This window comes from Muricomes intestini (assembly GCF_004346165.1).
GTDB classification, from domain to species: Bacteria; Bacillota; Clostridia; order Lachnospirales; family Lachnospiraceae; genus Muricomes; species Muricomes intestini.
This window is the reverse complement of record NZ_SLZZ01000001.1, coordinates 173,015-230,685: the sequence shown is the minus strand read 5'-3', so window position 1 is coordinate 230,685 and position 57,671 is coordinate 173,015. Positions and strand designations below refer to the sequence as shown.

The following is a 57,671-nucleotide window of genomic DNA, read 5'->3' as shown; positions in this document are numbered from 1 at the left end:
TTCGCCGCAATGCCTGCCTCCTTCAAGATCAAAACGGCCCGAAGTGCTGCTTTTGTTCCTGCCTCATCACTGTCATAAGTCAGATACACTTCCTGTACATAGCGCTTAATTAATAGGGCGTGTCCCGCTGTCAGGGCTGTCCCGAGAGAGGCAACCGCATTGGTAAACCCGGCCTGGTGCAGAGCTATAACATCCATATATCCTTCACAGAGCAAAAAACAAGACTTTCGGGAGGTTCGTGCCCGGTTCAGCCCGTACAAATTGCGGCTCTTGTCAAAAACAGCAGTTTCCGGTGAGTTCAGATATTTTGGCTTTCCGTCACCCATGACACGGCCTCCGAACCCGATTACCCGGCTGTTTACATCCATAATGGGAAACATAACCCGGTTCCAGAACTTATCATACACACCGTTTTTTTCATCGGTGTTTATAAGTCCTGCCTGACGTATCAATTCTTCACTGTAGCCTTTGTTTCGCAGGTAGCGGAACAAATCATTGCTGTATTTATTGGAATATCCGATTCCGAAAGCTTTCACCATATCGTCTGAAAGTTTTCGTTTCTTTAAATATGTACAGGCAGCTTTCCCCTGCTCCGATTTTAGCTGAACATAAAAGTACTGTGCAGCTATTTTATTGATTTCCAAAAGCGTGGACCTCAAATCTGCCTTTTCCTTCGCCTCCTTCGAGTATTCTGCCTCCGGAAGCTCCACCCCCGCTCTGTCAGCCAAAAACTTCACGGCTTCCACAAAGGAAAAGTTTTCATATTCCATCAAGAATGTAAATACATTGCCCCCCGCCCCACAGCCAAAACAATAGTACATCTGTTTCCCTCTGCTTACAGAAAAAGACGGAGACTTTTCGTTGTGAAACGGGCAGAGTCCAAAATAGGAGCTTCCTTTTTTCTGCAGCCGCACATAACCGGAAATCACATCCACAATGTCATTTTTCATTCTTACTTCTTCTATCAGTTCCTCTGAATAATACATATAGGCCTCCACGTACATATGCTACACTATATATATTCGACAAAACTTCCCTATTTCCTTTTTTAATTTTTCCGTAACTAATAAGGAGGGCAGAAATATATACAAACAGCTTGTGCAAGCTTGCTTGCTAAGAGCTGCTTGTATATATTTCTATCCGGCGTTTAGCCGAAGCGAGATGAAGCAAAGCGGAATCGAGCTTGCTATCCGGCGTTTAGCCGAAGCGAGATGAAGCAAAGCGGAGTCGAGCTTGCCCTCCGGCATATCTGTGCAAAGCGAAATTGAGCTAGGTTCTGAACAGTTAATTTTTCCATGCTTCCGGTACAAAAAACTCTTCATATTTTTTAACCGCATAATTATCTGTCATCCCGGCTATGTAATCACAGACGGTTTGCTCCCTGCATGTGCCTGTTCTTTCCATGCTTCTCAAATACTGCCCGGGAAGCAGCTCGGGATGCCGTATATAATAATCATACAATTGTTCAATCAAATGTACAGCTTTATCTTCTTCACCTTTTGCCTTGGGGTTCATGTACACATTTTCAAACATAAATTTCCTAAGTCCGGCCATGGCAGCCTGAACTTCCCCGGACATAACAATAACCGGACGGTCCATGCTCTGTGTGATTACGTCATGAACCATCGTATCCAGACGTTCTTTGCCGGAGTTTCCCAGCACCTTTCTATACTTGGCAGGAATGTCACTCTCTGCAAGTATACCCGCCCTGATTGCATCATCCATGTCATGATTGATATATGCAATTTTGTCTGAGAGGCGCAACACCTGTCCCTCCAGGGTGTGGGGATGGCCGGATGTCTGATGATTCATAATACCGTCCCGGACCTCCCATGTGAGATTGAGCCCTTCACCCTGCTTTTCCACACATTCAACTACCCTGACGCTTTGCTCATTATGTGAAAAATGATATACACCATTTAACGCCCGTTCGCCTGCATGTCCAAAAGGCGTGTGTCCAAGATCGTGCCCCAGCGCAATTGCTTCTACCAGATCCTCGTTCAGCCTGAGGGCCTTTGCTATGGTTCTTGCATTCTGTGAAACCTCAAGAGTGTGGGTTAGCCTTGTCCTGTAGTGATCCCCCTTGGGCAGTAAAAACACCTGTGTTTTTTGTTTCAGGCGGCGGAATGACTTACAGTGCAAAATCCGATCCCTGTCCCTTTGAAATACAGGACGTATATCACACTGTTCTTCTGTTTTCTCCCGGCCTTTCGAATTTCTGCTGAACGCGGCATAAGGACTTAAATATTCCAATTCCCGCTCTTCAAGCTGCTCTCTGATTGTCATATTTTCTCTTCCTCACGATGAATCCTGATTACCCTACATCATATATATTCTGTAACTTTGTTTTTTTTCCTTTTTAGTTGCCTATATCTTAAGGTTTTCTGTCTTCATATGCTTTTCTATAGCCTGTACAACGGATTTAAGAATTTTAATACGTGCATAATATTTGTCATTGCCCTCCACAACAATCCAAGGGGCATATTCTGTTGAAGTCCGAATCAGCATCTCATTTACAGCTTCTTCGTACTGATCCCATTTTTCTCTGTTTCTCCAGTCCTCCTCAGTAATCTTCCATTGCTTTTTAGGATCCTCCTGGCGGGCTGTGAATCTTCTTTCCTGCTCTTCCTTATCTATCTGCATCCAGAACTTCAATACAATAGCACCTTTATCTGAAAGATCCTTCTCCATATCATTGATTTCTTTATAGGCTCTCTGCCATTCTTGTTTCGTACAAAATCCTTCAATGCGCTCTACCATGACACGCCCGTACCATGTCCTGTCAAATATGGCAATATGTCCATCCTTAGGCATGGCCCGCCAAAATCTCCACAGGTAGTGATGTGCTTTTTCAATATCATTTGGAGAAGCTGTGGGATTTACAACAAAACCACGGGGGTCCATCTTCTTTGTCAGCCTCTTGATTGCACCGCCTTTTCCGCCTGCATCCCAGCCTTCAAAGCAGAGTACCACCGGAATCCGTTTTCTGTAAATATCACCGTGGAGCATTTTTATTCTCTTCTGAAGCTTTTTTAACTCTTCTTCATATTGTTTCTTTTCAAGTCTCAGAGACAGGTCGGTTTTTGCAAGCACAGACTCCTGCAGCTCTTTTTCTCTCGTACCAGGTTTGTTGGGCTCCCGAGGGGAAGCCTCCCCGGACGAAATTTCTGCAATAGCTTCTGCAGCTTTCTCTTTTGCTTTCTCCTTTTGCAATTGCTCCAGCCGTTCTTCCAGTGCATTGATAATGACTGCGTAAATCTTTATAGTGGCAAACCGGCGGTCCATTGCTTCAATTATGGTCCAGGGGGCATACTCAGTATCCGTTATCTGCAGCATCTCTTCCATCATCCGGGCATATTCTCCATATTTTTCATTGCGCTCAAAATCTCCTTTAGAGACACGCCATGCTGTTTCCTTTGATTTCTTCAACTTTTCAAATCTCTTTTTTTGCTCCTTCTGGTCTATATCAAGCAAAAGCTTTATTATGACACACCCATCATCTGTAAGCTGCTTTTCAAAAGAACAGATAGACTGGTAGGCGTTCGTCACCTCTTTTTTCCCGGCCTTTTTATCAAAACGCTCAATCAGCACACGTCTGTACCAGCTTCCATCGAAAATTGCAATCCTGCCCCGCTCCGGTGTCTTGGTCCAGAACCGCCACAAAAATGGATGCATCTCTTCCTCTTTTGTTTCCCCTTTTATTGCATGAACCTGAAAGCCGCGGGGATCCAGACTTTGAATAACCTTCCCTATCTGGAGCCCCTTCCCTGATGCACCAAATCCTTCAAATACAATAATCACTGGGATATTCTGGACCCGGCACAGACGCTGTAATTCCCCAAGTCTGACTTTAAGCATCGGCATTTTTGCCTTATACTCTGCCTTATCCATTTTTTTTGTAAGATTGACCTTCTCCAACATATTGCATTCTCCTTTCGAAAGAGCCAAACTGCCTCAAAAAACCGCTCAATGCATTCTCCTCTCTACTGTTTCCAATGCCGTGAATATTTATGTACTCTTTAACCTTCCTGACATCTTCCCGTGAAAAATCCCACACCTTATCCGCTGTCCTCTCCTCTTCCCACAAATCTAAAAGCAGTGCTTTATATTCCGGATTTTGATACCACATGGAATCCACATGAAGTCCGCCATTTCGATTCAGGTTTTCCTTCTCCTCCTCACTTAAATTTTTTGTCTCTCTATCTGCATTTTTTTCATAATTTTCTCTGTTAATAAAGCGTACATATTTCGCTCCTTCCGGTTTTACCATTTCACCGTCTTTCAAAATGTAAACAGTAAATTGGATTAGCGTTTCTTTTCCGGCTCCCCCCGGACCCATGTTGTCCTGAACAGAGCAGGTAAGCACCACATATCCTGGTTTATTAAATTCTAAGAACTCTTCCGGCTTAAAATTCACAAGCTTCACTTTCTTCAAAATACTCCCCGGATACAATATATCATCTTCCTGATCTGACACTTTTATGCGGCCGCTTTCCAAAGCCCGTTCTACAATTTCTGCTTCTGTAATATTCCCCGCCCGGGCCTCTTCCAATGTAAAATACCGATCTGCTGCTTCTATTACAGGAAACTCATTATACCTAACTTTTACAGGCCACTCTAAAACATTTTCAGTACCTGCACTGTCTGTTACAGCATATGTAATGAGATGTGTAACTGGTGAATCATTTTTATCCATCTGAAGAAACCATGTATCTAATTTTTCATCGGCAGGCATATCTTCCTTCCAGAAAGCTATTTCTCCCTCCTGTTTTGCTCCATCTGTATGCTTTCTGCCGGCATATTTTATACAAATAATACGGATATTTCCTGTGATGTCCCCGTCTTCTTCGTCAAAGGCTTTCATATTAGATAAGAGCATTTCTCTTGTAACTTCCGTACCCTCATAAAACTCCTGGACACTGTTTGCTTTAATTTCCGGAATTCCATTCCATACGCTGTACATTTTCACTTCCGGTATGCCCGGCCGGTTTACGGTATCTTTCTGCTGTTCATCAGCTATCTGGCACAGTTCATCAAATATAACTATATTTTTCTTGTTTTCGGGAAATTTTACCGTTCCTGTACCCGCGTCTCTTTCATTGTCTGCCCAGCCTGCAAAGCTATATCCTTTTCGGGAAAATTCAGTATAATTTTTATTTTTTCTTATTTCATACCCATTATTTTCATCACATTCTTTCAGAGTTACATATTCTGATTTAGCTGTTCCCGAATCTGCATTATTATCGACATAAATAACCTTAATCTCCGTTTTCCAGAGTGCATAAAAGGTCATTTCCTCATTATAGGCAGCACTGACTGTGTCTCCCGGCTGGTATACTGCTTCCTTATCTTCAGCCTTTCTGCCCCAGCCTTTAAAACCTATAGAGCCAAAATGAGGAATTTCTCCCGATATTTTTGTGGCTTCATACCAATATTTTTTCTCGTCCTTTGGAACCCGAATCCTGTCGTCATCATAATTCCCCTCATAATGTATCATATATGCTCTGCTGATTACAATGTCTGTGTCTGCTGTATTGGCCCCACCCGATTGATAATCCCCGGGCCGCAGTAAATAAAATGCTTTTGGATTTAGATTAAATTTCTGGTAAACCGCACTTCCTTTTTCTTCGTTATGGCCAACTCTTACACATGTGCGTCCTAACGTATAGACAGATGGCGTTATAAGGGCCACTTTTTTTTCTGATGTAAGGGGACCTGTAACTGTGATGACATTCCCGGCTTCGGGCAGATAGACATCATTATTTTCTTCAATCCATGCTGCCCCGCTCACATTCATAGTTCCATTCTGATACACGGCGCTCCCGGCCCGGGCAGAATTATTTGTGATTGCCGTTCCATTTAAAGTCAATATACCCGCATTATAAATGCCGCCTCCAGCAGTTCCGCTATTGGAGAAAATCTCCCCACCCGATAAAATAAGAGTTCCCGAATTGTAAATTCCTCCTCCATTCTTTTCGGTTATATTGGAATGTACAATCCCGCCGGACATTGTTGCAGCCGACATATTAAATATACCCGTTGCATTGTGAAAAATATTTGCATTACCGGAAATCTCTAATGTTCCGAAGGATGCAGATGACCGGACTCCCGCCGCGTTGTTAGAATAGATTTTACCTCCTGAAATACTGGCAGTACATACCCCGTTTGCGGCATATGCGGCAACTCCATCCGAAGCGTTACTGTAAATGCTCCCTCCTGTAACGGTAATTGCCGTGTTGTCGTCAACCGTCTGTGTCTGTACACCTGCGCTCCCATTATGATGCACCAGACCTCCGGCCACATTGACGGTCTTTCCCCGTACTCCATTGTTGCCATTGCCATAAATCTCTCCGCCATACATATTTATCGTGCCCTGGGAGGCTATACCGGCATGAAGATTGTTATAAATCGATACATCCTCATATACATTTGTAGTTCCCAGGCTGTTCCATATACCGTTCGCCACGCCATTTCTTAAACGCACTCCGCTTTTTAAATTGATGGTTGTTCTGCACAGAGATGTCAGAATCCCCGAAGAACATTTTCTGTTGCCGTCAATGGTCAGCGTATATCCTTCATTTCCTGATAATGTCCATGTACCTGTTATATTTCTGTCACTATCGTTCGGAACCGCGATGATGCCTCCAGGCTCCCACTCCAGACTTGGACTTGCAGTCACAGTAACATTCTGTCCTTCTGGGTAGATGGTGAATGACTTCGTCGTAACATTGTGCCCTGCGATACAATCCTTCAGTACATACATAGTGCCGCCCGACGGCAGAGCAAAAAATGCTTCATCAAAGGTCTTATAATAAGTATTCCCCACACGTGCCACAGCGTCTATCCGCAACGCATCCATTTGTCTTTCAGTACGTTCAGGAACTTTCACCTCTTCTCCCACATCCTGCAGTGCTGTGGCAGGTTCGGACTCCTGATACTGACTCCCAGAAGCATCCTCAAAAATGCTTGTCTCTTCTGGAATCACCTCCTCCAGGGTCATCTTAACTTGTTCTTCCTGTGCCTCGCATGACATGGGTATATAGACTGCCAGAGACAGTGACACCACCAATATCATGAAGGCTCCTCTACATCTTTTCATAGCCTCCTCCTGTTCTGTTATTTTTATAATAATTACGGTTGAATACTTCGGCGGAATTGCCGAGCAGAAATGGAAAACGAACGCTTCCCAGATTCTATGTAGAGGATTATAGCACAGCTCTCTAAAAAGTACAAGCAGCTTTTAATATATCTGCTTGGTTCCAAACTGTAACAAAAAGAGAGCCCGGCAGGCCAGGCCCTTTATGTTACTTTACTCAGAGTACAGGATGAATTTACCTACTTCTTCCCGGAGTATATCTGCCTGAGCAGACATTTCTTCACTTGTAGCAGAGTTTTCTTCTGCCGTAGCGGCGTTAGTCTGCACAACAGAAGACACCTGTACCAATCCCATCTGAATTTGCTCAATTGCTTCTGTCTGTTCTGAAGATGCCCGCTCTATGCTTACAAAGTTTTCTGACACATTCTGCATATTGGAACCGACTTGCTGTAGAATCTGAGCGGTCTGTGCTGTAATGGCAGTTCCTTTGGACACACTTGTTACAGAATTTTGAATCAGCTCTGAAGTCTGTTTTGCGGCTTCTGCCGATTTTCCGGCAAGATTGCGGACTTCATCGGCTACGACAGCAAATCCCTTTCCAGCTTCTCCGGCACGGGCCGCCTCAATACTTGCATTTAGTGAGAGAATATTAGTCTGAAATGCAATATCCTCAATAACCTTTGTAATATTCACAATCTCATTTGATGCGGCATCCATCTCACCCATTGCTTCCGTAAGGTTTTTCATATAACCGTTTCCGGTGTTAATATCCGTCTCAACCTGCTCCACATATTTGGTTGCAGCCCGGACATTAGAAGCATTCTGTTCTGCCTGTCCGGCAACCTTTTCTACGGAAAGAGTCAGCTCATCAATGGATGAAGCCTGTTCTGTTGAACCCGCTGAGAGTGCCTGGGCCCCGCCGGATACCTGTGCCGCACCAGTGCTCACCTGGCCGGCAGCAATATTTATCTGTTTTAAAGTGGCATTGAATGAATCAAGTATAACACCAAGTGCTGTCTGAATAGGAGAAAATTCTCCAATATATTCCATATCATTCTTCAAATCCAAATTACCCTCTGCCATCTGTGTAAGCTTATCGGAAATATCTCCGATATATTTCTGGAGTGTACTGCGGGTGCTGTAAATAGAGCCTGCCAGCATACCAATTTCAGATGTATCCACTTCCATAGAAAAATCGGAAGAAAGGTTGCCCTGTGCAATCTCTTTCATCTCCTTCTCAACCCTTGTAATCGGATGCAGTAACTTTTTTCTCGTAATCAACATCGTAATCACCTGCAGCACCGCCGCACCTATAAGCAGCACAAACACGGCACCTTGCACTATTGCAATGCCATCGGTCTGGCCGGTACTCCCTTTGTGGTACAGGATATAAAAGCCAACCCCTACAAGGACCAGCAGCAGCAGAGCGCATGCATTCAAAGTATAAATAAGCGTGGACTGTTTCATTGTTTTTTTCATAGTGTCTCTTCCTCCGGACTTTTTATTTTTATTTTAATATTTACCTAAATCAGGTTTCTCTTCATTTTCCTGTTCGAGATCGTAACTTTCCTCAGGCTTGGGAATCTCCTCAGGCTTGGGAATCTCCTCAGGCTCGAAGGCCTTCTCAGGCTTCGGGATCTCTTCAGGCTTGAGAATCTCCTCAGACTTGAGAATTTCCTCAGGCTCAGGAATCTCTTCAGACTTGAAATCCTCTGAAACATATTTTCTTTGAATGCCATTATTTAGCTTAAATTTTTTCACTTCTGCACGCAGCGTATCTGCCTGTGCGGACATTTCCTCACTTGTGGCAGAATTTTCTTCCGCGGTGGCCGCATTTGTCTGTACAACAGAAGATACTTGCGCAAGTCCCAGCTTAATCTGTTCAACCGCATGGGACTGCTCGGCAGACGTCTGTTCTATCTGTACAAAATTGTCTGTAACTTTTCTTGCATTGGCTCCCACTTCCTGTAAAACCTGTGCTGTCTGAGCCGTCAGTTCAGTCCCTCTGGCGACGGCTGCAACTGTATTTTGAATCAATTGTTCAGTCTGTTTCGCCGCATCTGCAGATTTTCTTGCAAGATTCCGCACTTCGTCTGCAACAACGGTAAATCCCTTTCCGGCACTTCCTGCACGGGCCGCCTCAATAGCTGCATTTAGAGAAAGCATATTGGTCTGGAATGCAATATCATCAATTGCCTTGGTAATATTTACAATCTCATTTGAAGCTGCATTAATCTCAGTCATCGCATCGGTAAGCTTCTGCATATAGTCGTTTCCACTTTCTACTCCTTGTCCCGCCTGCTCCACATATTCTGTTGCAGCCTTTACAACAGAAAAGTTTTCTTCCGTCCGGGCGGCAATATGCTCAACAGAAGCTGTCAGCTCTTCCACAGAAGATGCCTGTTCTGTGGAGCCAGATGCAAGAGCTGACGCCCCGTCGGATACCTGTGAAGCACCTGCGCTGACCTGTGATGCAGCGGTATCGATTGTCTGCATAATAGTGTTCAGGTTGTCGGCCGTAGTTTCAATTGATTTCTTTAAAATCTCATAACCTCCGGGATAATCCATATCTATCTCAAACTGCAGATCCCCTTCTGATATTCTTGTAAACTTTTCAATTACGTCGCCGATTAATTTTTTTTGCAGTGCATTGGACTCTTTAATGTATTCTATCATCTGTCCAAACTCGTCTTTGCTCTCATACTCAATCTCGGCATCTAAGTTTCCCCGGGCGGCTTCTCTATTCATTGCTATGATTTTTTGAATCGGAGCCAAAATAGATTTCCTGATAACTATGACAACAAAAACCGTAATCAAAATGGATAGTGCAGAGAAAACTAAAAGAAGAACCTGTGTACGCACCATAATCTCTTCCGCTTCCACCTTCTGTGCTTTTGATTTTTCATGGGACGAAGCCGCAAAATTTTCCATGATACTAATGGCCTTTTCAAGTTGGGGGCTATATTGTTCCTGATACAGCTCAAGAGCTCTTTTATGAGATTGGTCTGTATTCTCCAGAATAAGCTCAGATATTTCTTTTCTTACGGAATCTCCTGAGTTAATAATTGTCTTGGCCTGTTCAATATCGGCATTTCTGCTGTAATCGCTCTGATTCTTTCTAAATTCTTCCAGCTTGGTAAGCGCTGACTTTGAATGCTGGTCTGCCGAAGACAGCAGCTTGCCGGCAGTTTCCGGTGGGGCAAGCATCGCACCCAGCAGCTCATGCATAGTACTGCGCATATTTACCTGCATGGCTCTGATATATTCTGCATTTGGTACCGAATACTTACTGTATCGCTCCACCTCTGCATTAATTCCATTCAGGTTAATGATGGAAAAGATGCCTGACAGCAGCATCAAAATCAGTACGATGCCAAATCCGGTAATAAGCTTCTTGCTTACAGATAAGTTCTTCATATTGTTTTCTCCTTTGCATATTAGGTTTCCTTATTCTTTTCTGTAGATTGCCGGTCTGATGTATCTGTATCTTGTGGTCTCCCTGTTTAGCCCCTCCGAATGACCAATAAATAGAAAGCCTCCCGGCTCTGTGATATCATACAGCCGCTGAATTAACCTTTCTTTAGTGGGACCATCAAAATAAATCATGACATTTCGGCAGAATATAACATGCATTTTTCTTTTAAAAGGCAAGACAGTATCCATCAAATTGATATTTCCAAAAATAACTTCCTTTTTAATCTTTTCAATTACTTCACTTTGATGAGAATCATATGCCTTAAAATACTTTTTCTGCCAGCTTAAAGGAAGCTCTGTTATTTTCTCATTTTCATAAATGCCTGATTTGGCCGCAGAAATCACTGCTTTGGAGATATCTGTAGCTAATATTTTTGTATCCCATCTGTTCTTATCGGGCCCAAGGTACTCATCAATTAACATTGCAAGAGTATAAGGCTCTTCTCCGGTGGAGCAGGCGGCGCTCCAGATACGTAAATCCCTGTCTCCCACATTATTTGCCAGGAAAGGCAGCACCGTGGTTCTAAAATAATTAAAATGTTCCGACTCTCTCATAAAAAAAGTATAATTTGTTGTAATCTTATCTAGCATCACTGATGCGGCCTTCCCGGATTTATCTGTTTTTACATAATCCATATATTCTTCCAGACTGCCCATATGCATACTTGTTATTAAGTTGCCGAGCCGTCCCTCAATCAGAGTCTTTTTTTCCGCTTTAAAATGAATGCCATAATTGGCTCTGATATAATTTGCAAAGTCCTTGAATTCCTGCTCTTCTATAGTAATCATGGGTGTTCCCCTTTCAGGCGTATAGTATAAAAGTCAAATCTTTCCGCCCGTCTCTTTGTTTTTTGCGCAAAAAAAACCCCCCTTCATCATTTCATTTGAATAAAACTATACTTTGAATCATAAAGGAGGATTTTTACTTTATGTAATTGTCGGATCTTTTAATGTTTCCTACTTATACTGCCATAAACCATGCAGATTGCAGTGTTCATATGCAGAAACAAATTCATCTCCGTCTGCCAGAAGGAATTCTGCCTTTGGCTCATCTCCCGGATTAAGTGCCTTGCCCTGTGCACCTTCTTTTGTGGTGATGGCAATCCACTCAATGAAATGTTCTTCCGCCATAGGATGTGGTACGGAACCTACTTCAACCGTAATCTTATTGCCTTCAACAGTAACAACAGGAACATGCTTCTCTGCCGCAGCATCTACGCTTCCGGGTACAAGTTCCTTCATTGTCTGCCCACAACAGACTGTAGGTGTTCCACTATCCTTTACCATGGCAATGATTTTACCGCATAACTCACAGGCATAAAATTTTAATTCCATATTCATACACTCCTTCTTCTGTATTTTAGATTTGAATTATTATACCATAATCTGGATTTGTAATCAATGGATATCTCTTTGTATAATTCTCTTTACGTCATCAATATGCGCTTTGTCCATAACTGATTCCTGATTGACAATTATGGCCTCCTCCAGTTCTCCACGCAGTATTTTGACCTCCTTTGGCGCCTCAACGGCAAGTTTTACAGAATCCGACGAAACCTCCACAACAGATATTCGAATATTGTCTCCTATTAAAAGTGTCTCCCCCTTTTTGCGCTGCAGTACAAGCATATCCTACTCCCCTTTCTTCTGGAACTCATTCAGCGTGTGCCGCATACGATATTCCTCAGATGCAAGTATCACCTGCACCGCCTGCCTGTTCTCGGTATTTACTACTATGGGGCATTTCAGATTTACAGTACTTTTTTCCGATGAAGTCCCAATAACGCAAATCACATAAAATGAGAGCAGGGTTGCATCCTCTGTCCCAAGTTTTTTATAATCTGCAGGGGATAAATCAGGCTGATAGTCTTCTTTCAGATAAAAGGGATTCATAATAATAAATGACAGCCCGGGATCCTGAGTGCTTTGAAGGCAGAGAACAACGTCACTGGTCTCATCAACAGGAAGAGGAATAAAGGTTTTATATTCCTCAAAGCCAAACAAACCCTCCCGGAAATAAATTAGCTCCTCCTCCACAAACAGACTGGATTTCATTACTTCCTCCATACTTCCTCCCTTTTTATTTTTCTATGCCTTTGTGTCAATATTCTGGCCGGTAAACCTGCCGGCCGCACTTGGCGGTACATAGATGGGATTTCCAATATACTCTATATGTACATCCGGATACTGCTGCACCGACAGTTCAATACTTCCAGGTACAAACTCTACCCTTCCCCAATCTATCCTGGTATCAAAATTTAATTTGTCCATCTGATAACTAATAGATATGGATGGGGGATCCCACTCAATATCCGGCCCTGTCTCCGGGATAAACCCCAATTTAAACTGGCCTGTGGGCAAAGCATTCCTCTGGTCCAATATAGATTGCAAGGTTTCTGCACCCTCTCCTATCTTCGCATTCAACAAAATCTGGCCCTCCTCGGCAAACTGTGCCGTAGCCTCATATGTAGCCTGCTTTCCTTTCTGTGCGGCCTGGTAAATGGCTGTCTTCGTTGTGGGAACAACAGAATTTCTGGCTTCATATGTATCTACCCTGAGACGAATTGGCCTGCTCGTAATCTTCATCCCGCCTTTATCGCGGCTGATTTCCACCTCCGCAGTACCGTTTTTCCGTTCCAGATGAGCATTATGTACGGTCAGCTCATACTCAATAGGTATTGTTGTTATTTTGAGTAGTTGTTCCATTACTTACTTCTCACCCTTTCTTTGAATATTATGATATTGGGGCCAAAAGATATTTTACCCCCATGAACTTACTTTAAAAAGTCCAGAAGAGACGCGGAAAAAATACTTGTTCCTATTTTCAGTGAGGCATTGTACACATACTGTGCCCACGAAAAATTCATGATAGCCTCAGCCTCATCAATCCCCACATCACCCTTATATTGCTCCTTAATGTTTAAATTCTCATTCTGCAGTCTTTCCAACGAAGACTCCAGGAGTTGGCTTTTCGTTCCGATTCCGGTTAGTTGATTGCTCATTTCGCTGCTGCCCTCTTTAAACTGGGTCCACAGTTTTCCGTATTCCTCAGTATTAAATACATCCTCATCAAGCAAATCTGCCATCTTTCCTGCCAAAACAATAAGATTCTTGCTGGTTCCGTCTTCCGTCTGCCCATACCCCACTGCGTTGATTCCCGGAAAAGCTGAATCAAATGCGCTGGAGGACACTACCTCTCCTCCGGAAAATGTGAGTCCATATCCCAAATCCACATAGGCTGTCTCCCTTGACAATTCCGCCAGAACAGCCTGATCATCGGGATCACTACTGTCTACATCTATCCCTCTGTAGAGCACTTTTCCATCTGCCGACAGTTCAAAAGGTGCATTCAAAGCGTCACTCCCAGCCATGACATAAGCATTTCCGTATTTCGCATTCAGTGTAATGATCATAGACTTCTGCAGAGCTCTTAAATTCTGGGCATATGCGCTCCTTCCAGTCTCTCCGGTGGGATCATTCATAGCCGCTGTAGAATAATCTTCACCAATACTCTTTGCCATAGAGCTCAACTGGGTAATCGTATCCTCCTGTGTGTCCTGCCATTTCTGTATACTCTTCACTGTACTGGTATAATCTGCATTCCTTGCAAGCCGTGTCTCCAACACTGTTCCCCGGGCTGCGGCCGAAGGATCTTCATATGAGCTGCCAAAACGCCGCCCCGTCTCCACCTGCCTGCGCGCCTGCTCCAAACCACTCATAGCAGAGCCCAGATTATTTTGATAATTTCTTCGAATCATATTTGTTGTAATACGCATATTAATACCCCCTATCTGCCGACAACTCCGGTCTCATTAATCAATTTATCCAGCAGCTGATCTAATGTAGTCATAAGCCTTGAAGCAGCATTATAGGACTGCTGATACCGCATCATGTCCATTACTTCTTCATCCAGGTTTACGCCGGATACTGCATCCTTTGAGTCCGCAATCTGATACAGCACAGAAAGATGGTTTGACAAAATGGAGGAGGATGCCTTCCGCTCGATGGCCTGTGTGTTCTGGATATTGTCGTATCCGGATATCATAGTTCCCTTGAATACAACAAAATCATGTTCCTTATTGCTCAGTTCATCTATCATCTTCAGTATATTGCTGTAAGCACTAGAGTTCTCCGTACCCCCGGCCCCTGTCTCCTGGGTCCTTGTCAGAGTTACGGTACCGTTCATCCACTCATCCGAAATCTTTATATTTGCAGCAGTAAATGTGGCAGAGCCATCACTTGTGGAAAATAGATCATGGGCAGTTGCACCATTATCTGTGGCATTTAGTCCGTTCATCACAGTGGCGAAGGTATTCACAAAGGTGTCAAACATGGAGCTGTAATACCCTATTCCCTTTGTCTCTGTCCCATCGAAGACCTCGGATTTATTAAGCATATCCATCTTACCCTTCAGAACACCATTTATCATGAGATTTGTAACATCTATGTCACTGACGGGATCCGCCGAATCGATATCCTTAATTTTGAGGGAAACCGGAATCCCGTCTCCCGTTGTGCCAAGCTGAAATTCAGCACCTTTGTTGTCTGAAATCAGGGTATGGACATTTTTGTCTTCGTCCGTGAATGTAACCTTCAAGGTATCCACTGCCTCACTGCCTGTGCCCTCGGTTTCATAAGTGACCTGAATTGGAAGATATGTGGCCAGATCATCTAAAAGCTGGTTTCTCTGATCCTGAAGCTCAAGAGCCGGATTGCCCATTAGCTGGGTATTTTTGATTGTAGTATTCAGCTCCAGAATCTGCTGAATGCATGAATTTACATTTTTAATGTCTGAGCTCTGAAGCTCATCCAGCACATCCCTTATTACATTATCAATAGAAGTAGCATTCTGGTGTATTGCATTTAGGAATACTGTGCATGCGGAGCGGACCAGTGCATCAGAGCTTTCCTCACCGGCTTCAGAAAGCTGCGCTATATTTCTAAGTTGTGAAATGATATCATTGAAGGCGCTTCGGACTCCTTTGCTGTCTGTCTCATCAAAAATATTGCCTATTTTCTCCAAAATCTGATCAGTGGCATCAGCTGTACCCACCTTCGCAAGCTGGTTCCTATATTGAATATCAAGGTATGGGTCTCTTATCTGAATGATGCCGTTCATCATCACTCCCTGTCCCACCTTATTGTCAAACTTTGAACTTGAAAAACTTGCACCTACCGGGTTGATACTGATGAGATCCAACCGCTGCCTTGTATAGCCTGTCGTATTTACGTTGGAGAGGTTCTGGCCTGCCACGTCAATCGCCCTCTGGCTTGCACTTAAGGCGAGCTGCGCCATCGTAAACCCTGAAAATGTAGAACGAATCATTGTATTCTCCTCCCTGAATTCAAACTCTTCGGCTGGTCACCGATTTTGGAGCGGAAGTCCCTGTCAGTGTATTGTCCGAATAAATATGCCCTTCTGTATCATCAAGCTTTTTGTTGATCTGACGTAGGTTTACTTCCATAATCACAGTCAAGTCTTCATGAACCTCCTGAAACATCTGTACTTCCCGGCTCAGTTCTTCAAAGAGAGGGAGAAAACGTGCTCTCTCTTCTTCGCCTTGCGCCTCCAGTATTTCCCGGAAACTCATTCTTTTGTACCCGGCTTCTGCCTGGGCCTTGTCCTTCTCTTTTTCCAGACCCTTAAGCTGCATAATAAATGCCTGTTCCTTCGTCATGTAATTCTCAAGGAGTCCGATATGCTCTCCTCTTGCTGCTTCCAGCATTTTGCTTTCAATAGCTGTCAGGTCACGAAACAGGAGAATCAACTTTTGAATCACTTCCTGAAATTCATTCATCCGCCTGTTCTCCTCTTAGCAGCAGTATCTTATCCACCAGTCTATCTATATCAACTTGATAGCTTCCTTCTGCTACTCTTTGCTTCAAATCCTCTATCTTTGTTTCTGGTGTAGGGATATTTACTTCTGATAAAACCCGCCTGGTCAGTTCTTCCGCTATCTTCTTCTCCTCTATCTGGCGGCTGTTGGACGTAATAATGACCTCATCAAACTGCCGTTCCTTTGAACAGCCCAGAAGATTCTTTCTTTCTGCGGCATCGGATACAGTCTGGTTTTTATAAGAATTTCTTATGCTATCGACCGAACTGTCAATAGATATATCCATCTTTCATGCCTCCTTTTAAAATAACAGCAATATATGGCTTACTTTCTCTTATATTTTAATATCGTCACTCCCGGGCAATTATTAAGTTTTGTTCTCCTATTTTTTCTTTCTCAGCTTTTTGAGGCTTTCCTTTATGTCTTTTATTCCTATGCCTTTGCGCTTAAAATCGATTTCCCTTTTCTTTAGTTTTCGGCCTTTCTGCAAAATTCTCAGCTTTATCTGCTGTCCCCCCATTCTCAGAAGACGGAATACCCAGCATGCCGGAAGGAGCCAGTGATACTTCAAAAGAAATGGGAACATAGTACTCATATACTCCATTTGGGGGAAAAACCATTCCAGCATCTGTTTCCTTCGTCTGTGTTTTAAATCCTTTTTATAAAAATCTGCCACTTCCTTCACAAGAGGCAGCAATTTCTCGTTTTCTTTTCTGCACTGGACACCTTTTGACAAAATATACCGCTCCATATAATCAAAAAAGTCATCCTCTTCTGAAAACAGCATCCCGCCAAACCAGTAGGCTGCCAATTTGATGATGTAGTCCGGAAAGCTTCCCAGATCCAAATATGAGAGTTCCTTATAAATAGCTGTCCAGTCCAGACTTTTATATACACTAATATAATAAAACCAGATGTCCAGTATAAACTGAATGTCCAGGCTGCCCTTTGCATAGCTTTCCGCCGCACAGGCTATCACACAGATATAAAACTCCTCCGGTTCAAAAGAATGAATATAACGATATCCATTTTCCCTTTTATAGTCCTTTACAGGAAGGGAAAAATATTTCTTTACTTTTTTATTTGTAAAAGCCATGCTGCTCTGAAAAATAATAAGTATTCCAGGTATTTTATAATACCAGGTCTCCCCCTGTGTCCTGGATTCCTGCTGTTCAAAGTCCAGATACTCCATTGCCGTTCTGACAGTATCTTCCTTTCCCTTTTCCACAAGTATACGCACATATCTGGTTGCCCTCATGTCTGTCTGGGGGTAAAAATGCCGCATGCGGTATTCATGAAGTACGATGCTGTGTACTTTATGCTGTTCCAGGCTGTTCAGGACCAAAGGCACTGTGGAGGAAAAACGTTCTTCACTGAGTACTGCCTGGTGAAAACGTTCTTCAAATTTCTTTTTCCAGGCTTTAAGTTCTTTGCTCTCTGATCCCAGGACTCCATAATAAACTATATTTGCGACGCCGTGATAATCCGCCAGTTTATAAAGCCTGCCCCAGTCAGGCTCACGGGCCCATTTGGGAATTTCCTCCTGATTCACCAATGCGCCCAACAGTTCTGTCAGACATTTTGCTTCATAACTTCTGATTCCTTTTTCGCTCACTTTCCACTCTCTTCTCTTCGAATATGTCCATAGCCTTTGAATTATAGATCCCGTGTTTTTCATCCAACACCTTTACACCGGACACTAAAGTAATCACCCGCTTTTTCATAATGGTTACAAGCTCCCGGGAATGGCTGGCAACGATCATTGTCACACCGAGCCTGTTTAAATCATCCAGCAGACACATCAGATCCCAGGAAGCATCCGGGTCCAGGTTGGCGGTGGGTTCATCCACAATCATAATTTTAGGATTAATCACAAGGGCCCTCGCCAGCAGTACCCTCGCTGTCTCCCCCACAGACAATTCGTGGGGAAAAGCTAAAGCCCGGTGGGAAATCCCTGTAGTGCTTAAAACCTGCCCGACCCTTTTTTTAATTAGACGGGCCGGCTGCTCGGTTGCATACATGGCGAGACTAACATTGTCGAATGCTGTCCGGTCATCCAGCAATCCCAGCTCCCTCTCCATGATGCCAAACTGCCTTCGAAAATAAGGTCTCTTATAATCGGGAAGTTTTCCCGTGTCAATCCCGCCCACCAGTATATTACCGGAGGTAGGTTCAATCTGACTGCTGAGGAGCTTCAGCAGTGTGCTCTTCCCCGAACCACTGCGTCCTACTATAAATACAAATTCGCCCTTTTCTATTTCAAAGGATACGTTTTCAATACCTATGACATCATTGCTGAATACTTTTGTAACATTTTTAAATTCTATTTCCTTCATGATATGACTCTTTTCTTCCGTTTTTACGAGCTTATCTTTTTACCCTGTAAAACCGATAATACTATGTGTAAGGTTACTTAAGCCTATAGAAAGGAGGATCCTGATGAAATTTTTAAAACGAATCCCTATACTGATTTTTATATCATTCATCAGCCTGTGTGCCCTGTTTTTTGTTATTCCCCTGTATGTCCAGCCCGGAGAGTCTGAAGTAACGGCAGCTCCTGCAGATACTAAAAAACCTGAAATTACGGCAAAAGACCATAAAATTCCCATCACTGCATATAGCCAGAATGATCCTGCCTGGAGCGGATACCTGTACGGGGGACTGGACCCGATGAATGCCTACGGATGCGGGCCCACTGCTCTTGCTATCGCAGTCAGCTCACTTACAGATACCCCCTTCACTCCTGTGGACGCTGCTAAATGGTCTGAAGAAAACGGCTGCTATTCACCCGGCAGCGGCTCCGCACATGCCTTGATTCCAACCGGCGCCGCAAGCCACGGACTTCATGTGGAAAAGCTTGCCCAGCTTACTCCCGATGCATTTTGCGATGCACTGTCCTTTGACAAGCTTCTGATTCTCCTCATGGGGCCCGGAGATTTTTCCGATTCAGGTCATTTTATAGTAGCTTACGGGTATGATGAAAATGGGAACATATTAGTTGCAGATCCTGCCAGTAAAGAAAGATCGGACATCCATTGGCCTGCAGAGACACTGATCAGCCAGCTCAGTACATGGGCACACGATGGCGGCCCCGTATGGGCACTGTCCAGACTCTGATATACAATACTGGTTTTATCCGCCCACACAAAAAGCCCTCGGGATTACGGCCACGCCTGTAATTCCGAAGGTTTTTCCTTTAAGAGTAGTAAGAATCGCTGCCGGCAAGACGGCGGCTTAATATTCTGTCTGATTCAACCGTCTGCTTCCAGACACGCTTTGTTGCCTGTACCGTGTCTGCTATCTGTTTCCACATTGCATACTCTTCCTCATCTGCAGCATCGGACGGCACAACGCCCTCCAGAACGCCATGAAGTCTTTTCTGTATATCCTCCAGAGCACTGGAGACAAGACGCCGGATGCAGATGTCACATCCGTTCACTTTCTCCAGCTCCTTCCCTCTCATTTCAAGCACCATTTGCACAACCAATTTATCATCACTGGAAAGTCCTTCACCAAGTTCCTTCGTAAGCCGGTGTACTTCATTCATGTAGCAGTACTTTTTCTGAACCTCTGCCGCAACTGCCGACAGCAGCTCACTGATATATTCGTCTCTCATATTGCCTTCTCCGCCACTGCAAATGCGTCCCGAAGTTCCTTTACAAGCGGCTGTAATTCTTGTATGGTCTTCTTTTTTCTGCCTGCCTGCAGCCTGCTCAGCTCATAGATAAAAAAATCATACATACTGCCCAGCTCTGTGCTGATTTCATAACTGTGATTCAGTGTGTCTTTCAAATACTTCACAATCTCCACAGAACGATCCACAGACTGTTCAAACAACTCATAATTTTTTGTATCCAGTGCGATTTCCGCCCGCTTCAGTCTTTTCATCAGTTCATCGTAGAGCAGGAGGAGAAGCTCGCCCGGCGTCATAGTCATAACAGACTGCTCTTTATACTGTTGGTAGCCATCCATATTCATTTATTCCCACTTTCCATCTATGAGCTAAACATAGAGCTTAGATATCCACTCTGTGAATTCATCTGTGATATCAGAGTCTCCAGGGCTGTAAACTGTGAAACGTATCTGTCCTGTTCCGTTGCCAGTTTTTTATTCAACTGGGTAATATAATTTTTGATGCTGTCAATCTGAGTTTGCATGCCGTTTTTCAGCACCGATGTGGGGGCATAGACGGAACCGGCATGCTCCACCAAGATGCCCTTTGTGGCACCTGTCATTGAAGCATAGCGATCCATAATAGTCTTCATGGACGTCATCAGGCCGCCTGCATTTGTTGTTCCATCTTCATTCTTTGAGACAGTGGCCGTAAATGCCTGCATCACTGCATCCGGGTCGGTTCCAAGGGCAGCTTTAAATTCCGTCTCATTAAATACAAGTTTTCCGTTATCCTTATAGCTGGTGGATACGGTAATTCCCATCTTTTCAAGATCTGCCCTGAAACCACTGGGAATAATGAAACGGAGACTGTCTGCGAGTCCTCTCAAATCTGTATCATTAAAGAGGAGTCCCTTCTTGGCCTCTGTCTCCCATTTTTCAATCTGGCTGTCTGACATTTCCTCTTTCTGTTCGTCGGTCAGAGGTGTGTAATCCCTGTCCGGCTTCTGGTTTACTTCACTGTTAATCAGATCGAGCGCCTCATTATAAGCGTCTATCATTTCCTTTACGATTGAGGTGGTGTTGTCTGTATCCACACTTGCATTAAAGGTTACTGCACTTGTGCCTTCCACATACTTACCGTCCTTATATCCAAATGTACCTTTTAATGTAACATTCAGACCGTCCATTGATATAGTATTGCTTCCCCGGGTGATTTCAGAAGTAGTATTAGAGCCTGCATACTGCACAAGAATCACTGCATCCTGCCCCTGCTCCACTGTATAATTCGTATTCTCTGCTCCAAACAATACCGAGGCCAGATTGCCCTTCAGTTCGATTTGTCCGCCTGCTCCCTGCTCTGTGGACTGTACCACAAATTTATCTGTATTGGACTGGTAAGAAACTTTAATTCCCAGTTCCTTTGAATTATTGATAGCATTCATAATATCACTGACCGAGCTCTCCCAGGATAGGCCTAAATCCTTTAAATTTACGGATTTACCATCATTTTCTATGACCATTTCACCGTCAAGTGTCCCCCCGACGTCCTTCAGACCGGAATTCGCTATACTGGCAGAAAGATTCAGGCGATTAGATTCTCCGCTGCGGATCCCAAATACAGTGTTCGCGGCATCTCCTAAAATCCCCTTGTCCGCTGCGGTAATAGCAAGCGAAGAACTTGTATCTGAACCTGAGTCACCGCCCGGCATTGTAGTTGAAAATGCAAAATATGACTTCGTCGAACCATCAGCCTTAAGCTCCACTGAAATCCGCCCTTTTCCGAATGCATCATCCAGCTTTGACTGCAAATCTGCTTTTACGGCTCCTAAATCAGAACTCCCAGCATACTCGTCCAAAGTAATCCACTTTATGGTTCCGTTATAAGAAAAACTGATTTTCTTTCCACTTAATATATCACTTATGGATGTATCCTTCTGGAATTCAGCTTTTTTTATTTCCCCCTTCAGTCCCTCTTTTGTAATCATAATACGTTCTGCGGACAAATCACCAAACTTTTCATCAGCCGCCATAAATCCAAGGTCTGTCAGCAGATCTCCTGTACACCCTGAAAGCACCAGGTTATTTCCTGTTCCATCTTCTTCCTTATGGACAAATTTAAGATATCCATCTGTCTCCGTCACTTCCATAACATCTGCCAGGGTCTTGTCTGTTCCAATCGTTACATCGGACAATGCCTTATTGAACGATGCTACCGCTGCTTCAGGACTGCTGTAATCATACGCACTGCTGAGGGTGACACTGTAGGTTTTTGTTCCATAAGTAATATACATGGTATCGCCGGACACCATATCCAGGGGTATCGTGTCTTTCAGATTATTACTGATACTTCCCGTCTTCAGTGTCTGGTCGGAAACCACTCCATTAGAGGACATCTGTGCATTTTTTGCAAGGCTCTTCACTCCCAGGACAGAAATTGTATCTGCCGATACCCCGCTTCCACTCACAGAGAGATATTTACTATTGTCTCCAAGAGCAGTCACCAGATTCCTGGAAAAGAGCTTGCTTGAAGTAAGATTTGACGAGGAAGTATAGGACATATATTTTGAAGAAAATTCGTAAAGCTTACTTGTAATGTTCTGCATTGCTGTTTGCTGCCACTGAAACGTCTGCATTTTTTGCTTCTGAGCCGCAATCTTACTCCGGGTTGCATAAGTCATATTTTCAATTAAAGAATCCCTGTCAAGTCCACTGGCCAGCCCGCCATATCCCCTGATTGAACTGGCGCTGTTCATACCGGATGATGCGGTAGCGCTTAATCCACCGATTGATGCCATTAATATTCACTCCTTATTCTATTTTGATCTATATTCTCTGATAAGTTCCATATACTGATTATCGGCTCACCCTTCAGAATAATTAAGCACTAATCTCTGTTATGGTGGGGCACCTCATTCACACGAATACAGGCTTTCGTAATTTCGACAGTAATCTGCCCTGCATATTTGCTGGAATAAAAATTAATAAGAGGAGAAACCGCTGTTCTGTTCACTACCACATACTTAGCAGGGAGCTTTGTCAGTGCAAGTGCGGTAACATCTGCCTTACAGCGTGAACATGTACATACTCCGAACTGTTCCATGTAATTGGCGGCTTTTTCTTCCACCAGCGTTTGCATAACATTGAGAAATACAAACTCATCCTCTTCATTTTCCTGCTGCGCCTTTTCAGGTATGTCTGTTCCTTCCGATTCCGCCTTCTCAGGTATGTCCGTACTTTCCGGTTCCGCCTTCTCAGGTATATCCGTATTTTCCTCTTCTGGTCTTTGTTCAGAAACTTCCGGATTAATCTTAGGAGCCTCCATTTCTTCTAGTGCATCTTCTGTTTCTTTCTCAAGCCCCGACTCCAGAGATTTCCTTATTTCATCTGCCAATTTTGCCTCTTCATCCATTGGATCAATCACGGATACTGCATTTTCAGGGTCTACCGGGGGATGTACTTTTACATTCTGTTTTTCTGGAGCATCCTTCTTCTCTTCATTGCCTGACAATAGATTCAGTACATGATCTGTCTTATTTGTTCTCTTTGCCATTTCTTCCTACCCTCCTATGCACCTTTATGCATCTTCTGAACCGCTTCCTCCACAAAATCCCGGTAATCTACAGTGGGATTTGCCTTTGGCGCATAGTCAAAAATACTTAATCCGTGGGCCGGGGCCTCGGCAGCAGCAACTCCACACCGGATTTTTGTATCAAAAACTTCCGTCCCAATCTGTGCAGCGACAGTCTGAGCCATCTCCAGTACTTCTCTTGATAATCTGGTTCTTCTATTATATTTCGTCATAAGAATACCCAGTACGTTTAATTTGGGATTCACCGAGCCCTGCACACTTTCTATAGTTTCTTTTAACTGGATGAGTCCCACAAGGCTCAGAATCTCAGCCGACATAGGTATCACAAGGTAATCTGCCGCTGCATACCCGTTCACAGTTAATATATTTAAAGCCGGAGGGGTATCGATAATGATATAATCATAATCACTGCTTACATCGTCAAGCACATTCTTTAACTTAAGCCGCCGGGCAGTACCGGTGAGAAACATCTCTGCTTCACTTAAAAGGATATCGGAAGTCAGGATGTCTGCACAGTCTTCGGTATGTCTAATGGCATCTTTGACAGGTATTTCCCCTTTGAGCACCTCGCACATCGTGTGTCCCTCTTCCATATCCAGCCCAAGGCTGAACCCTAAGTTCCCCTGTGAATCAAGATCCACTGCCAGAACCCTGTACCCTGCTCCTTTAAGACCCGAAGCCAGGGCTGCCGAAGAGGTGGTCTTTCCCACGCCTCCTTTTTGATTTGTCAATACAATTGTTACCGCCACTTTTATACCTCCGCGTTACCTTAATATATCTTCCAGATGCTCTGTATTATCCAATTTTTCAGAAAATAAGGGTTTCTCTCCCTTTCTTACATATTCTGTAGTCAGAGTGTTCCAGATTGAATTTACATTTTCTACACAGTCAATATATATTTGTGCAAGAAGATACGTGGGGACACCCAGCTCCTCCGATAAAGCTTTACATTCTTTCCAGTCTGCCCTTTCATAAGCCAGAATCAATTTATAAATACTGCCCACCACTCCTTTTCCTAATACGAGTGCCTCTTCTACAACCGGATTCAGCGGAATCTTTTCCAGAATTTCTTCGATAGGGACATCTACCATATAATCCATTGTTGAAAACATTCCCATCATATAAGCCTCATTATTTGTGATTGGGCATCCCTTTACATAATTCACAAGCTCGGAAGCAAACTTTGCCCTTAAAAATGAAAGCTTTAGAAGCTCCTCTAAAGCCGGACTTCTCACATCCTGCCTGAAGCTTAACATATAAACCCATTGTCTGAGCTGTCCGATTCCCAGTGTAACCAGTGCCTGCCGTATGGAGGAAGTTCTCCTTCTAAGCGCAAAATACGCCGAATTGACCAGTTTCAAAAGAGTGAAGGTAAGGCCTGCATCCCTGCTGATAATCTGCTCAACCTGAGAAATATCCGGTTCCGGTTTTGAAACCTCAACAAGCAATTGGAAGAAGTTTCCTTCCATAAATGTCACTCTATCCGCCTTGGTAATCAGTGTCCGTGCTATATAGTTTCCCTCCAGATAATCCACCTCCAGCTCAACTGCACACTGATAAATTTCTTTGGAATCCACATTGAAGGCAATGCACTTTTTATGAATTCCCCGGGCCATAGCTATAATATTTTTTATGCTGTTTTTTTCTCTTTCATTCTCATAAATCTCTTTCCTCTGCATGTCTAAACGTATATAGCTTACATCATCCAGCATGTCCAGGTAACGCAGAGAAAACTGAAAATCGCTGACCGCAATCTGGTAGCCCGCCCTGCGGTACTTCTTAAGGAAGGGCTTTGCCAGCGGATTTACAACCATATTGTCATCAATCTGTATAACCACCTTGTCCGGTTCAAACATTTTGGGAGTATTCCTAAATAAAAGAGAGGGAGTAAAAGTAATAAACATTGTTTTATCGCTTACGAACTTATTGCTGTTGCTCATCAGAAAACTGGATATCATATCTGCCGCGGATGTCTCCGGTTGCGCGAAAAGATTATCTCGGTTTCCCTGAAACAATAATTCATAGCCGATCACTTCCCCTGTGCGTGTATCCTTGATAGCCCTTCTAACTACACATCTGTCCATTTATGCATTCCCTCTCTGTAAAAGACCGTCTATTACTTCCACGAGATGTCCAATATCCGGCTTTGACAATTGCTCGTCAGCCCCCAGCCCTTTCCCCTTGCGCTCCATCTCGGGGGAAATCAGGGAAGAAAAGATAATCAGAGGAATCGCTTTCAGCACAGCATCTGATTTTACCAGCTTTGTCAGCCTGTGCCCATCCATCTGGGGCATTTCGATATCCGTGATAATTAAGTCAACCTTGTTTTCAGCCCCCTCCTCTTTCACAGATTCCAGGTAATCCCATGCCTCTTTTCCGTTGTTAAACTTAGAGATTTTTGTGTATCCTGCCTTTTGAAGAGAAGACTCAATCATTCGGGTAAGCAAAATAGAATCCTCCGCCAGAACAATTGAATATTTTTTACGCTCTGTTCCGTCATATTGCTTCACCTTATCCATCTGTATCCCTGTCTCAGGTGCTATATCTGAAGCAATCTTTTCAAAATCCAGTATTGTGACCAGATCTTTTCCACATTGTGCAATTCCTGTTGCAATTCCATCCTCACTGCCTCTGCTCAGTGTTTTATCCGGCTTCTTGATATCGGCCCAGGATATTCGTTGAATTCCTTCCACTGTATGTACCCGGAAAGCAATATTCATCTTATTAAAATTTGTTACCATGAACAAGTCCTTTACCCCGGGCACCGTTTCCTTCCCTGTAAGATAATATGGGAGATCCACCACCGTAAGCATGATATCCCGGGGTTTAAATATCCCTTCCACTGCTTCATGAGAATGAGGTATGGGCTTTACCTTGTCAGACATCATAATCTCTCTCACTTTTGCTACATTAATGCCATAAAGCTCATTGTACACTGTAAATTCCATAATCTCGATTTCATTTGTACCTGATTCCAGCAAAATCTCTGTCTTTGCCATTTCCTGCTCCTCCTATCAGCGGATATTTACAATACAACATCCGGTCTTCCATAAGTATGTATAGTCACTGTCCCTGTTTGTGCAGAGACGCGCATAGTTCTTGCATAATTACTGCCCACGTCCTGCTGTGTCAGCTGAATCTGTTCCTTCAGCAGAATATTCTTTACACTTTAAATATTCCTCTCTCCGATATTTGCCAGAGAACTGTTTCCCAATACCTCAAACATTCTGGCGCCGCCTGCTATTTTACATATGTATCTGCTTTTTATTCCGCCAAAAACGGACATTCTGCGAAGTGTCTCCTGAATTCCTGTGTCTGCGAATTTAAATACCTGGGAAATTTCTTTTTCCGGGGACATGGGCAGCATAATGTGCAGAAGGGCCGTCAGTTTAATCATGGGATCGTAGAAACTAATTCCGATGCAAGAGCCCAATGCATAGGTAATCAGAGTCCCCTCCTGCCGTAGGAGCTTCATATCTGCGATTCCAACAGTTATTTCTTTATTCATGGCCGGCCACCAGCGACCTAATTAATTTATTCAGAGACGGAATATCCGGAAGCATCAGCAGACTGCTGTCAACCTGGTGCTTATTTAGGATGAACTTTCCAGATATTATCATAATTTTGTCTGTTTCATACCCAAGCTCTATCATTGGAACACTTAAGATTCCTCCCAGCATATTAATCGAAATTGCCGGAACAGACAAATCAATTTCCATTCCTGCCAGTCCTGACAAGGCATTCACATAAGAGGATATCACAATATTTCCCACCTCAGTAAGGGCGGAAACCTCCAGCTCATCAAGCTCTGAATAATCCGAAACTGTTTTTCCCAGCATAGTGTGAAGTACCGCATTAATAAAGTCTATTTTCAGAAGAAACAGCATAATCCCGTTCATGTCACCTGACATCTGCACAAGAATAGCAGCCACCGGCTCTTCCGGATTGCCCAGCAGTGCTATTGCCTCGTTAAACCCCTCAATCCTTACATCCGGAAGATTAATCCTCACATTTGCCGACAAAAGCTCTGAAACGGCCGTTGCCGCATTTCCCGTTCCAATACTGCCCACTTCCCGAATTACATCAAGTGCGGTTGCTCCTACATCGTCATAGGTCTTAATTTCCATTTCTTGTCCCAGTCCCTTCTCCGATTATTTACGATCTCAAACTATTCACAGTCTGCTCCACTTCATCCGAAGTTTCCATCATCTTCAGCATTAGAGAATAGGCTCTGGAGGACTCCATGGTCTTTGCCATCTCATCAGTCAGTTCCACATTGGACATTTCCAGCACTCCCTCCTGGAGCCGTGCATCGGTACTTAAAATCGGTGCGCCATTCTTTGCTGCCTGCTGGAATTCATTCATACCGGTGCTCAGCATACCATCTGTGTTTTGAAACGTATAGATTCCCGGAGTTCCCTGTATTTTTCCATTTGCAAACCGGATAGGATTTCCACTGCTGTCTGTCACCAATTTGCCTGAATCAGAAACCAGATAAAAACCGTCCTGCCTCCTGGAAAGTGAAAAATGTCCGTTTCTTGTATAAGAAACACCGCCTGCCGGATCCCGCAGCATAAAAAATCCATCCCCGGAAATTGCAAAGTTATAATTTCCGTCCCCTTCCTGAAAACCGGCCCCGGAAAAGTTTGTATTTGTATGATTTACCGCTGCTCCCGCTCCGGCTGTCAGGTGTGTATTTCTGCCTTGGGGGGCCCGCATGTTGTAATGCATCAGCTCCAGGAAAACAGCCTCTTTTGTCTTGTATCCCGGTGTATTGACATTTGCGATATTATTAGATATCACATTCATCCTTTCCTGCTGTGTCATTGCTCCCCGTGCTGCTGTGTAAAATGAAGTGTCCATTCTCCTCCTCCTATACCGCTCCTAATTGTGACACAATTTTTCCTGTCAGCTGATCATACATTTTCAGAATCTGTGCATTACTCTGAAGTACTCTTTGGCTGCTCATCATTGCTGTCATTTCTTTCACGGTGTCTACATTTGAATATTCAAGCGCTCCTTGTACAATACTTCCAATCACAGGGGTTCCCTGTGCCTCTGTTGTAAAGGTACCGTCACTTGCTCTCGTCAGCTGCTCATCCTTATTCTGAAAATCAACGACAGAAAGGCTGCCTAGGTAGGTGTTCCCATTCTCTGTATAAATATTTCCTGCCGTATCGACATTCACCTTGTCGGTTCCCAGGTAAATGGGACCATTAGTGCCGAGTACTCTTCCCACTCCCTGAAGGCAGAGATAGCCTCCGTTGTCCAGGGAAAAAGAACCATTTCTGGTATATACAGTACCGCCCTCCCCCTGAATACAGAAGAAGCCGTCAGTGCTCAGTGCAAAATCCAGGCTTCTGGATGTACCTTGGTATCCGGCATTTGTATAGTCTGTATAGTTTCGGTCTGCAGTTACAATACGATTCATTCGCCCAATGGGAGTTGCACCTCCTTTGTCCTTATTTCCGCTTCTGTAAATAAGTTCTTCCTGAAATGTCTTAGCCATAAATTGCTCGCTCTTATATCCGGCGGTCGTAACGTTAGACATATTGTTGCTGATGACATTCAGATTTCTTGTCTGTGTCAGCATGCCAGATGTAAGATTATATAATCCTTGAAACATATGACACCTCCTTTTCTTCAACTCTGCTGCAATTTTCCATATATTCCCTCAGCTTTAAAACCGCGGCTGCATGTATCTGTGACACTCTTGGTTCACTCACATTTATTATCGACGCAATCTGCTTCATATTTAATTCCTCTATGTAATATAAAGATATCACTATCTGTTCTTTTTCCTTCAGTGAGCGTATTCCTTCCGCCAGGGTGCTTTTAAATTCCTGCTCCAAAAAGTTTTCTTCCGGCTGGTCCTCCCTTTTATCAGAGGGTATCTGGATTGCTTTATACTGCTCGCCTGTCTCTTCAAGCACCATATCCAGAGACAATACAGAGGACAGGTTTGCTTTCCCCATTACGCTGCGGATTTTCTGTGGTTCCATTTCCAGACGCTCTGCCAATTCCTCCACTGTAGGATATCTCCCATGCCCGGAATAAAATTTTAAGGATTCTTCGTTAATATCCCGCAGGCTTTTCCTGAGGGTCCTGGGTACCCAGTCCTGCTTCCTGGCAATGTCAATAATCATCCCCCGGATTCTTCTGGACGCATAGGTTTCAAACTTCGCATTTTTACCTTCATCAAATTTATCAATGGCAGCCATCAGCATCAAGACGCCCTCGTTTACGATATCCTCCATCTGGGTAAATCCGGCATAGACATCTCTCATCTGTATGGCAATGCTCTTCACAATATAAAGATATCTGAGTGCCAGTTCTTTTTTGAGCTCCGGCTCTCCTGTCTTCTGATAAAGTGCAAGAAGCTCTTCATTCGTATAATCCTCCGGCACCTTACTTTCTTCCTTTCTATCTTTCATGCCTGTCCCCTTTTTGACTTCCTTATTCCTGCTTGATATTTCCTATAGCCTGAATCTGTACGTTATCAGCTATCTCATTAAATGCCAGTACATGCACCGACGGATAGAACTGTTCCAACATCTGATACAGATACACACGAATAACCTGGCTTGTGAGAATAATTACCTCCTGGGATATCTCCTGGAATTTCTTAATTTCCTCCCCCACCTGGGTAAGTATGCTCTGCATAATATCCGGGCTTACCGCAAGATAAGTCCCCTGTTCGCCTCTGGAGAGGCACTGTACAAGATTCTTCTCCAGTTCTGCATCCAATGTCACAACCCTCATCTGCCCTCCTGTGCAGAACCTCCTTGTAATGGTTCTCTTAAGCGCAACCCGGATTTTTTCTGTTACCTTTGCAGTATCTTCTCCAGGTACACTGGTATTTGCAATTGTTTCCAGAATAGTCTCCATTCCTTTTATTGGAATTCCTTCTTTTAACAGGTTTACAAGTATTTTCTGAAAGCTGCCGAAGGTCATCAGACCGGGGATTACCTCCTCCACAAGCTCCGGCACAGCCTTTTTAACATTTTCAAGAAGCAGGTTCACCTCCTGCCTGTTAAGCAGCTCATAAGCGTGCTGTTTGATTGTCTCCGAAAGATGAGTAATCATGACAGACAGAGGGTCTATGACGGTATAGCCGTAAATCTCTGCCATCTCTTTGTTCTCAGGCAAAATCCACTTGCTCGGGATACCATAGGCAGGCTCGATTGTCTCAATCCCGTCAATCACCCCGGATGGGTTGGAAGGCTCCAAGGCCAGATAATGGTCTACAAGAATTTCCCCTCTCGCAACCTCCTCCCCCCTGATTTTAATAATATACTGATTCGTATTTAAACCGGAGCTGTCCCTCAGTCTGACCGAGGGGATAACAAATCCCATATCCTGCGCATACTGCCTCCTGAAAATCACGATACGATTTATCATTTTCCCTCCGCTTGATTCATCTACCAAGGGAATCAGACTATAGCCAAATTCCATTTCAATTGGCTCCACTTCAATCAATGAATATATATTGTTTATATCCTTATAATACTCTTCCTCCGTGACAGGTGCTCCGGAAAGTTCCGTTTGCTCTTTGGTCTGCTGCTCCAAACTTGCGTTTTCTTCAATCTTCTGACTAAGCTTATAGCCGCCAATGATAAGAACTGCCGCAAGAATTGCCATCTGAATCTTAGGCATTCCCGGTACGAGCATCAAAACAAGAAGAACAATACCTGTCATCATGATTGCTCTTGGCTGAGCCAGGAACTGCTTCGATACATCTTCATTCAGGCTGCCTTCTGAGACAGCCCTCGTCACAATCATACCGGTGGAGGTAGATATTAAAAGTGCCGGAATCTGGGATACCAGTCCATCCCCAACTGTGGCAATGGAATATACAGAAAGTGCCTGGGAAAGCTCCATCCCCGACATTAAAATGCCGATGGCAAAACCGCCGATCAGATTGACTGCAGTGATAATCAGGGCCATAATAGCATCGCCCTTTACAATCTTTGTGGCACCATCCATAGCACCGTAAAAATCAGCCTCCCGCTGTATCTTATTTCTCCGTATGCGGGCTTCCTGCTCGTTGATCAGTCCCGAGCTTAGGTCTGCATCGATCGCCATCTGCTTCCCGGGCATGGCATCCAGCGTGAATCTGGCCGCAACCTCCGCAACACGTTCCGCGCCCTTGGTGATAACAATAAACTGAACCAATACAATAATAAAGAAAATAATAAATCCGACAACAACATTTCCCTGAAGCACAAAACTGCCAAATGAATGAATTACCTGGCCCGCCTGTCCCTGTTTGGTCAGAATGTTTCTGGTGGAAGAAACATTGATTCCCAGCCTGAACAGAGTAGTTATCAGCAAAAGTGATGGGAATATAGAAAATTCAAGAGGCTCCCTTATATTCATACTGATTAAAAGAATAATCATTGATAAAGATATATTTATAATAATCATGACATCCAAAACAAACGGAGGCATGGGAATAATCAAGAGTAGGATAATGACTATTACGAAAAGAGCCACTGAATTATTTAATAACCGTTTCATGCTTTACCTCATTTTTCTTGTTCAACTTATATACAAATACCAGAACCTCTGCCACTGCACCGTAATATTCCATGGGTATTTCACGGTTTATTTCTGCTGTGGCATACAACCCCCTGGCAAGAGGCCTGTCCTCTATTACCGCAACATTGTGCTCCTCCCCGATTCTGACGATTCGAAGGGCAAGCTCATCCTGACCCTTTGCAACAACAATAGGGGCATTATTCATGTCCATATCATACGAAAGGGCAACTGCAAAGTGAGTAGGATTCCTGATAATCACATCTGCTCCGGGAACTGCCTGCATCATCCGCGTTCTGGCACGCTGCTTCTGTAAATCGCGGATTCGCCCTTTAATTTCAGGATTTCCTTCCGTCTGTTTAAACTCTTCTTTTAATTCTTGTTTTGACATACGGATTTTACGCTCATAATCCCATCTCTGGAACATATAATCAAAAAGAGCAATGACTGCGAATACCATAGAAACCCTTGTAATCATAGTCATCATCATATCGAACATGTACGCTGCCGAAGCGCTTACAGACATATCCATAGTCCGCATTACAGTCTCTGCATCGGCTTTCAGAAGGTTGTAAAGTATTGCCACAAGTACAATCACCTTCAAAATGTTTTTTACAAGTTCAACCACATTTTTTAGTGAAAATAAGTTTTTTAATCCCCGTATAGGGCTTACCCTGTTAAATTTCGGATAAAAATTCTTCGGAGTAAACAAAAAACGAGTCTGTACCCCATGTATGATCACTCCAACCGCCACGCAGATAAATGCAAAAGGCAACATCGTTTTCGCGGCTGCCGCTGCGAACTCACGTCCATATCCCCCGACGTTGTTCAGATTTAAATCGCTGATACTTCCGGCTAATTCCAGATAACGCTCCATAAATTCTGATACAGTTTTCAGAATAGAAGGGAACAGCTTCTTTAAAGAGTAAAAAGCTGCGAAGACAAACACAATGTTGGCAACGTCTGTGCTTTTGAAAACATTTCCTTCTTTTCTTTCATCACGCCTTTTCTTCGGGGTGGCTTTTTCGGTTTTTGAATCTGCCGCCAAGGTATACCCCCCTTTTCTTTAGGATCCTGCAATCCTTAATATATCCTGTACTGCCCCAATCATATCAGTAATGAGATTGTTCAGAAAATCGCCTGCTGGTGATATCATAAAAACCATCATAATAACTCCTAAGATTACTCTGAGCTGAATGCTTATTACAAAAAGATTTATCTGAGGGATAATCCGCATCAGAAGTCCTGTTGCAATTTCCATCAAGAATTCAAAGGCAATAATAGGGAATGCAAGTTTTACTGCGAGGACAATACATTCCACAAATATGTTGAGCATGGACCGGGCTGCATCCGGTCCCAGTATAACACCTGCATAAGGAACCACTTTGCCGGACTCCGACAATATTTTAATCAGTGCCAGGTGACCGTCCACCGCAAAGAAAAGTAAAAGATAATATATCTGCAGTATATTTCCGGTCATAGCTGTCTGTGTGCCGTTCTGCGCATCGTATACTGTGGACATGGATAGTCCCATCTGGAAGTCAATCACAGCTCCCGCATAGGTAACCACCATATCAAAAAGCTGCATCACAAATCCCACCAGATACCCCAGGGCAAACTCTTTCAGAAGGAGTACACCCAGTACAACCGCCGATGTGACCTCTGTGTCCGGCATCTTAGCGGAGGGAAACACTCCGATGGCAAGTACAAATACCATCCCGGTCTTAAACAAAGCCGGTATATTCTTTCTTCCGAGAACAGGGTTTAAGAAGACAAAGCCGGACATCCTCATCAAAATCAGTATAAACAGTACAAATTCCGGCGTCACTGTCAAAGACATTTTGCCCCTCCTAACCTGCTATCATGAGAAAAATCTGCTGTGTAAACTCCTGCAGTAGCTTCAACATGCTGTCTCCGGTCACAACCAGAAGCACACCTATAACTATCAGTTTCGGGACAAAGGTCAGTGTCTGCTCATGGATCTGAGTTGCAGCCTGAATAATAGAAATCGCAATCCCCACCACCATACTGATGATTAATATGGGACCGGCCAGTTTTACTGCCATCACAAACAACTGATACATTAAATCCGTAATTTCTCCCGTTGTCGGCATTTTTATTCCTCCTGTCAGTAATTAAAACTTTTCACTATAGTTGAGAATAAAAGCTCCCACCCATTCAGTGTGACGAACAAAAGCAACTTGAACGGCAGTGAAATGGTTGCCGGGGGCAGCATAATCATTCCCATAGACATCAGTGTGCTGGATACGATAATATCAATCAGGAGAAACGGAATAAGCAGCAACAGACCGGCCGTAAATCCTCTTTTAAGTTCACTGGTCATAAAAGACGGGATGACAACAGTCATCGGCAGATCCTTTGGCTCTATTTTTTTATCCGTCCCTGACATCTCTATATACATATTCAGGCTGCTTTTTTCTGTCTGCTTAAGCATAAATTCTTTCATAGGCACTTCTGCCCGCTTAAGTGCTTCCTGCTGAGTAATCTGACCGTTTTTATAGGGCTGGTATGCCTCTGTATTGACATCCTTGATTACCGGATTCATAATAAACAAAGTCAGAAACAGTGCGATTCCGGTCAACACCATATTGGGCGGTGTCTGCTGCACCCCCAGGCCGTTTCTCGCAAAAGAAAGAATAATAATAATCCTGACAAATGAGGTCATCATAATGACAATAGATGGCAGAAGCATTAAAACTGTCATCATGACAATAATTTCCAGAGAGGGAACCTGATCCCCGTTTACATTAATTAAAGAATTTGTATCCATATCTTTACTTCTTCCTTTTTATCAGTTTCTCCAACTGAATTTTAAAATCCTGCGGTTCCCCTTTGCCGTCATTACTGTCATCCAGTTCCTCTAAGCTGTCAAACTCGTCCAGCACAGTGATCTGAGAGGATGTCATTCCCAATAAAAGGTAATTTTTCCCAGTCTGTACAATAGCAAGCGTCCCGTATTGTCCTACTGGAAGTTGGGCTATTATTTTCATATAGGGGGTTTTCCCGCCGATTTTCCCTGTTTTTCCTATGTGTTTTGAGGAAATATAGGCCAGCCAGAGAATGATGCCTATAATTAGTAAGGTCCCCAGTGCTGTAGCCACTCCATCTAACATATGTATTCTCCCCTATTCAAGCAGTGTGATCTCATCCTTCAAAATTTCTGTAATACGGATGCCAAAATTGTCATCAACCACTACCACATCTCCTTTTGCAATGCACTGCCCATTGACGAATAAATCCACCTGTTCTCCGGCAAGCTTATCCAGAACTACCAGGGAGCCCTTATTTAATTCCAGGATATCTTTCACCAGTTTTCTTGTCCGCCCAATCTCTACAGAGACATCCAGGGGCACGCCCATAATTAACTCCATATTTGCTTCCTCTTCTTCCCTGTCAGGCTGAGCACCCATCCCTTCGGTCAGATTGGGACGAGGCGCTGGCTTTACGCCTATTTTTTTTGGAGAGCCAGCCTGCTGCATCTGAAGCATTTGCTGTATCTGCTGCATTTGAAGCTGCTGAGCCTCCATCTGACGCTGCATCAAATTCATCATATCGTTAGCAGACTCCGTATTCTTTAGCTCCTCCGCAGGCATCTCGCCGGATATATCCGGGGATGATATTTCTGATTCCTGTGTCTGTTCTTGTTCCTGCACCGGCACATTTGCAGATTCTTCCTTGTCCGGCTCCTGAACTGGAATGTCTGCCGGGGACTCTATATCCGGCTCGTCCACTACATCAGGAACCCCATCGGCAAAAAATCCGGCAACAAGCTCACGGGCAAGCCCTATCGGCATAAGATTCATAAACTCACTTTTCAGCCTGTCTGCTATCTGAATGGTGAATCCAATCACGGTCATAACACCGTCATCCTGAAAGTACTTATCCTTAAACTGTTTTGGACTTGTGATTTCAAAGGACTCCGGAGTCGAAATATTCACCGTTCTTCCCAGCAGTTCTGAAAGCGCGGTCGCCGAAGCTCCCATCATCTGATTCATAACCTCACAGATGGCACTTATATTCATTTCATCTAATTCAAAGTCTTCCTCTGCTATCTCAGTGCCCATCAGCATTTCAACAATAACCCGCACATCGCTGCGCTTCAGCAGCATAATATTACTGCCTGTAAGTCCTTCTACATAAACAATCTCCACTCCTACGGCTGGCTCCAGATGATTGAACTTAAATTCATCCTTTGTCTGGATCTGGACAACCGGAGTTGTAATATCTACCCGCGCATCCAGCATTGAAGAAATAGCGGTTGCCGAAGCGCCGAGGCTGATATTAAGTATTTCTCCTATGGCATCTATTTCCATTGAACTTAGTTTCTTATTGTCCATTTGTTAACTCTCTTTCCGGCAATGCAAAGCCACTCTTTATTTTCCTATTTCCAGCGCCTTTTGCGCCATCTGCTTCACTGCATTAAATGCAGTAATGTTGGCTTCATATGAGCGCGTGGCCGCCATTGCATCTGTTGTTTCCTGTACCACATCCACATTGGGCATCATAACATACCCCTTAGCATCCGCATCCGGATGGCTGGGATTATACACTGCCTTTAATTGTGTACCATCCTCTACAATTGCAGTTGCCTCGACGCCGCCCCCCGCAGTCTGCTTATGCCTTGCCCTGGCAAGAGCTGTGCGGAAATCATTTTTTGATTCCAGAACTACCAGCTTTCTGCGGTATGGACTCCCGTCCCCGGTCCTGGTTGTCTCAACATTTGCAATATTTTCCGCTGCAACATCCAGACGAAGCCGCTGAGCGGTCATGCCGGTTGCACTGATATTCAGAGAACTTAAAAAAGACATATTGTCCCCTCCCGCCTATTGCTCAATTATTTTTGATACTGTATCTAAAATACGGTTTGGTTTAAAAGGCTTTACAATAAAGTCTTTTGCCCCTGACTTGATAGCTTCAATAACCATGGTCTCCTGCCCCATTGCAGAACACATTACAACCGTGGCGTCTGCATCATATGCCTTAATTGCCTTCAGGGCCTCGAGTCCATCCATATTTGGCATGGTGATATCCAGCAGCACAAGCTCCGGTTTAACGTCTTTATACATCTGTACTGCTTCTACACCGTCGCCGGCCTCACATATGTCGGTATATCCTCCCTTTGAGAGTGTGTCCTTCACCATCATGCGCATAAATGCTGCATCGTCTACTACCATAATCTTCGCCATTTGTTTTTACCTCTTTCTTTGATTAGTTCATCTATTAACTCAGCCGTTCCTCTATCCTAACTGCAGCATTTTTCTTATGTGCCCCAAGAGTACCCTTAAACCAGGGCTGTTCCTGCACATACAATGTGATATCCGTGTCTTTTCCTTGATTCAGATCTATCACATCCCCCACCCGGAGGCTGCATACATCGTATAAACTCAGTTTCGCCTGGCTGAGTTCCGCTTTCATTTCAAGAGAGCCATTTTTCAGGTTGTCCAGAATAATCTCCGGAGCATCTACAATACCCTCGTCATAAAGCCCCGCTACATGCTTCCGCTTGTCAATAATCGAGAAAATATTTGTCAGTAAATTCCCGGGAATGCAAATTGTTATATTTCCCTCTATCTCATTCATTTTCACATTAATCAGAATAATTGCTACCGGCTCCTCCATGCTGATTTCCTGATACAGTCCCGGGTTCGTCTCCATGGTGAGCTTTCCCATCCCAACCTGAATGTAATTGTTCCATGCGTCCTTTGTTACTCCGAGAAGATATTCCATCATTTTTTCATACAGAGCACTTTCAATTTCTGTGTAACTGTAAGAAGAATCCACGGTATCATCATCTCCGCTTCCTCCCAGCATCCGGTCAATCATATTAATCATCAGCTTTTGGCTTATATGCACTAAAACAGGAGGGGCCTTTGAGTCATCCGGAAGCTTCAGAGGCATCAGGGTCATTACATCACTGTCACTTAAAGCATTGTTAAACTCATGATAACGCTGCTCCTCCACCGTTATGACCTCCATCTCACAATTTGCCCTGAGAATCCCATTCACTCTGGATGAGGCAAGCCGGGTATAATTATCATAAATTCCCTTAATTAGTTTTAACTTATCTTTCGTAAATTTCTTAGGGCTGGAAAAATCATACTTTTTCCAAGATTTTTCCAGCTCCTTCTGAGATTCAGGGACGCTTTCTGTGTTATCCTTCAACATAGAATTCAGCAGTGCGTCTATCTGATTCTGAGATAATACTTCTGCCATAATTTTACTCCTGTATAGTTACCTTTATTTTTGTGCACCATCCTGATATACCTGTTCATAATATTCATCAAGGCTTTGCTCTATAGCTCCTGACTGGGTAATCAAAATTTCCACTCTGCGGTTCTGACTTCTGCCTTCCTCTGTTTCAAAGGTATCTATGGGACGAAACTGCCCATACCCGGCACTCACCAGCTTTTTAGGCTCAACTACATTTTTAGCCTGGATATAGGCAACCACCACAGCAGAACGGTTGGCGGAGAGAATTCTGTCACTGACCAGCTCGTTTTGGATATTCGGATCCGCCTGGCTAGTGTGTCCCAGCACTTGTATTTCCTTCACGGAATCTGCAGCTGGAGCTATTGCTGCCGAAAATGACTCCAGCACTTTCTTGCCTTCCTCCTTGAGTACATAACTGTCTCCATCAAAGAAAACCCTGTCTCTAAAGGTGATGAACTGATAACCGTCTCCCCGGGCAATCTGAATATCCATAGATTCGCCGGCAGAATTCTTTATTTTCACCAGGTTATCATACAGCTCTTCAAATTTCATATCTGAATCTGACTTGCTGCCCTCAGGGCTGCTTTCTGCCTTATCTGCCTTATCCTGGACTGCCTCTACCGCATCCGGATTCATACTTTTCACAAGATTTCTCCATTTTATCTGATCCACAGAAGATATGGAATAGAGCAATACAAAAAAACAAAGCAGCAGTGTAACCATGTCGCCATATGTATCCATCCAGCTTCCGCTTTCTTCCTTTTTTTCTCTTCGCTTCACTGTGCTCTCCTTCCCCGCAATTTCTTACACTCATTTTTTAATCCGGCTATTTTCTATTTTTCTTTCTTTTGCTTTTTGTCTTTTCTCCTGCCAGGCTGCTATTACTATTTCCTTCTGAGAGCAGCCTCTGCTGTTGCTTCTGTCTAAGCAGAGATGTCAGTTTTTCTCTTATTATCTTGGGATTTTCTCCTGCCTGAATGCTCATGACCCCTTCGATGATAATCTGTCTGTAAATTACTTCTTCTTCATTTCGTATTCTGAGCTTCTTTGCAATAGGCATGAAAACAAGATTTGCCAAAATACATCCGTAAAACGTTGTAATCAAAGCTGTTGCCATACTGGCCCCCAGGCTGTCGGATGCCCCGTCGGACAAATCCATGCTTTTCAGCATATTAATCAGACCTACAAGAGTACCTATCATACCAAATGCCGGAGCATACTGGGAAGCCTTATCATAAATTGCAACCTCTTCCTCATGCCTGGCCGACATATTGTCTACCTCCATCTCCAGCAATTCTCTGACCTTATCCGCCTCCATAGCATCTACCACAAGCAGTATCCCTTGCTTAAAAAAAGAATCCTCCAGCGTGTTTGCTTTATCTTCCAGTGCCAGAAGCCCATTTCTTCTGGCAATCTGGGCAAATTCAACAAGTGTATTTATTACCGGTTCCGGGGCATATTGTTTGGCGGACATCAGTTTCTTCATATGTATTCCTACATTCTTAAGCATACTGAATGGGAAACTTGCAATAACAGAACACACCACGCCCCCCATTACTATAGCCACACTGGGCATATCCATGAAGTTGCCAATATCCCCGCCGTCCATAATCGCACTTATAATAAAGAAAAATCCTCCCACGATACCGATAATTGTAGTAAAATCCATGAATTTAGTCCTCCCTGTTCTGTATGTTGTGGATAGCCTTGTTGAACCTGATGATGCGTGCAATAATCTCATCTTTATGTTCACTTACAATGTGATATTTTCCATTCATCATAATAATCTTGGATTCCGGTATCAGTTCTATGTATTCAATTTGCTTCGGATTAATTAAAATAGGCTCGCCGTTTAACTTGGTTAACTCTATCACGGCATCTTCCGCCTCCCTTCCCTCAATGCAGAAACAGTTTCCGGCATTTATTCCGGTTTTAACGTTTCATATTAACTAACTGTTCCAGCATTTCATCTGTTACTGTAATAACCTTTGTATTCGCCTGGTAACCCCTCTGGGTCGTAATCATATTAGACATTTCCGTTGCCAAATCAACATTGGACATCTCCAGATAACCGCTTAAAATGGTACCTGTTGTTGTCCCCATCGTCTGTACCGCCAAAACATTTCCTGCATTCTCGCCGATAGTGTATAGATACCCTGCTGTCTGCTCCAGTCCGCCGGGATTCTCCACTGTAGCCACAGCGATCTGGCCTATAGTGATTTTCTTACTGTCCACTGTAATACCTGTGATAACACCGTCCGTACCAATCTTATAGGTCGATACATTGTAACGTTCTCCTGCTGAGTCTGGGTCCACAGGTATCCTTATGGGCTGGAGCGTATCTGTATCCCATGTACCGTCTGCATCCTGTTCTGTAAAACCATAAATATAATTTCCGCTGTTGTCTACCAGATAACCGTTATTGTCCACACTGAATATCCCAACTCTGGAGAGGTTCATATTGTTTTCTGCAAGCGCATCGGCAGGGACGCTGTCCTGCATCGGACCTACGATGAAGAAACCTGTCCCGTCAAGCATACAATTCATTGAATCACCGGTATATCCCCAGCTTCCTGTAGTAAAGTTTGTCGAGATAGAGCCCATATTCACTCCGTAGCCGAGCTGGGAGCTGTTTACACCGCCGTTTCCACCCTCAGCTGTATTTCCCCCGGTGCTGTTCGTCAGATTTTGATACATAGCATCCTGAAAGTTTGCAGTCCTGCTCTTAAATCCCCAAGTATTTACATTCGCAATATTGTTACTGATTACATCCATCTTACTTTGGTGTGAACGCAGCCCGGCAATAGCTGCATACATTGATTTAACCATATTATGTACCTTCTTTCTTTTGTTTTATCCCTCTGTTACTGTGCCCTCATCATCGGGGCCTGCTTCCTCATTTTCCTTATCGTCAGATATGACAGACTCCGGCACCTCACCTACTGTCATAATCTGTGCCATATGATAGGCTTTATCACCTATATAAAGAATTGGATTGTCTCCCATCAGTATCCCCGACACAGTCCCTGTGGTGTGTTCTCCTGTAAATTTCCCCTGGGAGTCAATCTCTGCCATTGTAACTTCTTTTCCAACCATGGAAGAAGCGTAGGTAATTGTGTTAATCGTAGACATATTGGTGATGGCCTCAATCATATGTGTCTGTACCATCTGCGCCATCATCTCACTTGTGTCCATAGGATTATCTGCATCCTGATACTGCATCTGGGCCGCAAGCAGCTTGTAAAAATCATTGATGCTCAAGCCCGATGTGCCTGATGCAGAACTGCTTCCTGCCGCAGCTGTATTGCTGCTGTTATTGCTTAATGCCTGAATTCCATCCATAGTTTTTCTCCCTTTACATCCTTATGCTAAACCCAGTCTCAGCTGCTGCAGGAAATCTTCTGTGTCTTCCCCGACTGCTTTTCCTTTTTTCTTCTGCTGCTGATTCTGTCCCTGCTCCCGGCTGTCTGGCTGTCCACTCTGCTGTTCCAGGTAATCGGCGTGAGGCGTTTCCACTACCACCTCGGTCGGCCCCCCCAATCTTGACTGGATCAGGCTTCCCAGCTCTTCTGCACTCTGCACCATTGCATGCATTGTCTTAGACTCCATACATACAATAGAAATTACTGCTTTTCCATTTTCATAGGATGCCTTCACAAGCACCATTCCCAGGTTTTCCGGTTTCAGCTGAACCTGAAATTCTTTTTTCCCTGTGCTCATCTGATCTATAATCTTGCTTCTAAGATCCTGCATATCCGGCTCCATACTTTTCGGCGTGCCTGGGGCAGCTTTTTCCTTTGTCCAGGCTTCACGCACATACCCCGTGTGGCCATCAAAGCCTTGAACAACCTGCATTTTTCTGCCATTGTCTTCTGCAGATACCGGCCTCTCCTCCATAGCTTTCGCTATACTGCTCTTCTTTTCTGTGCCGGCAGTCAGCATTTCCTTTCCTGCTGTTCCCACAGACGAATTTGTCTCCAAAGAATCTGTCGCCTGGTTTTTAATATACTGCGATTGTATTGTTTCTGTATTATTTTCCTGAACTGTCTGCACTATCTGACGGGCTGCATTCGATAAGCCTTTCGTTTGGCCCAATGCATTTTCCGGAGCAGTATTTTGCACCGCCTCCCGTCCTTCTTTTGGTTGTCCGTTTATTCCCAGGTCATTCGGATTTTGCTGCAAGGCAGGCATCTCTTCCTGTATTTGAGAAACAGAAGATAATTCTCCCAAACCATTCTGAATCTCCACTTTTTTCCCGGGCGCTTCCTGGAAAAACAAGGCCTGCATCTGGGGACACACAATTTCCCCGCCGACTCCTATAAATGCTGCCGGCACATCTGTTTCCTTCCGGCCCTTTAAAATATCTTCAAAACTCTTTTTAGGATTTTCTTTGTTCTTTTTCATTTCTATGCCCGAAGCATTCCATTTCTCCTGCCGGGGCAAAGCCTCCGTAATTTGATTCATCCCTCTCCTCCTTCCTCCTTGATATAATCTATAGCAATCTGCATGTGCAGCGTCACTATCCTGCAATAGCACTGCCCGACATAGTATTGGAGACAAACTCCTCTATCAGTCGTTCATCGTCTTTTAGTACCTCTCTATCATATTCCTGTCTTCTTTTTGTCTTCAGCATATCAATAGAAGCCGTGTCCTGTTTCGCAGTGATTACTTCCAATCTCTTCTTTTCTTCTAAAACTTTAAGCTGTGCCAGATTTTGTTTCTCTGCATTTATTTCGTCTGACAGGGATTGGAGATAATCCTCAAAAGCCCGCAGCCTGTTCACCATGGCACCCTGCTGCTTCACCTGGTCATATTCAACAGCGCACGTTTGGTGCTTCTGCTCCAGGGCCCCAATCTGCCCTTCCTTTCTTATAACCTTCTGCATAATCTGTGCATGTTCATTTCTCAAACTTCTTTCAATCTGAGTTTTATAGTTCAGAACCCTGTCTAATGTAAATGAAAACCGTCTCAATTGTCTTCCTCCACTCTTACTTCAAAATGTCCTTCATCATATGCAAAGTTTCTTCTTCACTGTAGCTGTTCTCTACCTCCTGCATTAAAAAGGCATTAATCTGATCAATTTTTGAAATTGCATAATCCAGTTTAGGGTTTGTCCCCGTTTTATATGCTCCGATAGATATCAAATCTTCATTCTGTTCATACAGACTGAGGATATCCCGGATCCTTGATGCCAAATCCTTATGTTCAGGTGTAACAATATCGCTCATCAGCCTCGAAATACTGGCATTTACGTCAATAGCAGGAAAATGCCCTCTGTTTGCCAGTTTTCTGGTAAGTACAATATGTCCGTCAAGAATTCCCCGGACTGTATCGGCTACCGGTTCATTTGTATCGTCGCCTTCCACAAGCACAGTATAGACACCGGTGATAGAACCCTTTTCGAATCTCCCGCTTCTCTCCAGAAGCTTGGGAAACTCTGCATAAATAGAAGGGGTGTATCCCCTGGCCACAGGAGGTTCTCCCGTAGCAAGCCCAATTTCTCTCTGGGCCATGGCAAAACGTGTCAGTGAATCCATCATCAGAAGTACATCTTTTCCCTGATCTTTGAAATACTCTGCAATAGTAGTTGCCACCATAGGACATTTCATTCTCAGCATTGCCGGTTGGTCAGAGGTGGCAACCACCAGCACAGAACGCTTCATGCCCTCAGGCCCTAAGTCCTTCTCCACAAATTCCCGAACCTCACGCCCCCGCTCTCCGACCAGCGCAATCACATTGATATCTGCTTTTACATTTCTGGCAATCATGCCAAGTAAAGTACTTTTTCCCACACCGCTTCCGGCAAAAATCCCGATACGCTGACCTTTGCCTATCGTATTCAAACCGTCGATAGCCCTGATCCCAAATTCAAGTTCCTCGGTAATAGGCGGTCTTTCAAGGGGGTTGATTTTGGGGTTTTCTACATAATAATACCTGTCGGAGGTAAACTCTCCCTTATCATCTAAAGGATTCCCCAGTGCATCTATGACTCTGCCTCTTAAAAATTCGCCCACGAGAATTTTCAATCGTTTCTTTGTATTCCTGACAAAACTCTCTGTACCAATACCATGCATATTTTCATATGCCATCAGCTGTATCTTATCATCCCGAAAACCTACTACCTCAGCGGGTATCTGTTTTTTCTGCTCATCATTATAAATCAGAACGATATCTCCGATATTTGCGCCTCCGCCAGATGCTTCCATGGCCATCCCGGTAATATTTTCAATTTTTCCGATGTGGCTGATCGTCTCAGATTTCATAATCAGACCGGGTAAACTTTCAAGCATCTGTGTCCCTCCGTTTTCGTTTGTTTATTCCCGCGAGCAACGAGACAAGCGGAAATGCTTGCATTTCCATTTGGCGGCTGCCGCGAGGGTCAAAGACCCCGCAGCTTGCTGCGCTGCAAGTTTGATGCCCCGTCAGCTTGCTGCGGGGTCTTTGACTTGCCAGCACTTACAGGCGCGCGTTATTGAGAATCTCTTTTATATTCTCAAGCTGAGTTTTCACACTCATATCAATAACCTCATCAGGCAACTCTACAATACAGGTTCCTGCGTCCTCTTCCTCAAGCATAATAATTTTCACATTATCCGACAGCTTGGAAAGCTCCTGCAAAAACTTTACGTCTCCCCGGACATCAATAGTCTCCTGGCCTTTCCCAATATAAATCTTGGCCCATGCCGATTTTTTAAGTCTGCCGGTAGCGGACAGGATCATGCGCTCCACGACCTCACTGCTGGATTTTAAGCTGGTTTGTACAATCTTTTCACCAATTGCCAGCGCTATATTCTTCAAATCATCAATATACTGCTCCAACAGCTTCTCTTTTGCATTCTCCACCTCTTTTATATCTTCCGCGAGCTGCTTCTGAAGAGCCTTAAACTCTGCCTCAAATCGGAGATTATACACCTTCCGGGCCTGTCCGGCCCCCTGCCTGTACCCCTCCTCATTTCCGGCGCTAAAGCCGGTCTGATAAGCCTCCGTCTTGATATCCTCCGCTTCCTTTTTGGCAGCATCCAGAATTGACTTTGCCTGAGCATATACTGCCTCCATAATGTCCTGAGTTTCATTTTCTTCTGACTCTTCTTCCTCATGGAGTGTTTCTTTTCTTTCTCCCGCGGTAAATTCCGGATATAGTACATCTTTCCCCAGGCTCTGCACAACCTCTGGCTTACTTTTCATCACCCTATACAATGATTTCATCCTTTCCGCCTTTGCCAATCACGAGCTCGCCTTCCTCATCAAGCTTTCTGATAATTTCGACAATCCGCTGCTGTGCTTCTTCTACGTCACGCAGACGTACATTGACCGTAACCTCCAAATCAGACCGCACTGTGTCTGCCATACGGCTTGACATATTAGAATAAAACAGGCTGAGCATCTCTTCACTGGCATTCTTCAGGGCATATACAATATCCTTCATATCGCATTCACGCATAAACCGCTGGATTGCGCGGTCATCCATAGTGAGAATATCCTCGAATACAAACATCTTTTTGCGGATTGTCTCGGCCAGTTCCGGATCGTCTTTTCCCATCTCGTCAAAAATATATTTTTCATTGCTTCTGTCCATACGGTTCATGACATCTGCAATATAGTCCACACCACCGATGCTGGTAAAGTCTGTTGTGAGAATATTGTCAAATTTCTTGGCCAGCTGTGTCTCTACAATCTTAATTGCCTCAGGCGAGGCGCTTTCCATTCTGGCAATGCTCTCTACTACCTTCAGTCTCATATCCTCAGAAAGCTCTGCAATTAGTTCAGCTGCCTGTGAAGAATCCAAGTAGGACAGTACCAGTGCAATGGTCTGAGGCCTTTCATGCTGAAGCAGAGAAAATAAATTCTTCGTATCTGTCTTTGAAATGAAGTCAAAAGGACGGTTCTTCATATATTTAGTGACTTTCCGAAGAAGTTCGTTGGCCACAGACTCTCCATAGGTTTTTTCAAGTACAGCTCTTGCATATTCCAGTCCGCCGTCCGTCACAACCTTCTGAGTCAGACAGGTCTTATAAAAATCATCTAAAATACTCTCGGTCTGTTCCGCTTCCAGATGGCCCAGCTTTGCCACCTCTAAAGTAAGCTGCTCCACTTCTTCTTCCGTCAGATACTTATATACCTTGGATGCTTTGTCTGCCCCCAGGGCTGCTATAACTGCCGCCGCCTTCTGCCCGGGTGTCAATTTCGGAGTTTTACTCAGCCGACTTACTTCCATCTTGATTTCCTCCATTCAACCAGGTTCTAATCATTTGTGCAGAAATCTCCGGATTATTATCTGCAAATTCCCTCACGTTTTCTCTCAGTTCTCTGTTCTTTTCACCTTGTGCGTGCAGAACCTCCGGCTTTACAGTTTCTTCAGGAATAAGAAACTCTTCGAGTTCTTCTTCCTCTTGCTCAGAATCTTTCTTCTTTCTCCTTCTTCTCAGTAAAATTGTAGTAATCAAGATAATAACAACTGCAATAAGTGCTGCCACTGCGATAATCGGAAGGTACTCTGTCATTGCATCTGTAATATCTGTCATGGCTGTCTCATGGGCATCTGCTTTTTTGGGCTCATAGAACGGAGAATTCACAATTGTAATCTTTTCTTTTCGGTCTGCCGCCGCAATTCCCGTTGCATTCCCTACAAGATCTATCAGCTGATTCATGCTGATATTGCTGCGGGAATCGCCGTTAACAGCAACAGATACCGTCAGATCTTCCAAGACCCCCGGATCTAATGCACCCTGTTCTTTGATCTGATTCACAAGGTAATCCCTGGTTCTGCTCTCGTCAACCACATTGCCGCCTTCTGTACCCTCATTTGCATTGTACTCAGTGACGTCAGAATTAGTCTCTGTCCCCGCTGTACCTCCGGTGGTTCCTCCTGTATCCGTTGTACTTGTATCGGAACTTTCACTCGATACAATACCTGTCTTGTCCTTTTCATCTATCTTCTCCGGAGTATTATAAGTGGTTGTCTCACGGACTACTTTCTCCATATTAACCTTGCCGCGGGCTGAGACCCGTATATTATTATTTCCAAAAAAAGGACCCAGAACATTGATAACCTTTTTCGAAATCTGCGTCTCAATTAACTGGGCGATTTCCTCCCCCGCATCACCGGAGGTTCCTGTCTTATCGGAGTCCACCGAGATCTCGATTCCATTTCCGTCAAAGACAGATACATTTTCCATCTGCATACCCGGCACGCTTCCGGCAACCAGCCTCTGTATTGCCAAAGCCTGTTTTTCTGAAGGAGACCCGTCATCTTTCATAGTGACAACAACAGAAGCAGTCGCCGCAGATGTTTCATCATCTTTGTCCGACAGAACGTACTTCTCTTCATCTTCCAGGGCTATTGTTACCTTTGCATCTTTTACTCCATCAAAAAGACGGATTGTAGCGCCGATACGGTTCTGCAAATCATAGAGCTTATATGTCTGCTTTTCTGTATCGGTGGTCATTCCGCCTGCATGTTCAGTAAAGACATCATATGTAAATCCACTTTTCGGGTATCCTTCATAGGCGAGGTCTGCTCTGGTTTGATCTGCTACATTCTCCGGGACAAGAATATCACCGTTATCTTTATACTGATACTCTATCCCCGCCTCCTGAAGTTTGCCGACAATCTGAGTTTCTTCCTCCGGAGTAATACCTGAAAACAGCACTATATACTCCTTATGGTTTAAAACCAGAGCTATAATTATGGCCCCTATCAGAAGAACAACCGCACTCCCTGCAGCCAAAACCTTTGTCCTGGTGCTATATCTGTCTAAAAATTGTTTTACATCTTCCACTTTTAGTTTTATTTTTTCCATGCCTTCAGCCAACATCCTTTATCTTTTTATTACCTACAAGCTAATTCTCATCAGTTCATTGTAAGATTCAATCGCTTTATTTCTCAGCTGAACCAGCATGTCTACGGACAGTTGTGCTTCCGATGCCGCAATTGACACACTGTGTACATCATCAATCTGTCCGGTCGATAACAGATACTGCTGCTGCTCCAAAGTTTTCTGTGTATCAGTTACATCGTTCACGGCATTTTCAAAAATACTTTTAAACATGCCATTGCTTTCTTCTGTCTGACTGGCTTTTACTGTCTCCGGAAGATTGCCCCATAACTGTATGGGTGTTATAAATCCTGTGTCCATCTTCTGCCTCCTACTGTCCCTTGATTGCAGTACTAAGTCTTGCTATATCACTGTTTATTGAGCTCAGCCCATACTGATACTGCAGCGCAGTCCTGCTCATCTCTATCAGCTGCACATCTGCATTCACATTGTTGCCATCAAGTCTGGCTGTTTCCTCTGCCGATTCCCGGACAGTTGTTCTGGCCCCCGAAATAGCCTTTTGAACCTGTGACGGGTTCTTTGCCTTCATCGCATCCTGAAGCCTGCTCCTGTAATTTTCTTCAAAAGTCACATACTTTGACTTATATCCCGGAGTTTCTGCGTTTGCAATGTTATTGGATATAGCCTGCTGCTTTTCCCACAAATAATCCAGGGATTTCTCCACCATGGAAATAGAATTTCCCCAAAATCCGTTGATGCCTGACATATTATTCCCCCTTCTTTCCACTTTTTTCTTCAATTTAAAACATAACCTGACGCTTTTCGACACCCCTGGCCAAAAAAAATTAAAACATTATATATTTTCTTTCAAAGTCTTCTACAGGCATTGGCCTGTCAAACAAATACCCCTGTCCGAACTCGCACCCGTACTGTTTAAATATTTCTCTCTGGGGAACTGTTTCAATTCCTTCTGCTACCGTATGTGTCAGCTCCAGATCCATACACATATGCAGTATATATTCTGCAATAGTTCTGGACTTTCCTTTACTTTCTATTTTATCAACAAGACTTTTATCCAACTTAATCTCGTCAAAATCTGCAATTGATAGAATTGCCAGATCCGAATACCTGGAGCCAAAGTCATCTAAGGATATTGAAAATCCTGCTCTCTGGAGGGATACCAGCAGCCGCTCCAGTTCACGGCGGCCCAACACTCCTACGTTTTCCGTGATTTCTATGGTTACCATGCAGGGCGGCACTTTGTGCTTATCACAGATTGCCCTCATTTTCTTCACAATATCCTCTTCAGCCAGCGTAACGCGGGAAAAGTTCACGGAAACACTTATCTCCTGTGTACCGGATACCTGCCATTTTGTAAGGAGACGGCATACACTCTCCAACATATACATATCAATATGTCGAATCAATCCTTCTGACTCATACTTATCGATAAAAGCATTCGGATAAACAATATTGCCTTTTTCATCTATATACCTCACCAGGGCTTCTGCTCCCCCCATCTTCCCTGTCTTCAGGTTGATCTGTGGCTGTAGGTAAAGTTGAAACCGTTCATCCTGAATCTCGGCTTTCAGCCTCTCCGACAGAACGACCTGATATTTTCCTCTGTTTTCAGCCGGTGTTCTTTCCGCGGCCAGCTCCTCTCTCTCACTGTAATGGTACAGCTTTGCAAGATTCATTTTCTCATTTGCGGCAGAAATATGATATTCAATATCCCTTTCTCCGTCATAATAGCTTGCACCCATAGATACCTGGAACTGCTCATCCCATTTGGCCCGTTCTGTAAGCTCATTTACAACACTCTCAAATGCAGCTTCATCCATATCCTTTCCGAGAGCTATAAATTCATCTTCACCTATGCGGTAAACCTCATCCTCAAATATGGACTTGAGGACCTCGGCCGTATGGATTAATATAAAGTCTCCCCACTGGCGTCCATATGCATCGTTGACAATACGCAGCCTGTCTATATCTGCCACAAGAATTCCAAACCCGCCGAACTTCTGCTCATCCATCTGAGCCAGCCTGTTTAAATAACTTTTGCGGTTTCCCGCCTCTGTAAGTTCATCTACCTTGCTCAGATAATTGATCCTATTCTCCAACTCCATCTGTTCTGTAACATCAGCCGCAATCCCTAGGTGAAATATTTGCCCCTCGCTCTCGGCTGCTATACTTTTGCCCCTGAGATATTTTTCCATCTTCTTATTAAAACATTGCCATTCATGGGTCTGATCTGTAAACATACGGCAGGGGCAAAAATCACATGGACCTTCATTGCCATACAGCACCTGATAACAGAGCTTCTCAAACCACTGGATCCTGGGCGGATTCCCCAGGGCACTTTTAGCTTTTTTGTTCAGATAATATAGTTTATAATTTTCGGGATCAGAAAGATATATAATGTCATTTCCTTCATCCAGAGCTGAGAGCAAGGCCTCGCTAAAGTCATTTTCCATATTTCTCCGTACTCCTTTATATATCCGCTGTGTGATTTCCTTCCAGAATTTCATTCTTGTGTGATTCCATTATTAAATAACATTGTATTTATCAATTTCTTTTTGCTGAAAAAATCCGATAACATTTTTCATCCTTAACAAATTCTACTACATATTGTTTTGATAATCAAGCATAAATTATAGCATTGGGTTATATTTTGCAAAGAAAAGCAATCGAACGGCGAGTAACCTGCTGAGATTTTACATTAACAAAAAAAGACTGTACCCAAACAACTCTGGTAAAACAGTCCTTTTTTCGTTTATTTTATCCTTTCGGTTGGTCTTTTTTCTCAGGGACATAGTCCAGAAAATACATATAAATATCCACAATTGCCTGATATAGTTCTTCCGGCACTTCTGTGCCCAACTCCAGCTGGGTGAGCATAGTAGCCAGTGAATTGTCTTCATAGACAGGAACTCCATTTTCCTCTGCTGCTTCGATTATTTTCTCTGCCATATACCCCATTCCCGATGCAACGATAACCGGAGCTGCCTGCCGGTGTTCATTATAAGTCAGCGCAACTGCTTTCTGATTGAGTAGTTCTTTAAATTCTGACATTGACCGAATTCTTCCTTTCAAATATTTTGGGAAATGCATCGGATACAGTGATAGATTCCTGTCCCGTTTCCACAAACAGTTCTTCCGTCCTTATCCCGTTTTCTGACATGATTTTTGCAATATCTTCCTTAATAGTGCGGCTTCTGTCTTCCAGCTTCTCCGGACAGTTCAGCTGCATTCTGATATTGCCGCCCTGATAGACAAAATACATATCAAAGAAACCCAGCTCGCGGATGTCAAATTTTATAAGTCCCTGCACCGTTCTTTTTCCTGTTCCCGGTTTCTTCTCCTCACTCTGTCCCTCCGCATCCGGATCTATCCACATCTCCGCAAACATCAGACGCTCTCCCACCTGCATCGGGAGCATCATGTGGAGCACCGGCATGTATACACTTTCGTTAAGCAAAATAGACTGCATCATATTTTCAAAAGCTGCCTTTTGACTGCTCCCCGCCTCCCCCGCCATGCCGGATTTGATAAGCTCCGCAAACCGGTTCATCCACTGATTCTCTTTTGATGCCTTTTCAAACTCAGTATTCGCCAGAATCTGCAGCAGAGCAGAAGCCTCAAAGCCCTGAAAATACCTCTGCATATCCGGATACCTCATCAACTGTTCAAAAGAATCCAGAACCCGGCCGGGTATTCCGTTTTCACAGCGCGCAGTAAAGGATGCCAGAAGGGCTGCCATATCTCTCATACTTCCCCTTTCATGACTCCTTGCTATGTAGAGATTCAGAAAAGGCAGAATTTTCCCACGGATTATTTCTATATTTTCCTTTACTTCTCCGCTGCCCATGCCGTATTGGAGCTGTCCCTCCAGCTGCTCCAGCTGTTCTCTCGAGTCTCTGTACATCTGTCCTTTTATGTTGTTCAGTGTTTGACGGATATTCTCCATGAGGTGTGGTGTCTCTGCCATATCTGTGTACCGTTTCATAAAGTCGAGAATAGAAGCTTTAAGCTCCAGGGGGGAATCGGAATTCATCACCTGCCTGAGAAGCGAAAAAAAAGTTCCGCTGAAGCGGACGGCTGCATTGCTCTGATTCTTAATCAGTCCCGGCACATCCTGGGGAGAAACTTCAATCATCCTTAAAAATTCTGTCAGCTTTTGTGCAAAGCCCTCCTCCAGTCCTGATTCTGCCAGGGTTCCTGTACCCTTCATAAATATCCGGGAAAATTCTTCAGTCAGATTAGGGCCCTCTTTCATCTGCTGAATGAAAGTCCCATAGTTGGATTCATACTGGAACTTTAGTCCCATATCCTGCCCCGCCCCGGAATCACTCCTGGCATCCGGTTTTACCACTTTTTCAGGATTCACCTGTCCTTGTATAGCCGGGTCCGGCGTTTTTAAAGGATTTGTTTTTAACTGATTTGAATTTTCATACCCAGTCATGGGAGTTGTAACTTTTAAAACATTTGACATTTTTTCACCTGCCCTGATTATTTTTTTGTTTACCTTGCCGATATATAACTTATAGTGGGTTTATGTGTATAATGAGACATTTTCTTTGACTGTCAAAACATGTTAAGAGTACATTACCACATATACCCTTGCTTTTGCAATATTTTTACCAAATATAAAATAAGGCGGTGCAATTATGGACAATACAACAGACAGCCTGCTCGAAACTTTCCTATTTGAGACAAATTCCCTTTTGGAACAGTTGGATGAAAGGCTTATTAATGCCGAAAAAGCAGGCAGCTTTACTGAAGATGATGTGAACGAGATTTTCAGAAGTATGCATACAATTAAGGGTTCCTCTGCAATGCTGGAATACCAGTCTTTAACGGAAGTGGCCCATCATATTGAAGACCTCTTCTTTTACATACGTGAAAACGGTATGGACACTTTGGATGAGGAGCAAAAAAGTGAGCTTTTCGATCTGATGTTTAAATCCATGGACAGACTGGGGGAGGATATCACACGGGTAGAAAATAATCAGCCCTTGGACGCAGACATTACAGATTTTACAAATGAAATTAACAGCTTTCTAAAACGAATCCAGAAAAAAGATGCTGACAGCTCTCCTGCTGCCCTTTCCAAAGCCGCCTCCCCTGACGTAAGCTCCTTTAAAATGGATGCCCCTTACCTGCTTCGGGTTTTCTTTGAGCCGGACTGCGGCATGGAGAATCTCCGCTCTTTTATGCTCGTGACAGCACTGGAGGATAAGGATTTGACGTTTCAATTTTTTCCGGAGGACGTGGAGACAAATTCCAGTACGGTAGGGACCATTGCGGAAAACGGATTTCTTCTTGGATTCTCCTCAGAAAAAGATGCGCAAAGTGCAATAAGGGTTTTGAAAAGCACCAGCAATATTCACACATATGAATTGATTTCCAACCAGAGTAATATGCAAGAGGAGGCGGGTATCCCGGAAACTGCCGTGCCCGGCAAGACAAACCATACTCCCCCGGCAGGTTCTACTCTTTTGGCCGGCGGTTCTGCCCCGGCCTCTCACACAAAGCAGAGTCTGATCAGTGTAAACTTAAGCAAGCTGGATAAGCTGATGGCAGTTGTGGGTGAAATTGTTATTACAGAATCCATGGTGATTGCTTCCCCGGACCTTCAAAATGTAAAGCTGGATAACTTCTTAAAATCGGCCCGCCAGCTCCGCAAGTTGACGGATGACCTTCAGGACATTGCAATGTCTCTGCGGATTGTCCCGGTTTCCAGTGTATTTCAGAAAATGAACCGTATTGTCCGGGACATGAAAAAGACCCTTAACAAGGATGTACGGCTGACTATAATCGGGGAAGACACAGAAGTTGACAAAACCATCGTAGACAGCATCTCAGATCCTATCATGCACATTGTCCGCAACTCTATGGATCACGGCATTGAGGATACTGTGGAGGAACGTCTGGAGGCAGGAAAAGAAGCTCAGGCGGAGATTATCCTTTCCGCAAAGCATACAGGAAGCGAAGTTATTATTTCTGTGGAGGATGATGGGAAAGGTATGGATACCGATGCAATTCTTGCAAAAGCAAGCCGAAATGGCCTGCTGACTAAACCTGTGGAGGAGTATTCCAAAAAGGAAATTTTGTCTCTTCTTATGCTGCCCGGTTTTTCCACCAATTCTGAGGTCACCGAATTTTCAGGCAGAGGGGTTGGCCTGGATGTTGTCCGCAAAAACGTAGAAGCAATCGGCGGTGTTGTCAGCATTACCAGCGAAGAAGGAAAAGGGAGCAAGACAACCTTAAAACTCCCTCTGACACTTGCTATTGTAGATGGTATGGAAATTTCAATTGGAGGAAATATATTCACAATTCCTATCGCCAACATAAGACAATCCTTCAAGGCAACAAATGAGGATATTATTTTGGATGCTTCAGGACATGAAATTATAAAATGTATGGATGAATTTTTCCCCATTGTCCGCATCCGCGATTTGTTTCATATGGAGGAAGGCTTCACAGATATCGATGACGGAATTATGATGTGGGTAGAGGCAAGTGATAAATCATACTGCATTTTTGTAGATCAGCTGATCGGAGAACAGCAGGTAGTTGTCAAACCGTTTCCACCATACCTTAACAACTTTAATATTAAACACTCCGGCATCAGCGGCTGTACCGTTCTCGGTGACGGCAATATCAGCATTATCCTGGACATTGGAAGTATATATACTGCTGCGCAGGAAATATTTTAGTCAAATAGATTGGAGGTTTTATTATGTCAGACACAACATCAACAGGCAATTTAGAAGAAGAACAGCAGACTACTTCCCGTTTTCTTACTTTCACATCAGATAATCTGGTGTTTGGAGTCAGCACAGATAATGTAATTGAAATTATTACAAACTATATGATTCGTCCTCTCCCCATGGTGCCGGATTATATAAGGGGCATTATTAATCTCAGAGGGCAGATTATCCCGGTTATGGACATGCGCCTTAAGTTGGGCAAGCCTTTTATGGAATACACCGCATCTACCTGCATCATCATTCTGGAAATTGACTCCCTCCACATCGGCATTGCAGTAGATTCAGTTTTACAAGTTCAGAATATTAATACGGCACTTGCATCTCCTATTCCTATCGAGAACCGCCAGGAGCTGACAAACCTGATGCTTTCTCTTGAAGACGGCACCGTAGTCCTGCTGTTGGACTGCGAAGCAGTCATCAGAGGTTCACTATGAAAGTTCTGTCCTCCATGCTGATTGCTGTCGGTGCCTCCACAGGCGGTACAGAGGCAACTGTACAAATCCTCAGCGAGCTCCCCGGTGATATTCCCGGTATTCTAGTGACCCAGCATATGCCGGAAGGCTTTACAAAAATGTACGCCGACCGGCTGGACAAGCTTAGCAAAATAGATGTCCGGGAAGCAAAAGACGGGGATATTATACATCCCGGGCTTGCCCTGATAGCTCCCGGCGGAGACCTGCAGATGAAGGTACTGCGTGACGGCAGTCATTACCGGGTCCGCTGTTACCCGGGTGAAAAGGTAAACGGACACCGCCCCTCTGTGGATGTACTATTCCACTCTGTGGCTGAGACAGCCGGACAAAACGGGGTGGGCATCATATTGACCGGGATGGGACGGGATGGGGCACAGGGGCTCCTCCATATGCGCCAGAGCGGAGCCTATACCATCGGACAGGATAAGGAATCAAGTGTTGTATACGGAATGCCGATGGCAGCTCACCAGATAGGTGCCGTATGTATACAAGCTCCCTGCCAGAATATAGCCAGTGTATTAATGACGTATCTGCAAAAGCAGCTGCCCCCCGAAACATAAGCCCGGAAAGTACCTGGAAGCAGAAAGTACACTGCACCAAAAAGGCACCTATTTTTAAACAGATGCCTTTTTTCATTGCTGCTATTACTTTTTTATTTATTGTATCTGCTGACATAAGATGCCAGTTTTCTGTCTTCTATCCGGATATGGGCCACCAATATGCCGATCAGCTTATTTAACTCTGCCAGAGACGCAATGTCTGCATTACTGGCCAGTATTTTATCTGCTCCTCCTTCTATCTGCCTAATGTAATCCTCATGAAACTTCTTGTGTGCCGGATATCCTGGGTAGTTCACACTTGTCTGAAGATTCTGTTCATCCCTGAAATGCTTTTTTACATAATCCACAAGAAATTTGGCCGCTGTCTCCACCTGGCTTCGTCCCTGTCCCTTTGCACATGCATCTTGCAGATTATTAACCATTCTGAACAACTCTCTGTGCTCAGAGTCAATCAGTGCATTCCCTGTTTCCAAGTCCTTTGTCAGTTCATATTTCATAGTGTTTCCTCCTGGTTCTTATCTTATCTTTTTATACAATGCCCCGAGAATACCAGCTGCAGCTAAAATAATTCCTGCGATAGAATATGTCAGAGGAGCTTTATCTCCGGTGAGAATTTCTTTTAAATCGCCGGCAGCACTTTTAAGTGCCTGGGCAGATGTATCCGTCCCCGAACCTGTGGCGCCTGAGCCTGGGGTGCCTGAACTTTGGGTTCCCGAGCCTGGGGTGCCTGTCCCCGATGTGCCGCCGGATGTGTTTTCATTATTGCCGTCCCCGGATATGTTTTCAGACCACTGTGCCGTTAATACTGTATCCTCCTTTAGTGTATCCTTACTGAAATTCCATGGGTTTCCGTCTGGGCCTGCCCAGCCTTCGAAGGTGTATCCGTCCCTTGTCGGTGCGGCCGGCTCCGTAATCAGCGAGCCATAAGCCAGCGTCTGGGACTCGGCAGCCTCAGAGCCCCCGGCAGTATCGAAGCTGACCGTATACATATTTGCCTCCCAGCCGGAATAAATCGTTGTGTTTCCATTTACAAAGTCCTCACTAAAATCCCAGGGCTCCTCCCACTTGGCATCTTTATACCAGCCTGTAAATGTATAGCCTGTTCTTGCAGGATCCTCGGGCTGCTCGGGCTGTTCTCCCCAGATCATTTCCAGATCTTTCATCTCTGTGCCGTCATAGGTTTCAAAATGTACCGTATACTGTGTATCCGACCAGTATGCATAAAGATCTGTATCCCCTCGGACCTGATCCCGCTTAAATACCCATTTATCCTGATATGTATCATCCTGGTACCATGGACTCAGGGTTTTATGAGGTACTGTCTTGTTAGGTTTGGCAAGATAATCCCCAACTTTATAAGCCTCCTTATAGGTTTCCACCTCTTCCTCAGCACTGTCCAGGGAATCTCTGTAGTGATAGCGCACTGTATATTTTTTCAGCTCCCACTTCGCATAAATGGTCATTGCCCGGTCAACATATTCAGAAGCGGGTGCAAAAGGCTGTGTCAGCTCAGGATCCCGGTACCATCCGGCAAGCACATATCCTTCTTTAGTAGTCTTTAAACTTTCACTAGAAACATATGTGCCATAAGTCACCTTTACCGGTTCAAGGACCGAACCACCGTTTGTCTCAAAGGACAATGTATAGATATCTGGTGTCCATGCCGCGTACAGACTCATATCTCCTGTCACTTTGGACTTGGTAAAATT

Annotated in this window: 59 protein-coding genes and 2 pseudogenes (2 of these 61 running past the window's edge); 4 read left to right on the top strand and 57 right to left on the bottom strand. The window is 44.0% G+C overall.

What is annotated here, in order from left to right; all coding sequences use genetic code 11:
* The 17 genes from dnaG to EDD59_RS01035 form a co-directional block, all read right to left on the bottom strand.
* A protein-coding gene (gene dnaG, locus EDD59_RS01115; protein WP_132378037.1) for a DNA primase crosses the window boundary here: on the bottom strand, positions 1-986 show its 5' portion. It extends 790 nt beyond the left edge of the window; the window shows 986 of its 1,776 coding nt (coding positions 1-986); the start codon lies at positions 984-986; its stop codon lies beyond the left edge, outside the window.
* A gap of 298 nt (positions 987-1,284) precedes the next feature.
* Positions 1,285-2,286 (bottom strand): deoxyguanosinetriphosphate triphosphohydrolase, encoded by a 1,002-nt coding sequence (locus EDD59_RS01110; RefSeq protein ID WP_132378035.1) that lies wholly within the window; start codon positions 2,284-2,286, stop codon positions 1,285-1,287.
* Between the two features lie 81 nt (positions 2,287-2,367).
* On the bottom strand, positions 2,368-3,921 hold the full coding sequence (pap, locus tag EDD59_RS01105) for a polyphosphate:AMP phosphotransferase (RefSeq protein WP_132378033.1): 1,554 nt from the start codon (positions 3,919-3,921) through the stop codon (positions 2,368-2,370).
* Complete coding sequence (locus EDD59_RS01100; RefSeq protein ID WP_132378031.1) at positions 3,884-7,099, bottom strand: right-handed parallel beta-helix repeat-containing protein; 3,216 nt, start codon at positions 7,097-7,099, stop codon at positions 3,884-3,886. Before EDD59_RS01100 ends, pap begins: the two co-directional genes overlap by 38 nt.
* Before the next feature lie 210 nt (positions 7,100-7,309).
* On the bottom strand, positions 7,310-8,575 hold the full coding sequence (locus EDD59_RS01095) for a methyl-accepting chemotaxis protein (RefSeq protein ID WP_132378029.1): 1,266 nt from the start codon (positions 8,573-8,575) through the stop codon (positions 7,310-7,312).
* Positions 8,576-8,608: 33 nt separating this feature from the next.
* The gene (locus EDD59_RS01090) at positions 8,609-10,513 is read right to left on the bottom strand and encodes a methyl-accepting chemotaxis protein (protein ID WP_132378027.1); all 1,905 of its coding nucleotides are present in this window, start codon (positions 10,511-10,513) and stop codon (positions 8,609-8,611) included.
* A 30-nt stretch (positions 10,514-10,543) separates the two neighbouring features.
* The gene (locus EDD59_RS01085) at positions 10,544-11,359 is read right to left on the bottom strand and encodes a CheR family methyltransferase (RefSeq protein WP_132378025.1); all 816 of its coding nucleotides are present in this window, start codon (positions 11,357-11,359) and stop codon (positions 10,544-10,546) included.
* Between the two features lie 168 nt (positions 11,360-11,527).
* Positions 11,528-11,905 carry a desulfoferrodoxin family protein gene (locus EDD59_RS01080; RefSeq protein ID WP_132378023.1) on the bottom strand — a complete coding sequence of 126 codons (378 nt, stop codon included), beginning with the start codon at positions 11,903-11,905 and terminating at the stop codon, positions 11,528-11,530.
* Positions 11,906-11,968: 63 nt separating this feature from the next.
* Complete coding sequence (gene csrA, locus EDD59_RS01075) at positions 11,969-12,199, bottom strand: carbon storage regulator CsrA (protein WP_132378021.1); 231 nt, start codon at positions 12,197-12,199, stop codon at positions 11,969-11,971.
* Between the two features lie 3 nt (positions 12,200-12,202).
* Positions 12,203-12,637: a flagellar assembly protein FliW gene (gene fliW / locus EDD59_RS01070; RefSeq protein WP_132378019.1), complete on the bottom strand. Its 435-nt coding sequence runs from the start codon at positions 12,635-12,637 to the stop codon at positions 12,203-12,205.
* A gap of 21 nt (positions 12,638-12,658) precedes the next feature.
* Positions 12,659-13,276 (bottom strand): DUF6470 family protein, encoded by a 618-nt coding sequence (locus tag EDD59_RS01065; protein ID WP_132378017.1) that lies wholly within the window; start codon positions 13,274-13,276, stop codon positions 12,659-12,661.
* A 68-nt stretch (positions 13,277-13,344) separates the two neighbouring features.
* Positions 13,345-14,346 (bottom strand): flagellin N-terminal helical domain-containing protein, encoded by a 1,002-nt coding sequence (locus EDD59_RS01060; RefSeq protein ID WP_132378015.1) that lies wholly within the window; start codon positions 14,344-14,346, stop codon positions 13,345-13,347.
* Positions 14,347-14,357: 11 nt separating this feature from the next.
* Entirely contained in the window at positions 14,358-15,896 is a 1,539-nt protein-coding gene (gene flgK / locus EDD59_RS01055; protein ID WP_132378013.1) for a flagellar hook-associated protein FlgK, read from the bottom strand.
* Positions 15,897-15,915: 19 nt separating this feature from the next.
* The gene (locus tag EDD59_RS01050) at positions 15,916-16,368 is read right to left on the bottom strand and encodes a hypothetical protein (RefSeq protein ID WP_132378011.1); all 453 of its coding nucleotides are present in this window, start codon (positions 16,366-16,368) and stop codon (positions 15,916-15,918) included.
* On the bottom strand, positions 16,361-16,693 hold the full coding sequence (locus EDD59_RS01045) for a flagellar biosynthesis anti-sigma factor FlgM (RefSeq protein ID WP_132378009.1): 333 nt from the start codon (positions 16,691-16,693) through the stop codon (positions 16,361-16,363). Before EDD59_RS01045 ends, EDD59_RS01050 begins: the two co-directional genes overlap by 8 nt.
* 96 nt (positions 16,694-16,789) lie before the next feature.
* Positions 16,790-18,022, bottom strand: a complete 1,233-nt coding sequence (locus EDD59_RS01040; protein WP_165920828.1) for a nucleotidyltransferase family protein — start codon at positions 18,020-18,022, stop codon at positions 16,790-16,792.
* Positions 17,994-18,743, bottom strand: coding sequence for a cell division ATP-binding protein FtsE (locus EDD59_RS01035; RefSeq protein ID WP_165920827.1), 750 nt, complete (start codon positions 18,741-18,743; stop codon positions 17,994-17,996). Before EDD59_RS01035 ends, EDD59_RS01040 begins: the two co-directional genes overlap by 29 nt.
* A 103-nt stretch (positions 18,744-18,846) precedes the next feature.
* On the opposite strand from EDD59_RS01035, the gene EDD59_RS01030 reads away from it, so the two are divergent.
* Positions 18,847-19,524 (top strand): C39 family peptidase, encoded by a 678-nt coding sequence (locus EDD59_RS01030; protein WP_132378003.1) that lies wholly within the window; start codon positions 18,847-18,849, stop codon positions 19,522-19,524.
* A 79-nt stretch (positions 19,525-19,603) separates the two neighbouring features.
* Here the strand turns inward: EDD59_RS01030 and EDD59_RS01025 are convergent, their stop codons facing one another.
* From EDD59_RS01025 to EDD59_RS00840, 38 genes and pseudogenes are all read right to left on the bottom strand, one after another.
* On the bottom strand, positions 19,604-20,023 hold the full coding sequence (locus tag EDD59_RS01025) for a hypothetical protein (RefSeq protein WP_132378001.1): 420 nt from the start codon (positions 20,021-20,023) through the stop codon (positions 19,604-19,606).
* A complete protein-coding gene (gene fliS / locus EDD59_RS01020; protein WP_330571839.1) occupies positions 20,020-20,379 on the bottom strand; it encodes a flagellar export chaperone FliS in 360 nt (119 codons plus the stop codon). Before fliS ends, EDD59_RS01025 begins: the two co-directional genes overlap by 4 nt.
* A gap of 23 nt (positions 20,380-20,402) precedes the next feature.
* On the bottom strand, positions 20,403-22,817 hold the full coding sequence (gene fliD, locus EDD59_RS01015; protein WP_132377997.1) for a flagellar filament capping protein FliD: 2,415 nt from the start codon (positions 22,815-22,817) through the stop codon (positions 20,403-20,405).
* Between the two features lie 89 nt (positions 22,818-22,906).
* Positions 22,907-23,572, bottom strand: a complete 666-nt coding sequence (locus EDD59_RS01010) for a late competence development ComFB family protein (RefSeq protein ID WP_132377995.1) — start codon at positions 23,570-23,572, stop codon at positions 22,907-22,909.
* Between the two features lie 14 nt (positions 23,573-23,586).
* Positions 23,587-24,360 carry a ParA family protein gene (locus EDD59_RS01005; RefSeq protein ID WP_132377993.1) on the bottom strand — a complete coding sequence of 258 codons (774 nt, stop codon included), beginning with the start codon at positions 24,358-24,360 and terminating at the stop codon, positions 23,587-23,589.
* A gap of 15 nt (positions 24,361-24,375) precedes the next feature.
* Complete coding sequence (locus tag EDD59_RS01000) at positions 24,376-25,695, bottom strand: EAL and HDOD domain-containing protein (protein ID WP_132377991.1); 1,320 nt, start codon at positions 25,693-25,695, stop codon at positions 24,376-24,378.
* On the bottom strand, positions 25,696-26,610 hold the full coding sequence (locus EDD59_RS00995) for a chemotaxis protein (protein WP_132377989.1): 915 nt from the start codon (positions 26,608-26,610) through the stop codon (positions 25,696-25,698).
* A gap of 26 nt (positions 26,611-26,636) precedes the next feature.
* Positions 26,637-27,119 (bottom strand): annotated as a pseudogene (locus EDD59_RS00990) (chemotaxis protein CheD).
* Positions 27,112-27,738 carry a chemotaxis protein CheC gene (locus EDD59_RS00985; protein ID WP_132377987.1) on the bottom strand — a complete coding sequence of 209 codons (627 nt, stop codon included), beginning with the start codon at positions 27,736-27,738 and terminating at the stop codon, positions 27,112-27,114. Before EDD59_RS00985 ends, EDD59_RS00990 begins: the two are co-directional and overlap by 8 nt.
* A 28-nt stretch (positions 27,739-27,766) precedes the next feature.
* Complete coding sequence (locus EDD59_RS00980) at positions 27,767-28,474, bottom strand: flagellar hook-basal body protein (protein WP_132377985.1); 708 nt, start codon at positions 28,472-28,474, stop codon at positions 27,767-27,769.
* A gap of 10 nt (positions 28,475-28,484) precedes the next feature.
* On the bottom strand, positions 28,485-29,237 hold the full coding sequence (locus tag EDD59_RS00975; RefSeq protein WP_132377983.1) for a flagellar hook-basal body protein: 753 nt from the start codon (positions 29,235-29,237) through the stop codon (positions 28,485-28,487).
* On the bottom strand, positions 29,218-30,045 hold the full coding sequence (locus EDD59_RS00970; protein WP_132377981.1) for a sigma-70 family RNA polymerase sigma factor: 828 nt from the start codon (positions 30,043-30,045) through the stop codon (positions 29,218-29,220). The genes EDD59_RS00975 and EDD59_RS00970 overlap by 20 nt, the downstream gene beginning before the upstream one ends.
* Before the next feature lie 22 nt (positions 30,046-30,067).
* Positions 30,068-32,131: a flagellar biosynthesis protein FlhA gene (gene flhA / locus EDD59_RS00965; RefSeq protein ID WP_132377979.1), complete on the bottom strand. Its 2,064-nt coding sequence runs from the start codon at positions 32,129-32,131 to the stop codon at positions 30,068-30,070.
* On the bottom strand, positions 32,112-33,197 hold the full coding sequence (flhB, locus tag EDD59_RS00960) for a flagellar biosynthesis protein FlhB (RefSeq protein WP_132377977.1): 1,086 nt from the start codon (positions 33,195-33,197) through the stop codon (positions 32,112-32,114). Before flhB ends, flhA begins: the two co-directional genes overlap by 20 nt.
* An 18-nt stretch (positions 33,198-33,215) precedes the next feature.
* The gene (gene fliR / locus EDD59_RS00955; RefSeq protein ID WP_132377975.1) at positions 33,216-33,989 is read right to left on the bottom strand and encodes a flagellar biosynthetic protein FliR; all 774 of its coding nucleotides are present in this window, start codon (positions 33,987-33,989) and stop codon (positions 33,216-33,218) included.
* A gap of 10 nt (positions 33,990-33,999) precedes the next feature.
* Positions 34,000-34,263, bottom strand: coding sequence for a flagellar biosynthetic protein FliQ (locus tag EDD59_RS00950; RefSeq protein ID WP_132377973.1), 264 nt, complete (start codon positions 34,261-34,263; stop codon positions 34,000-34,002).
* A gap of 14 nt (positions 34,264-34,277) precedes the next feature.
* Complete coding sequence (gene fliP, locus EDD59_RS00945; RefSeq protein WP_132377971.1) at positions 34,278-34,940, bottom strand: flagellar type III secretion system pore protein FliP; 663 nt, start codon at positions 34,938-34,940, stop codon at positions 34,278-34,280.
* A gap of 4 nt (positions 34,941-34,944) precedes the next feature.
* The gene (gene fliO, locus EDD59_RS00940) at positions 34,945-35,283 is read right to left on the bottom strand and encodes a flagellar biosynthetic protein FliO (protein WP_132377969.1); all 339 of its coding nucleotides are present in this window, start codon (positions 35,281-35,283) and stop codon (positions 34,945-34,947) included.
* Positions 35,284-35,295: 12 nt separating this feature from the next.
* Positions 35,296-36,507 carry a flagellar motor switch protein FliN gene (gene fliN, locus EDD59_RS00935; protein ID WP_132377968.1) on the bottom strand — a complete coding sequence of 404 codons (1,212 nt, stop codon included), beginning with the start codon at positions 36,505-36,507 and terminating at the stop codon, positions 35,296-35,298.
* A gap of 36 nt (positions 36,508-36,543) precedes the next feature.
* On the bottom strand, positions 36,544-36,978 hold the full coding sequence (gene flgC, locus EDD59_RS00930; protein WP_132377966.1) for a flagellar basal body rod protein FlgC: 435 nt from the start codon (positions 36,976-36,978) through the stop codon (positions 36,544-36,546).
* A gap of 15 nt (positions 36,979-36,993) precedes the next feature.
* Positions 36,994-37,356 carry a response regulator gene (locus EDD59_RS00925; protein ID WP_132377964.1) on the bottom strand — a complete coding sequence of 121 codons (363 nt, stop codon included), beginning with the start codon at positions 37,354-37,356 and terminating at the stop codon, positions 36,994-36,996.
* A 34-nt stretch (positions 37,357-37,390) separates the two neighbouring features.
* A complete protein-coding gene (locus EDD59_RS00920) occupies positions 37,391-38,383 on the bottom strand; it encodes a flagellar motor switch protein FliM (protein WP_132377963.1) in 993 nt (330 codons plus the stop codon).
* Positions 38,384-38,407: 24 nt separating this feature from the next.
* Entirely contained in the window at positions 38,408-39,160 is a 753-nt protein-coding gene (locus EDD59_RS00915; protein ID WP_132377961.1) for an OmpA/MotB family protein, read from the bottom strand.
* A 46-nt stretch (positions 39,161-39,206) separates the two neighbouring features.
* A complete protein-coding gene (locus EDD59_RS00910; protein WP_132377959.1) occupies positions 39,207-40,049 on the bottom strand; it encodes a motility protein A in 843 nt (280 codons plus the stop codon).
* Between the two features lie 4 nt (positions 40,050-40,053).
* Positions 40,054-40,254, bottom strand: coding sequence for a flagellar FlbD family protein (locus tag EDD59_RS00905; protein WP_132377957.1), 201 nt, complete (start codon positions 40,252-40,254; stop codon positions 40,054-40,056).
* Positions 40,255-40,312: 58 nt separating this feature from the next.
* Entirely contained in the window at positions 40,313-41,209 is an 897-nt protein-coding gene (locus EDD59_RS00900; protein ID WP_132377955.1) for a flagellar hook-basal body protein, read from the bottom strand.
* Positions 41,210-41,233: 24 nt separating this feature from the next.
* Positions 41,234-41,722 carry a flagellar hook capping FlgD N-terminal domain-containing protein gene (locus EDD59_RS00895; RefSeq protein WP_132377953.1) on the bottom strand — a complete coding sequence of 163 codons (489 nt, stop codon included), beginning with the start codon at positions 41,720-41,722 and terminating at the stop codon, positions 41,234-41,236.
* 21 nt (positions 41,723-41,743) lie between these two features.
* Positions 41,744-42,844, bottom strand: coding sequence for a flagellar hook-length control protein FliK (locus EDD59_RS00890; protein WP_132377951.1), 1,101 nt, complete (start codon positions 42,842-42,844; stop codon positions 41,744-41,746).
* A gap of 55 nt (positions 42,845-42,899) precedes the next feature.
* A complete protein-coding gene (locus tag EDD59_RS00885; RefSeq protein ID WP_132377949.1) occupies positions 42,900-43,352 on the bottom strand; it encodes a flagellar export protein FliJ in 453 nt (150 codons plus the stop codon).
* Between the two features lie 16 nt (positions 43,353-43,368).
* Positions 43,369-44,670: a flagellar protein export ATPase FliI gene (gene fliI / locus EDD59_RS00880; protein ID WP_132377947.1), complete on the bottom strand. Its 1,302-nt coding sequence runs from the start codon at positions 44,668-44,670 to the stop codon at positions 43,369-43,371.
* 166 nt (positions 44,671-44,836) lie between these two features.
* On the bottom strand, positions 44,837-45,586 hold the full coding sequence (locus tag EDD59_RS00875; protein ID WP_132377945.1) for a FliH/SctL family protein: 750 nt from the start codon (positions 45,584-45,586) through the stop codon (positions 44,837-44,839).
* Positions 45,570-46,595 (bottom strand): flagellar motor switch protein FliG, encoded by a 1,026-nt coding sequence (gene fliG / locus EDD59_RS00870; protein WP_243117306.1) that lies wholly within the window; start codon positions 46,593-46,595, stop codon positions 45,570-45,572. Before fliG ends, EDD59_RS00875 begins: the two co-directional genes overlap by 17 nt.
* Positions 46,573-48,180 (bottom strand): flagellar basal-body MS-ring/collar protein FliF, encoded by a 1,608-nt coding sequence (gene fliF, locus EDD59_RS00865; protein ID WP_132377941.1) that lies wholly within the window; start codon positions 48,178-48,180, stop codon positions 46,573-46,575. Before fliF ends, fliG begins: the two co-directional genes overlap by 23 nt.
* Positions 48,181-48,213: 33 nt before the next feature.
* A complete protein-coding gene (gene fliE / locus EDD59_RS00860; RefSeq protein WP_132377939.1) occupies positions 48,214-48,516 on the bottom strand; it encodes a flagellar hook-basal body complex protein FliE in 303 nt (100 codons plus the stop codon).
* A gap of 10 nt (positions 48,517-48,526) precedes the next feature.
* Positions 48,527-48,922, bottom strand: a complete 396-nt coding sequence (flgB, locus tag EDD59_RS00855) for a flagellar basal body rod protein FlgB (RefSeq protein WP_132377937.1) — start codon at positions 48,920-48,922, stop codon at positions 48,527-48,529.
* Between the two features lie 79 nt (positions 48,923-49,001).
* Positions 49,002-50,630, bottom strand: a complete 1,629-nt coding sequence (locus EDD59_RS00850; RefSeq protein WP_165920826.1) for a bifunctional diguanylate cyclase/phosphodiesterase — start codon at positions 50,628-50,630, stop codon at positions 49,002-49,004.
* A gap of 304 nt (positions 50,631-50,934) precedes the next feature.
* Positions 50,935-51,228 (bottom strand): EscU/YscU/HrcU family type III secretion system export apparatus switch protein, encoded by a 294-nt coding sequence (locus EDD59_RS00845; RefSeq protein WP_132377933.1) that lies wholly within the window; start codon positions 51,226-51,228, stop codon positions 50,935-50,937.
* A complete protein-coding gene (locus EDD59_RS00840) occupies positions 51,215-52,648 on the bottom strand; it encodes a hypothetical protein (RefSeq protein WP_132377931.1) in 1,434 nt (477 codons plus the stop codon). The genes EDD59_RS00845 and EDD59_RS00840 overlap by 14 nt, the downstream gene beginning before the upstream one ends.
* A gap of 175 nt (positions 52,649-52,823) precedes the next feature.
* Here EDD59_RS00840 and EDD59_RS00835 point away from each other — a divergent pair, with 175 nt between their 5' ends.
* From EDD59_RS00835 to EDD59_RS00825, 3 genes and pseudogenes are all read left to right on the top strand, one after another.
* The gene (locus EDD59_RS00835) at positions 52,824-54,875 is read left to right on the top strand and encodes a chemotaxis protein CheA (protein WP_132377929.1); all 2,052 of its coding nucleotides are present in this window, start codon (positions 52,824-52,826) and stop codon (positions 54,873-54,875) included.
* Positions 54,876-54,898: 23 nt separating this feature from the next.
* A complete protein-coding gene (locus EDD59_RS00830) occupies positions 54,899-55,363 on the top strand; it encodes a chemotaxis protein CheW (RefSeq protein ID WP_132377927.1) in 465 nt (154 codons plus the stop codon).
* Between the two features lie 14 nt (positions 55,364-55,377).
* Positions 55,378-55,962 (top strand): annotated as a pseudogene (locus EDD59_RS00825) (CheB methylesterase domain-containing protein); the annotation flags it as partial.
* Positions 55,963-56,054: 92 nt separating this feature from the next.
* On the opposite strand, the gene EDD59_RS00820 reads toward EDD59_RS00825, so the two are convergent.
* Both EDD59_RS00820 and EDD59_RS00815 read right to left on the bottom strand, forming a co-directional pair.
* On the bottom strand, positions 56,055-56,459 hold the full coding sequence (locus tag EDD59_RS00820) for a bacteriohemerythrin (RefSeq protein WP_132377923.1): 405 nt from the start codon (positions 56,457-56,459) through the stop codon (positions 56,055-56,057).
* An 18-nt stretch (positions 56,460-56,477) separates the two neighbouring features.
* Positions 56,478-57,671 carry the final stretch of an InlB B-repeat-containing protein gene (locus EDD59_RS00815; RefSeq protein WP_132377921.1) on the bottom strand. Its footprint extends 3,303 nt past the window's final position, so only the last 1,194 of its 4,497 coding nucleotides appear in the window; its start codon lies beyond the right edge, outside the window — the gene reads right to left on this strand; it ends in the stop codon at positions 56,478-56,480.

What these genes read in the sequence shown, in the direction of transcription:
- EDD59_RS01110 (WP_132378035.1), bottom strand. Translation starts at nt 2,286, where the DNA reads ATGACAATCAGAGAGCAGCTTGAAGAGCGGGAATTGGAATATTTAAGT.
- pap (WP_132378033.1), bottom strand. Translation starts at nt 3,921, where the DNA reads ATGTTGGAGAAGGTCAATCTTACAAAAAAAATGGATAAGGCAGAGTAT.
- EDD59_RS01100 (WP_132378031.1), bottom strand. Translation starts at nt 7,099, where the DNA reads ATGAAAAGATGTAGAGGAGCCTTCATGATATTGGTGGTGTCACTGTCT.
- EDD59_RS01095 (WP_132378029.1), bottom strand. Translation starts at nt 8,575, where the DNA reads ATGAAAAAAACAATGAAACAGTCCACGCTTATTTATACTTTGAATGCA.
- EDD59_RS01090 (WP_132378027.1), bottom strand. Translation starts at nt 10,513, where the DNA reads ATGAAGAACTTATCTGTAAGCAAGAAGCTTATTACCGGATTTGGCATC.
- EDD59_RS01085 (WP_132378025.1), bottom strand. Translation starts at nt 11,359, where the DNA reads ATGATTACTATAGAAGAGCAGGAATTCAAGGACTTTGCAAATTATATC.
- EDD59_RS01080 (WP_132378023.1), bottom strand. Translation starts at nt 11,905, where the DNA reads ATGGAATTAAAATTTTATGCCTGTGAGTTATGCGGTAAAATCATTGCC.
- csrA (WP_132378021.1), bottom strand. Translation starts at nt 12,199, where the DNA reads ATGCTTGTACTGCAGCGCAAAAAGGGGGAGACACTTTTAATAGGAGAC.
- fliW (WP_132378019.1), bottom strand. Translation starts at nt 12,637, where the DNA reads ATGGAGGAAGTAATGAAATCCAGTCTGTTTGTGGAGGAGGAGCTAATT.
- EDD59_RS01065 (WP_132378017.1), bottom strand. Translation starts at nt 13,276, where the DNA reads ATGGAACAACTACTCAAAATAACAACAATACCTATTGAGTATGAGCTG.
- EDD59_RS01060 (WP_132378015.1), bottom strand. Translation starts at nt 14,346, where the DNA reads ATGCGTATTACAACAAATATGATTCGAAGAAATTATCAAAATAATCTG.
- flgK (WP_132378013.1), bottom strand. Translation starts at nt 15,896, where the DNA reads ATGATTCGTTCTACATTTTCAGGGTTTACGATGGCGCAGCTCGCCTTA.
- EDD59_RS01050 (WP_132378011.1), bottom strand. Translation starts at nt 16,368, where the DNA reads ATGAATGAATTTCAGGAAGTGATTCAAAAGTTGATTCTCCTGTTTCGT.
- EDD59_RS01045 (WP_132378009.1), bottom strand. Translation starts at nt 16,693, where the DNA reads ATGGATATATCTATTGACAGTTCGGTCGATAGCATAAGAAATTCTTAT.
- EDD59_RS01035 (WP_165920827.1), bottom strand. Translation starts at nt 18,743, where the DNA reads ATGAAGGAAATAGAATTTAAAAATGTTACAAAAGTATTCAGCAATGAT.
- EDD59_RS01030 (WP_132378003.1), top strand. Translation starts at nt 18,847, where the DNA reads ATGAAATTTTTAAAACGAATCCCTATACTGATTTTTATATCATTCATC.
- EDD59_RS01025 (WP_132378001.1), bottom strand. Translation starts at nt 20,023, where the DNA reads ATGAGAGACGAATATATCAGTGAGCTGCTGTCGGCAGTTGCGGCAGAG.
- fliS (WP_330571839.1), bottom strand. Translation starts at nt 20,379, where the DNA reads ATGGATGGCTACCAACAGTATAAAGAGCAGTCTGTTATGACTATGACG.
- fliD (WP_132377997.1), bottom strand. Translation starts at nt 22,817, where the DNA reads ATGGCATCAATCGGTGGATTAAGCGCTACCGCATCATCCGGTATGAAC.
- EDD59_RS01010 (WP_132377995.1), bottom strand. Translation starts at nt 23,572, where the DNA reads ATGGCAAAGAGAACAAATAAGACAGATCATGTACTGAATCTATTGTCA.
- EDD59_RS01000 (WP_132377991.1), bottom strand. Translation starts at nt 25,695, where the DNA reads ATGGACAGATGTGTAGTTAGAAGGGCTATCAAGGATACACGCACAGGG.
- EDD59_RS00995 (WP_132377989.1), bottom strand. Translation starts at nt 26,610, where the DNA reads ATGGCAAAGACAGAGATTTTGCTGGAATCAGGTACAAATGAAATCGAG.
- EDD59_RS00985 (WP_132377987.1), bottom strand. Translation starts at nt 27,738, where the DNA reads ATGGAAATTAAGACCTATGACGATGTAGGAGCAACCGCACTTGATGTA.
- EDD59_RS00980 (WP_132377985.1), bottom strand. Translation starts at nt 28,474, where the DNA reads ATGGACACTTCATTTTACACAGCAGCACGGGGAGCAATGACACAGCAG.
- EDD59_RS00975 (WP_132377983.1), bottom strand. Translation starts at nt 29,237, where the DNA reads ATGTTTCAAGGATTATATAATCTTACATCTGGCATGCTGACACAGACA.
- EDD59_RS00970 (WP_132377981.1), bottom strand. Translation starts at nt 30,045, where the DNA reads ATGAAAGATAGAAAGGAAGAAAGTAAGGTGCCGGAGGATTATACGAAT.
- flhA (WP_132377979.1), bottom strand. Translation starts at nt 32,131, where the DNA reads ATGAAACGGTTATTAAATAATTCAGTGGCTCTTTTCGTAATAGTCATT.
- fliR (WP_132377975.1), bottom strand. Translation starts at nt 33,989, where the DNA reads ATGTCTTTGACAGTGACGCCGGAATTTGTACTGTTTATACTGATTTTG.
- EDD59_RS00950 (WP_132377973.1), bottom strand. Translation starts at nt 34,263, where the DNA reads ATGCCGACAACGGGAGAAATTACGGATTTAATGTATCAGTTGTTTGTG.
- fliP (WP_132377971.1), bottom strand. Translation starts at nt 34,940, where the DNA reads ATGGATACAAATTCTTTAATTAATGTAAACGGGGATCAGGTTCCCTCT.
- fliO (WP_132377969.1), bottom strand. Translation starts at nt 35,283, where the DNA reads ATGTTAGATGGAGTGGCTACAGCACTGGGGACCTTACTAATTATAGGC.
- fliN (WP_132377968.1), bottom strand. Translation starts at nt 36,507, where the DNA reads ATGGACAATAAGAAACTAAGTTCAATGGAAATAGATGCCATAGGAGAA.
- flgC (WP_132377966.1), bottom strand. Translation starts at nt 36,978, where the DNA reads ATGTCTTTTTTAAGTTCTCTGAATATCAGTGCAACCGGCATGACCGCT.
- EDD59_RS00925 (WP_132377964.1), bottom strand. Translation starts at nt 37,356, where the DNA reads ATGGCGAAGATTATGGTAGTAGACGATGCAGCATTTATGCGCATGATG.
- EDD59_RS00920 (WP_132377963.1), bottom strand. Translation starts at nt 38,383, where the DNA reads ATGGCAGAAGTATTATCTCAGAATCAGATAGACGCACTGCTGAATTCT.
- EDD59_RS00910 (WP_132377959.1), bottom strand. Translation starts at nt 40,049, where the DNA reads ATGGATTTTACTACAATTATCGGTATCGTGGGAGGATTTTTCTTTATT.
- EDD59_RS00900 (WP_132377955.1), bottom strand. Translation starts at nt 41,209, where the DNA reads ATGGTTAAATCAATGTATGCAGCTATTGCCGGGCTGCGTTCACACCAA.
- EDD59_RS00895 (WP_132377953.1), bottom strand. Translation starts at nt 41,722, where the DNA reads ATGGATGGAATTCAGGCATTAAGCAATAACAGCAGCAATACAGCTGCG.
- EDD59_RS00890 (WP_132377951.1), bottom strand. Translation starts at nt 42,844, where the DNA reads ATGAATCAAATTACGGAGGCTTTGCCCCGGCAGGAGAAATGGAATGCT.
- fliI (WP_132377947.1), bottom strand. Translation starts at nt 44,670, where the DNA reads ATGCTTGAAAGTTTACCCGGTCTGATTATGAAATCTGAGACGATCAGC.
- EDD59_RS00875 (WP_132377945.1), bottom strand. Translation starts at nt 45,586, where the DNA reads ATGAAATCATTGTATAGGGTGATGAAAAGTAAGCCAGAGGTTGTGCAG.
- fliG (WP_243117306.1), bottom strand. Translation starts at nt 46,595, where the DNA reads ATGGAAGTAAGTCGGCTGAGTAAAACTCCGAAATTGACACCCGGGCAG.
- fliF (WP_132377941.1), bottom strand. Translation starts at nt 48,180, where the DNA reads ATGGAAAAAATAAAACTAAAAGTGGAAGATGTAAAACAATTTTTAGAC.
- fliE (WP_132377939.1), bottom strand. Translation starts at nt 48,516, where the DNA reads ATGGACACAGGATTTATAACACCCATACAGTTATGGGGCAATCTTCCG.
- flgB (WP_132377937.1), bottom strand. Translation starts at nt 48,922, where the DNA reads ATGTCAGGCATCAACGGATTTTGGGGAAATTCTATTTCCATGGTGGAG.
- EDD59_RS00850 (WP_165920826.1), bottom strand. Translation starts at nt 50,630, where the DNA reads ATGGAAAATGACTTTAGCGAGGCCTTGCTCTCAGCTCTGGATGAAGGA.
- EDD59_RS00845 (WP_132377933.1), bottom strand. Translation starts at nt 51,228, where the DNA reads ATGTCAGAATTTAAAGAACTACTCAATCAGAAAGCAGTTGCGCTGACT.
- EDD59_RS00840 (WP_132377931.1), bottom strand. Translation starts at nt 52,648, where the DNA reads ATGTCAAATGTTTTAAAAGTTACAACTCCCATGACTGGGTATGAAAAT.
- EDD59_RS00835 (WP_132377929.1), top strand. Translation starts at nt 52,824, where the DNA reads ATGGACAATACAACAGACAGCCTGCTCGAAACTTTCCTATTTGAGACA.
- EDD59_RS00830 (WP_132377927.1), top strand. Translation starts at nt 54,899, where the DNA reads ATGTCAGACACAACATCAACAGGCAATTTAGAAGAAGAACAGCAGACT.
- EDD59_RS00820 (WP_132377923.1), bottom strand. Translation starts at nt 56,459, where the DNA reads ATGAAATATGAACTGACAAAGGACTTGGAAACAGGGAATGCACTGATT.